The organism is Amphibacillus indicireducens (assembly GCF_039539605.1).
Taxonomy (GTDB): domain Bacteria; phylum Bacillota; class Bacilli; order Bacillales; family Amphibacillaceae; genus Amphibacillus; species Amphibacillus indicireducens.
Genome location: NZ_BAABDL010000014.1, coordinates 1 through 57,671, shown reverse-complemented (window position 1 = coordinate 57,671; position 57,671 = coordinate 1). Strand labels below are relative to the sequence as shown.

The 57,671-nt window shown below is 37.0% G+C and carries 42 protein-coding genes (1 of these 42 running past the window's edge); 28 read left to right on the top strand and 14 right to left on the bottom strand.

Going from position 1 to position 57,671, the window contains the following annotated elements; all coding sequences use genetic code 11:
• Positions 1–464, top strand: the 3' end of a protein-coding gene (locus ABD814_RS01195; RefSeq protein WP_344909601.1) for a methyl-accepting chemotaxis protein. 1,234 nt of this gene lie to the left of the window's left edge; only the last 464 of its 1,698 coding nucleotides appear in the window; its start codon lies off the left edge, out of view; the stop codon is at positions 462–464.
• A 55-nt stretch (positions 465–519) separates the two neighbouring features.
• Here the strand turns inward: ABD814_RS01195 and ABD814_RS01190 are convergent, their stop codons facing one another.
• From ABD814_RS01190 to ABD814_RS01170, 5 genes are all read right to left on the bottom strand, one after another.
• Positions 520–1,893 carry an MATE family efflux transporter gene (locus ABD814_RS01190; RefSeq protein WP_344909599.1) on the bottom strand — a complete coding sequence of 458 codons (1,374 nt, stop codon included), beginning with the start codon at positions 1,891–1,893 and terminating at the stop codon, positions 520–522.
• 713 nt (positions 1,894–2,606) lie between these two features.
• Positions 2,607–3,524: an alpha/beta hydrolase gene (locus tag ABD814_RS01185; protein ID WP_344909598.1), complete on the bottom strand. Its 918-nt coding sequence runs from the start codon at positions 3,522–3,524 to the stop codon at positions 2,607–2,609.
• Positions 3,525–3,686: 162 nt separating this feature from the next.
• Entirely contained in the window at positions 3,687–5,480 is a 1,794-nt protein-coding gene (locus ABD814_RS01180; RefSeq protein WP_344909596.1) for an ABC transporter substrate-binding protein, read from the bottom strand.
• An 18-nt stretch (positions 5,481–5,498) separates the two neighbouring features.
• The gene (locus tag ABD814_RS01175) at positions 5,499–6,983 is read right to left on the bottom strand and encodes an ABC transporter permease (RefSeq protein ID WP_344909595.1); all 1,485 of its coding nucleotides are present in this window, start codon (positions 6,981–6,983) and stop codon (positions 5,499–5,501) included.
• Between the two features lie 18 nt (positions 6,984–7,001).
• Complete coding sequence (locus ABD814_RS01170; protein ID WP_425549037.1) at positions 7,002–8,414, bottom strand: ABC transporter permease; 1,413 nt, start codon at positions 8,412–8,414, stop codon at positions 7,002–7,004.
• A 239-nt stretch (positions 8,415–8,653) separates the two neighbouring features.
• Here ABD814_RS01170 and ABD814_RS01165 point away from each other — a divergent pair, with 239 nt between their 5' ends.
• Entirely contained in the window at positions 8,654–10,363 is a 1,710-nt protein-coding gene (locus ABD814_RS01165; protein ID WP_344909592.1) for an ABC transporter ATP-binding protein, read from the top strand.
• Positions 10,364–10,548: 185 nt separating this feature from the next.
• On the opposite strand, the gene ABD814_RS01160 is transcribed toward ABD814_RS01165, so the two are convergent.
• Positions 10,549–11,526, bottom strand: coding sequence for a LacI family DNA-binding transcriptional regulator (locus tag ABD814_RS01160; protein WP_344909591.1), 978 nt, complete (start codon positions 11,524–11,526; stop codon positions 10,549–10,551).
• A gap of 201 nt (positions 11,527–11,727) precedes the next feature.
• Positions 11,728–14,562: a GH32 C-terminal domain-containing protein gene (locus ABD814_RS01155; RefSeq protein ID WP_344909589.1), complete on the bottom strand. Its 2,835-nt coding sequence runs from the start codon at positions 14,560–14,562 to the stop codon at positions 11,728–11,730.
• A 523-nt stretch (positions 14,563–15,085) separates the two neighbouring features.
• On the opposite strand from ABD814_RS01155, the gene ABD814_RS01150 reads away from it, so the two are divergent.
• From ABD814_RS01150 to lacZ, 9 genes are all read left to right on the top strand, one after another.
• On the top strand, positions 15,086–16,444 hold the full coding sequence (locus tag ABD814_RS01150) for a family 43 glycosylhydrolase (protein ID WP_344909588.1): 1,359 nt from the start codon (positions 15,086–15,088) through the stop codon (positions 16,442–16,444).
• A 284-nt stretch (positions 16,445–16,728) separates the two neighbouring features.
• On the top strand, positions 16,729–17,616 hold the full coding sequence (locus ABD814_RS01145) for an ABC transporter permease (RefSeq protein ID WP_344909655.1): 888 nt from the start codon (positions 16,729–16,731) through the stop codon (positions 17,614–17,616).
• A 15-nt stretch (positions 17,617–17,631) separates the two neighbouring features.
• A complete protein-coding gene (locus ABD814_RS01140) occupies positions 17,632–18,522 on the top strand; it encodes a carbohydrate ABC transporter permease (protein WP_344909587.1) in 891 nt (296 codons plus the stop codon).
• 24 nt (positions 18,523–18,546) lie between these two features.
• Positions 18,547–20,148 carry an extracellular solute-binding protein gene (locus tag ABD814_RS01135; protein ID WP_344909586.1) on the top strand — a complete coding sequence of 534 codons (1,602 nt, stop codon included), beginning with the start codon at positions 18,547–18,549 and terminating at the stop codon, positions 20,146–20,148.
• Positions 20,149–20,163: 15 nt separating this feature from the next.
• Positions 20,164–21,612, top strand: coding sequence for a glycoside hydrolase family 32 protein (locus ABD814_RS01130; protein WP_344909584.1), 1,449 nt, complete (start codon positions 20,164–20,166; stop codon positions 21,610–21,612).
• An 85-nt stretch (positions 21,613–21,697) separates the two neighbouring features.
• On the top strand, positions 21,698–23,248 hold the full coding sequence (locus tag ABD814_RS01125) for a glycoside hydrolase family 32 protein (RefSeq protein ID WP_344909583.1): 1,551 nt from the start codon (positions 21,698–21,700) through the stop codon (positions 23,246–23,248).
• Positions 23,249–23,671: 423 nt separating this feature from the next.
• Positions 23,672–24,628 (top strand): carbohydrate kinase family protein, encoded by a 957-nt coding sequence (locus tag ABD814_RS01120; protein WP_344909582.1) that lies wholly within the window; start codon positions 23,672–23,674, stop codon positions 24,626–24,628.
• A 33-nt stretch (positions 24,629–24,661) separates the two neighbouring features.
• The gene (locus ABD814_RS01115; protein ID WP_344909581.1) at positions 24,662–25,261 is read left to right on the top strand and encodes a YesL family protein; all 600 of its coding nucleotides are present in this window, start codon (positions 24,662–24,664) and stop codon (positions 25,259–25,261) included.
• A gap of 214 nt (positions 25,262–25,475) precedes the next feature.
• Entirely contained in the window at positions 25,476–28,601 is a 3,126-nt protein-coding gene (gene lacZ / locus ABD814_RS01110; RefSeq protein ID WP_344909579.1) for a beta-galactosidase, LacZ type, read from the top strand.
• 344 nt (positions 28,602–28,945) lie between these two features.
• Here the strand turns inward: lacZ and ABD814_RS01105 are convergent, their stop codons facing one another.
• Positions 28,946–29,509 carry a DNA-3-methyladenine glycosylase I gene (locus ABD814_RS01105; protein ID WP_344909578.1) on the bottom strand — a complete coding sequence of 188 codons (564 nt, stop codon included), beginning with the start codon at positions 29,507–29,509 and terminating at the stop codon, positions 28,946–28,948.
• A 210-nt stretch (positions 29,510–29,719) separates the two neighbouring features.
• On the opposite strand from ABD814_RS01105, the gene ABD814_RS01100 reads away from it, so the two are divergent.
• Both ABD814_RS01100 and ABD814_RS01095 read left to right on the top strand, forming a co-directional pair.
• A complete protein-coding gene (locus tag ABD814_RS01100; protein ID WP_344909576.1) occupies positions 29,720–30,076 on the top strand; it encodes a CidA/LrgA family protein in 357 nt (118 codons plus the stop codon).
• Positions 30,073–30,765, top strand: coding sequence for an LrgB family protein (locus ABD814_RS01095; protein WP_344909575.1), 693 nt, complete (start codon positions 30,073–30,075; stop codon positions 30,763–30,765). Before ABD814_RS01100 ends, ABD814_RS01095 begins: the two co-directional genes overlap by 4 nt.
• A 53-nt stretch (positions 30,766–30,818) precedes the next feature.
• Here the strand turns inward: ABD814_RS01095 and ABD814_RS01090 are convergent, their stop codons facing one another.
• Positions 30,819–31,904 (bottom strand): hypothetical protein, encoded by a 1,086-nt coding sequence (locus tag ABD814_RS01090; RefSeq protein WP_344909573.1) that lies wholly within the window; start codon positions 31,902–31,904, stop codon positions 30,819–30,821.
• A gap of 186 nt (positions 31,905–32,090) precedes the next feature.
• On the opposite strand from ABD814_RS01090, the gene ABD814_RS01085 reads away from it, so the two are divergent.
• The gene (locus ABD814_RS01085) at positions 32,091–32,375 is read left to right on the top strand and encodes a hypothetical protein (protein WP_344909571.1); all 285 of its coding nucleotides are present in this window, start codon (positions 32,091–32,093) and stop codon (positions 32,373–32,375) included.
• A gap of 236 nt (positions 32,376–32,611) precedes the next feature.
• Entirely contained in the window at positions 32,612–33,568 is a 957-nt protein-coding gene (pfkA, locus tag ABD814_RS01080; RefSeq protein WP_344909570.1) for a 6-phosphofructokinase, read from the top strand.
• 53 nt (positions 33,569–33,621) lie between these two features.
• Here the strand turns inward: pfkA and ABD814_RS01075 are convergent, their stop codons facing one another.
• Both ABD814_RS01075 and ABD814_RS01070 read right to left on the bottom strand, forming a co-directional pair.
• Positions 33,622–34,614 (bottom strand): Gfo/Idh/MocA family protein, encoded by a 993-nt coding sequence (locus ABD814_RS01075; RefSeq protein WP_344909568.1) that lies wholly within the window; start codon positions 34,612–34,614, stop codon positions 33,622–33,624.
• Between the two features lie 903 nt (positions 34,615–35,517).
• Positions 35,518–37,299 (bottom strand): methyl-accepting chemotaxis protein, encoded by a 1,782-nt coding sequence (locus tag ABD814_RS01070; RefSeq protein WP_344909567.1) that lies wholly within the window; start codon positions 37,297–37,299, stop codon positions 35,518–35,520.
• A gap of 123 nt (positions 37,300–37,422) precedes the next feature.
• Here ABD814_RS01070 and ABD814_RS01065 point away from each other — a divergent pair, with 123 nt between their 5' ends.
• Positions 37,423–38,322 (top strand): ATP-grasp domain-containing protein, encoded by a 900-nt coding sequence (locus ABD814_RS01065; RefSeq protein ID WP_344909566.1) that lies wholly within the window; start codon positions 37,423–37,425, stop codon positions 38,320–38,322.
• A 30-nt stretch (positions 38,323–38,352) separates the two neighbouring features.
• On the opposite strand, the gene ABD814_RS01060 is transcribed toward ABD814_RS01065, so the two are convergent.
• The gene (locus tag ABD814_RS01060; protein WP_344909564.1) at positions 38,353–38,544 is read right to left on the bottom strand and encodes a hypothetical protein; all 192 of its coding nucleotides are present in this window, start codon (positions 38,542–38,544) and stop codon (positions 38,353–38,355) included.
• A 445-nt stretch (positions 38,545–38,989) separates the two neighbouring features.
• Between ABD814_RS01060 and ABD814_RS01055 the strand changes: the two genes are divergently transcribed.
• From ABD814_RS01055 to ABD814_RS01045, 3 genes are all read left to right on the top strand, one after another.
• A complete protein-coding gene (locus ABD814_RS01055; RefSeq protein WP_344909563.1) occupies positions 38,990–40,801 on the top strand; it encodes a diguanylate cyclase domain-containing protein in 1,812 nt (603 codons plus the stop codon).
• Positions 40,798–42,066 (top strand): ABC transporter substrate-binding protein, encoded by a 1,269-nt coding sequence (locus ABD814_RS01050; RefSeq protein WP_344909562.1) that lies wholly within the window; start codon positions 40,798–40,800, stop codon positions 42,064–42,066. The genes ABD814_RS01055 and ABD814_RS01050 overlap by 4 nt, the downstream gene beginning before the upstream one ends.
• 196 nt (positions 42,067–42,262) lie before the next feature.
• A complete protein-coding gene (locus ABD814_RS01045; protein WP_344909560.1) occupies positions 42,263–43,186 on the top strand; it encodes an LCP family glycopolymer transferase in 924 nt (307 codons plus the stop codon).
• A gap of 61 nt (positions 43,187–43,247) precedes the next feature.
• Here the strand turns inward: ABD814_RS01045 and trhA are convergent, their stop codons facing one another.
• A complete protein-coding gene (gene trhA, locus ABD814_RS01040) occupies positions 43,248–43,898 on the bottom strand; it encodes a PAQR family membrane homeostasis protein TrhA (RefSeq protein ID WP_344909558.1) in 651 nt (216 codons plus the stop codon).
• A gap of 176 nt (positions 43,899–44,074) precedes the next feature.
• On the opposite strand from trhA, the gene ABD814_RS01035 reads away from it, so the two are divergent.
• Together ABD814_RS01035 and ABD814_RS01030 are read left to right on the top strand one after the other, a co-directional pair.
• Complete coding sequence (locus ABD814_RS01035; RefSeq protein WP_344909557.1) at positions 44,075–44,824, top strand: GTP pyrophosphokinase; 750 nt, start codon at positions 44,075–44,077, stop codon at positions 44,822–44,824.
• A gap of 212 nt (positions 44,825–45,036) precedes the next feature.
• Complete coding sequence (locus ABD814_RS01030) at positions 45,037–45,894, top strand: aldose epimerase family protein (RefSeq protein ID WP_344909555.1); 858 nt, start codon at positions 45,037–45,039, stop codon at positions 45,892–45,894.
• Positions 45,895–46,090: 196 nt separating this feature from the next.
• Here ABD814_RS01030 and ABD814_RS01025 read toward each other — a convergent pair whose 3' ends face one another.
• Positions 46,091–47,047: a ribose-phosphate diphosphokinase gene (locus tag ABD814_RS01025; RefSeq protein ID WP_425549036.1), complete on the bottom strand. Its 957-nt coding sequence runs from the start codon at positions 47,045–47,047 to the stop codon at positions 46,091–46,093.
• 194 nt (positions 47,048–47,241) lie between these two features.
• Between ABD814_RS01025 and ABD814_RS01020 the strand changes: the two genes are divergently transcribed.
• The 7 genes from ABD814_RS01020 (at position 47,242) to ABD814_RS00990 (ending at position 57,258) form a co-directional block, all read left to right on the top strand.
• On the top strand, positions 47,242–48,087 hold the full coding sequence (locus tag ABD814_RS01020; RefSeq protein ID WP_344909553.1) for an AraC family transcriptional regulator: 846 nt from the start codon (positions 47,242–47,244) through the stop codon (positions 48,085–48,087).
• 214 nt (positions 48,088–48,301) lie between these two features.
• Positions 48,302–49,567, top strand: a complete 1,266-nt coding sequence (locus ABD814_RS01015; RefSeq protein WP_344909551.1) for a sugar ABC transporter substrate-binding protein — start codon at positions 48,302–48,304, stop codon at positions 49,565–49,567.
• A 69-nt stretch (positions 49,568–49,636) separates the two neighbouring features.
• Positions 49,637–50,932 (top strand): carbohydrate ABC transporter permease, encoded by a 1,296-nt coding sequence (locus ABD814_RS01010; protein ID WP_344909549.1) that lies wholly within the window; start codon positions 49,637–49,639, stop codon positions 50,930–50,932.
• Positions 50,932–51,774 carry a sugar ABC transporter permease gene (locus tag ABD814_RS01005; RefSeq protein ID WP_344909547.1) on the top strand — a complete coding sequence of 281 codons (843 nt, stop codon included), beginning with the start codon at positions 50,932–50,934 and terminating at the stop codon, positions 51,772–51,774. Before ABD814_RS01010 ends, ABD814_RS01005 begins: the two co-directional genes overlap by 1 nt.
• 16 nt (positions 51,775–51,790) lie before the next feature.
• On the top strand, positions 51,791–52,921 hold the full coding sequence (locus ABD814_RS01000) for a glycoside hydrolase family 53 protein (RefSeq protein WP_344909545.1): 1,131 nt from the start codon (positions 51,791–51,793) through the stop codon (positions 52,919–52,921).
• A 35-nt stretch (positions 52,922–52,956) separates the two neighbouring features.
• Complete coding sequence (locus ABD814_RS00995; protein WP_344909543.1) at positions 52,957–55,011, top strand: beta-galactosidase; 2,055 nt, start codon at positions 52,957–52,959, stop codon at positions 55,009–55,011.
• A 504-nt stretch (positions 55,012–55,515) separates the two neighbouring features.
• Positions 55,516–57,258 (top strand): phospho-sugar mutase, encoded by a 1,743-nt coding sequence (locus tag ABD814_RS00990; protein WP_344909541.1) that lies wholly within the window; start codon positions 55,516–55,518, stop codon positions 57,256–57,258.
• Positions 57,259–57,671: the final 413 nt, after the last annotated feature.

Sequence of the window (57,671 nt, the reverse complement as noted above, 5' to 3'; positions counted from 1 at the left end):
ATGGTCGAGGTTTTGCAGTTGTTGCTGAGGAAGTGCGTAAACTTGCTGAAGAAGTGGGGAGCTCTGTGCAAGATATTACCGAAATTGTTTCAGGTATTCAAACAGATTCAGAGATTGTTAAAGTATCGCTTGAAGATAGTTATGAGCAAGTGCAACAAGGAATGGGTAATATTGAAGGGACGAATAAAACGTTCCAGCAAATTGATGATTCAATTCAGCAAATGGCAAGCAATATTCATGCGATTACTGATGAATTGACAACAATCCTTGGAACAAGCCAAACACTATCTGCTTCGGTTGAAGAAATCGCGTCAATTTCTGAGCAGTCTGCGGCTGGTATTGAAGAAACATCCGCATCTGCCGAAGAGGTAACTAGTTCAATGGAAGAAATCATGAGTAGCTCAAGCGACTTAACTAAGTTAGCGAATCAACTAAATAACTTACTCGGACAGTTCAAGATATAATTTTTAGAAACAGTCGCCTTTAAAAATAAGTTCTAATAAAAAACCAAGCACAGTTTTAATGTGCTTGGTTTGTTTGTTCTACGACGGCTTTGCCCATCCATCTTTTACCTCGCCAGCGTGTCCACATAATGATTGCTCGTATCCATTCATCGACTAACATCGCAATCCAAATACCAGGTAAACCAAAATTCAAGGTGATGCCTAAGAAATAGGCGAGTGGTACTAAGACACCCCACATGACACAAATTCCAATTATAACAGGGAAGCGGGCATCGCCAGCTGCACGCAAGGCGCTAATAATGACTAAGTTTGACGTCCGTCCTGGTTCTAAAATTAGACCAATGATTAAAATCACTGTACCAAGTGCGATAATATCAGGATCTCTGGTAAAGATCATGAAGACTTGACGACCAAAGATCGCTAGCAGTGAACCGACCGACAAAGCAACGGTTAAGGCAGCGCGTACGCCGATAAACATACTGCTGTACGCCTCTTTTTCTTTACCAGCGCCGACGAGTTGACCAATAAATATTTGCATCCCTTTAGAAATTGACATTGAGAAAACGGTCATTAATGACATTAAGTTTTGAGCGTAAACTCTTGTTGCGAGTGCTGTAGCTCCTAAACTAGTAATAAAGACAGTAATCACGATTTGACTAATATTATAAGAAAGCTGTTCCCCTGCAGCAGGTACACCAATACCGAGAATTTTCTTCAAATAGGATAGATCAAATTTAAAGAATGCCTTAAATGGTAATTTTGTCGGTAATCTTTTTAACAAGATTGAAAATAAGACAAACATCGCTACAAATCGGATCGCGGCTGTTGACATTGCGACTCCAGTTACACCAAGTTGTGGGAAGCCGAATGCTCCGAAAATAAAGACATAGTTAAAAAACACGTTTGTAACATTCATAATAATGACGACGGTCATGACATCTTTTGTGTGCCCCATTGCTTGCAAAATCGCCGAAATTGTCAAGACGATTGCTTGCGAGAATAACGCGCCACCAACATAGAGTAAATATGTATTTGCATAACCGAAAAGCTCTGGCTCTAAATCAAATAGATTAATAAATTGAGTCCGTAAACTGACGACGACCAAACTGACCATCACACCAAAAACTAAGTTGACCATTAACGCATGTGCGATCGTTTTTTGAACGCCTTTAGGATTGTTAGCACCAACATATTGACTCACAACAACAGCAGATCCCATTGCGGTAAAATTAAATAAAACAAATGTAAACATCATAATTTGGTTGACGACACCGATCGCAGCCACAGCTTCATCTGAGATAAAGCTGAGCATAAACGTATCAGAAAAACGCATAAATGTCTGTAAAAATGTTTCGATCATAATTGGCCATGTAATAAGAAAGAGCTGTTTTCCAGGAGAAATTTTTGTTGTATTCGTTAAGCGATCCACTATTTATTCACCATATTTCTATTTAGATATAAAAATAATTATACCACGATCTTAAGTGAAGTCTCGCTTTTGTTTCGTATTTCGAAATAATTTAAAGACTGTCTATACTTTTTTGAGCTAAGGAGATTTAAGTTCATTGATTTGTTGCTTTATTTAACGAAGGTTTTGTAAAAAAATAATAATCGTCAGAGACCGCCCTCATAATCAAGGTGATCTCTAACGAATAGGCGGTAATCGCCAGAAACCGCCCTCGTAATCAAGGTGATCTCTAACGAATAGGTGCTAATCGTCAGAAACCACCCTCGTAATCAAGGTGATCTCTAACGAATAGGTGTTAATCGTCAGAAACCGCCCTCGTAATCAAGGAGATCTCTAACGAATAGGTGGTAATCATCAGAAACCGCCCTCGTAATCAAGGAGATCCCTAACGAATAGGTGTTAATCGTCAGAAACCACCCTCGTAATCAAGGTGATCTCTAACGAATAGGTGTTAATCGTCAGAAACCGCCCTCGTAATCAAGGTGATCTCTAACGAATAGGTGTTAATCGTCAGAAACCGCCCTCATAATCAAGGAGATATCTAACGAATAACATCTAATCATGCGCAGTGTCATCGATTTTTTGCTGAAGAGGTAACGAATAGGATTTAATCGTGAGTGATCCGATTCATCCCCTCAGTGAGTGAAGCTTTCTGAATCAAATAAAATCTTCCCTCAAGAAATAACTTCAATCATCCAAGCTAAGATGTCTCTCATGACTTGTTCGCGATTAATTTCAAATAACATTTCATGACGTCCTTCCGGATATAGCTTTAAGTCAATCGATTTGATCCCATGCTTTTGATACTGCTTCACGACTCGGTGAACGCCTTTACTGTAATCACCAACAGGATCGGCTGTCCCGCTGAATAATAAGATAGGCAATGACGGATTAACTTTCGCGACTTGACTTTGTTGATGAATTTTCTTAAGGCCATAGAGGAGGTCATCATAAAATTTCGCGGTGGAAATAAACCCGCAATACGGATCGTTCTCATAATCACGTACGGATTGAGAATCACGGGAAAGCCAACTTTCTGTTTCAGCTAGGCCTTTACTGTATTGGCCAAAACTTAATCGATCCATTAAAGGACTTGCTGTTTTTGGACCGAGTCGCTTGACTTCAAATTTCGCTAATAAGCGACCAACTTTGCCGACCAAGCCTTTGTCAAAGCCTGTACCTGATAAAATTACAGCATCAACCGAAGTTGGATAGCGTTGAATATAGCGCCTAACTAAAAACGAACCCATACTATGACCGAGTAAAATGATCGGGAGGCCTGGGTGCTCAGTTCGGATCATTGCAGTCATTTCCCACAAATCATCAACAGCACGTTCAAAACCGCCTTGTTCTGCAAAGTAGCCCATCACGCCCATTCTTGCCCCAGTTTCACCGTGACCCCGATGATCATTTGCGTAAACGATCAATTGATTTTCAGTTAAAAATTGAGCAAATTGATCATAACGCTGACTGTGTTCGGCCATTCCATGGGCGATTTGAATGATTGCCTTAGGTTTACTTGACTGATCAGTCCATTTTCTAATAAAAATTTTCTCGCCGTCTGACTGAGTGAACCACCTTTTTTTGCACATCTCGACACACTCCCGTTTTTTATGATAATAATCTAAGTATAACAGTTTGTTTAATTAGAACTAATCAATTTACTGTTCAATTGAGTCAATCTATTTAAATTGATATTAAAATTAAGAAAAAACCCTTGAGTCATCCGCTCAAGGGTTCAGTTTTACGAAAGGTTAATTTGCTTGTTCAAGTAGTTCTTGGACTTTTGCTGGGTCAGCTTCAAGTGTTAAGCCGGTATTGACTAACGGGCTAACAGTTGAGATTGCTGGCATTTTGTTACCTTGATAGAACGAAATGAATTCATCCTGATTAATTGAATAAAGGACTGCCTGACGTAACGCTGTGTTTGTTGAAACCTCACGCCCATCCATATTAAAGTTCAAGTATGCAACCGCATTACTCTCATTTTGTTGTAACGTTAAGCGCTCATCTTCATGAACGATGTCATAACGGTTCTCAGCAACGCCATTGTAAACATGAATTTCATTGTTACGTAATGCTGACAAGGCTGTTTCAGGATCTTGAATAAATTTAACGATCACTTCAGTCATTCGTGGTTCATAATCTGATCCAACCATATAAGCTGGATTTTTAACGAAGCGAGCTTCATAGTCATTTTTTGACACCAAGATGTATGGGCCACTTGCATAAAGTGTATTCTCATGCTCGCTATCTTCACTAACTGTTCGCTGATCACCGTAAGCAATATCTGTATTCACATCATAATCTTCAACATTATACGTGTTAATACTTTCAACTTGTTCTTTTGAAACAATACCTGCTGATTGGTGAGCAAGGTAGTTTAGTACTTGTGGGAACGGGTTATGTGTTGTAACTTTTACTACTTGATAAACACCATTACTGTTATCAGCTTCAGTTTTATCAGCTGTTAGTTCAGCAATCTCGGTATTTAGATTTTCCTCTAATGCTGCTTTAACTGTAGTTCCTTCATTTGTAACAGCCTCTAACTCAGCTAAATCTGCTACAATTTCAACTGTATCGATGCTTTCATGTAAGCTATATGTTCTGTGATCAGGTACTGAGTTACGATCTTTTGCTCGTTCGAGAGAGAATTTAACATCTTCTGCACCAACACGAACTCCTGTATTAACAGCAGCATCACCTTCAACAGCAGCGAAGTTAATGTCATCACGTAAAACAAAGTAGTAATCTTGATTTCCTTCTGCGATCACATGGTTTAATGATAATGAACCATCTGAAACCACTTGGTCATCGTCAGTTAAGTTCACTAATCGAACATACATATTTGTATTTAGTGTATTAATTGAACCATCATTTCCTTTAATCGGATCAAGTGATGTTAAATCACTTAGCCCTTGATGGACAAGTAATGGTTCAGTGTCACGTAAGTTTGTATCAGTAAAGTCGTACATTTCCCAAACAGCTGCTCGAGATTTTGGTAAGCGAACGGTTGATTCATCAATAATCTCGTGGTTGACTGCTTGTGCTTTATAAGAAATGTATAAAGGTAAAACATATGCTTGATCGAAAACGATATGTTGCTCTAATTCAGTGTATGTTTGCTGATAATCTTCAGGCAACTGTGTACTTGCTAAATCAATCAGACGGTCAGCTTCATCATCAGCGAATAATGTGTTGTCACCATCTGATGTAAATAGTGAACGAACAGCGTAATCAGGGTTACCTGTAACTGTTGTCCAACTATTTACTGCGAGGTCATAGTTTCCAGCCTCTTTTTGGGTCGTATAGCTTCCACGATCTGGTTGAATGTTCAACTCAACATCAAAACCATTATTCGTTAGCTGATCGCGAAGAATATTTAAATCATCCTCACTCGTACTCATTCCTAAGATCTCAATCGTTGGTTTTTCTGCATCTGCCGCTGGTGCCGTATCGCTGTCACCTTGTACGTCAGACTCTGTACTGACACACCCTGCAATAAACAGGCTCAAAATTAATAGTAATCCGAAAGTCAATCTTTTCATTCTGTTTCCCCCTAAAAATTAATTTAATTTTGGATCTAATGCGTCGCGTAAGCCGTCGCCTAAAAAGTTGAAAGCTAACACGAGTAAAATAATTGCTAAACCTGGAAAAATAGCTAAATAAGGTTCTGTTTCTAAATAGCCACTTCCTATTCTTAACACATTTCCCCATTCAGGGATATGCGGTTCAACACCTAAACCTAAAAAGCTTAAACTACTTGTTGCGATTACAGCACTACCGATTGTTAATGTTGCTCTAACAATCATCGGTGCAAAAGCATTTGGAATCGCATGTTTTAATAAAATCACCAGATCGGATTCACCTAAAGCTTTGGCTGCTTCAATATAATCAAGATTAGCAACCATCAAGATGTTGGCACGCATCGTTCGAGCATAAGTAGGAATTGATCCGATACTTAAGGCGATAATTAAATTGATTGTGCTGGAACCAAAAGCTGCAATAATTGCAATTGCAAGCAAGATTCCCGGGATTGCATATAACACGTCAAGGACGCGCATGATCGACTGATCAATTGAGTGATTGTAAAACCCAGCGAGTGCTCCAAGAATCCCACCAATCACGAGTGGAATGAGTGTCGTTAAGAGTCCAACGACTAGAGAAATTCGAGCACCAAAGACAATTCGAGAAAAAACGTCACGGCCAAAGTTATCTGTCCCAAACGGAAAAACTAAACTCGGTTCAGTTAAGAGATTACTATAGTCGTTGACTGTTGCAAATCTGGTGACGAATGTGCCATAACTCGTAATCGATAGTGAAAGAATAAAGACAATAAACAAGAGCCCAATCATGGCGGTAAAGTTTTTAATTAATTTAACCCAAAAGAAATGCCATTGATCAATTTCTGCTTGATCTCGGTTTGAACTTTTTAGCCAGATGCTATAAGCGAGGATCAAGCGGAATGCATTCCCGGTAAAACTCGTGATCAATAGTATGAGCGCAAGCCACTTTCCAACTGTTTTGTAGCGTTGATCGTGTTGATTTTGTTTACTTAACAAGATGACGATCACGATGTCGAAAACAAGTAATCCGCTTAAAGTCCCGAGCGAAAGGAGAAAAGTATTTGATACGTATGGTTTAAATATGTTCAGTAACGTGACGCCAATAATTAGGAAATCAGTGATTAGCATATAGTATGCGAATGTATAGTCAATCGATCCGTCAGATTTTAAGAGCCGGAAAGCAAAGCTGGCGGTAAAAATATTACCTGTAAAAATTGAGATGATTTGCAGAAATGCCAAGCCACGCGTTTGTCTTTGGACGGTACCAGTTGTTAATAGATCACGTTTTAGCTTGAAAATTAATAGCAATTGATACAAGCTAATGACGAGGTAAATGAGTGTTAAGATGATAAAAATTGGACGCCAAGTTCCCGTGCTACTGTGATAACTATTAAATGAAAATAGTAAACTTAACGCAAGTGAGATCACAAAGGCAAATGTGCCATGTTTATAAAGTTCAGATTGCTTTAACGCAATACGATTCAATTCGCACCACCTCCTTAATTAACCCTCTTTTAATTGGGAGCGAATTCGTGGATTTAAAAACGCATAAAGTAAATCGACAATGAGATTAACCAGTGATATTGTGATTGCAATGTAGACAACACCTGCTAGAATTGCCGGTATGTCAGGAATAAATTGCTTATCGACAATGTAACTCCCTAACCCTCTAATATTAAAAACTTGTTCAGTAACGGCTGCCCCACCAAGCATTGCCCCAAATTGAAGCCCGATTACTGTTAAAATCGGTATCCATGCATTTCGTAAGCCGTGACGTAAAAAGACTTCTCGGCCAGATAAACCTTTTGCTTTCGCAGTCATCATATAATCTTCGTGCATCACTTCAAGCATTGAAGCACGCGTCATTCGAGCAATTGCCGCTGCCAATCCAGTCCCTAAAACAACAATTGGCATAATGAGCGAGAGTGGATTGTTCGGTGAGTACGTGGCCGGTAGTAAATTACCTCTAATTGAAAAGGTCAGAATAAAGATTAACCCTTGCCAAAAACTCGGAATTGATAAACCAATTAAAGCTAAGAACATAAAGCTGTAATCCCAAAAAGAATTCATTTTTGCCGCTGAAATCATCCCGATTGGAATGGCGATCACAATCGCTAAAAACAGTGATGAGATTGCCAGTGTCAATGTGACTGGGAAACGATTCGCTATGCTCGTCATAATCACTTCATTTCCTGTATAGGATAAACCTAAATCAAAAGTTAAAAAGCCTTTAATTGCTCGACCTAATTGCATCAGGTATGGTTGATCAAGTCCGTACTGGTAATTGAATTCGATCCGTTGCTCAATCGTTGCCGTTTCTCCTAATATATTTGCTGCCGCATCAGATGGAGAAATATAGAGGATCGTAAAAACGATCACGATCACAGAAATGATCACAAAGAATGTTAGGACAATTCGTTCAAAAATAAATCGGACAAAGACATTTTGATAAATGAGACATAAACTATATAAAATAAGTCCAGGAATGATTGTCAGGATGATAAATGTTTTGTTGGCTAAAAGTGTTCTGAAAAATGTTAAATAGCTGATTTGTTCATGTCCTTCTAAAGCAAGTGCTTCTTCTGCATTTTTTTTAATTTGTTGGTCAGCTTGTGCTGTGATGAATTTATCTTTAGCTGACTGATTGCTCGACCTGTTAAAATAAGCTTGTTTTCGATCATATTGGTTTTGATAATTTTCAATTAATCCCCGATAGCTATCGGTTTTCTTTAATTGCTCGATTTTTTCGTTTAATAAAGTTTGATAGTTTGCTGATTTTTTTTCGAATGAAAACAAAATCAAACTAATTAAATGAATAGGTGCACCAATGATCCATTGAAGCCATCTTAATAAGCGGTGGCGATGGATGGTGTTAAAGCCTTTGGTGAGCTGGTTTTCACTTTGCAAGGTGGTCACACCTCCTTTAAACTTGATAATTCCTATTAGTTTAGTATACAATAGCATAAATTAGATTATAGAAAGATTTAGCCGTGATGTCAAATGATAAAGTGAAACTTCAATCATTTACTAGTTGAACCAATCGGGCGGTTACTGTCAGTTGATCTCCCACTTGCAATTATTGGTGTTTTTTCAAATTCCTAAAGTGGGAGACTTACTGACAGTTGCACTGCGATAAAATTACAGGGGCGTTGATTATGGAAAATTTGTTAACAGTAAAAAACTTGGCCGTTGCTTTTCAATCGAGTCAGCACTATCTCCAAGCGATTAATGATATTTCTTTTTCGGTTCGAAAAGGAGAGACGCTTGGTATTGTCGGTGAATCAGGTTCTGGAAAGAGTGTGACAGCAAAAACAATTATGCAATTGTTACCTTCTCAGTCTGCCCGAGTAACAGCTGGTTTAATCGAATATGAAGGCAAACCCATTTCAACATATAATGAAAAAGAAATGGAACAGATTCGTGGACATGAGATCAGTATGATTTTCCAAGACCCGATGAGTTCGTTTAATCCAACGATCAAAATTGGCAAGCAAATTGATGAAATGAGTATTAAACATCGCAAGCTTTCACCTGACAAGGCGAAGCTAGAAACACTGAACATGCTCGAACTTGTTGGGATTTCACATCCAGAGGAACGGTATCATCAATACCCGCATGAGTTCTCAGGTGGAATGCTCCAGCGAGCGATGATTGCGATGGCATTAATTTGTCGACCAAAACTGTTGATCGCTGATGAACCAACGACCGCACTCGATGTTCGGATTCAAGCACAAATTTTACAACTGATGAAAAAACTCCAAGAGAAATTTGCTATGAGCATTATATTAATTACCCATGATTTTGGTGTGGTTGCTGGGATGTGTGATCGGGTTGTTGTGATGAAAGACGGTGAAATCGTCGAGGAAAATGATACACTGGCGATTTTTAACGAACCTGCCCATCCATACACGAAACGATTGTTAAATGCATTACCAAGAATTGATCGACCAAGAACAACTCACTTACCAAAGCAGTTTAACAACAGTGAACCACTCGTCGATGTTCAACGACTTGAAAAAGTCTTTCAATTAAAATTGGGTGGAACCGTTCGTGCAGTCGATCAAATTAATTTTAAGATTCGTCAAGGTGAAACGTTAGGTTTAGTCGGGGAATCCGGATCTGGGAAATCGACGACAGGACGTCTGTTACTGCAACTGCAGAAAGCAACCGACGGTGAAGTTTTGTTCGAAGGAATGGGCATTCATCATTTTAATCGGAAAGAGTTGAAGGTGCTCAGACGTGATGTGCAAATTATTTTTCAAGATCCACAAGCGTCATTGAATCCAAGAATGAAGGTGCTTGATATTATCGGGCAGCCACTTGATATTCATAAGCTCTATCGAACGAAAAAGGAGCGCCGTGAACGGGTTGAGGAGCTGTTGGAGTTGGTTGGTTTGGAGAAGGATCATGCCAATCGCTATCCGCATGAGTTTTCTGGTGGGCAGCAACAACGGATCGGGATCGCACGTGCGTTAGCGGTAAAACCGAAGTTTATTGTTTGTGACGAGCCGTTATCGGCATTGGATGTTTCAATTCAGGCGCAAATAGTTGAGTTGTTACAAGATCTCCAACAGAAACTTGGCTTAACTTATTTGTTTATTGCTCATGATTTAGCGATGGTAAAGCATATTTGTGACCGAGTTGCCGTCATGTATGATGGGAAAATTATTGAACTTGCCGATAGTGACGAGCTTTATTCGAACCCAATTCATCCATATACGAAGTCATTGCTTGAAGCGGTACCCGTACCTGACCCAACAGTTGAAGCAGAAAAAATTCGCAACCATAATATTAAGTTGCAGCATTATACGTTTGAGAAAAACAGTTTTGAAGAACAGGCACCAGATCATTGGGTGCTTGTTTAGGATTTATGGATGTTAAGAGGATCTGATCTTAACAGTCTTTACTGAAATGACCGTACAGAAAAGTGTGAGTCGTGAATAATTTAAGATATAAAAATATCGCTCATGAGTCAGTTTTAACACTGATTTGTGAACGATATTTTTTTAAAAATAAGTTGAGCTATTTGAGCTTATCTAGAATGATATCATTATTCTCTATTTAATGTTGTTGCACCGGGAACAAATTGTACGGGTAAGATAGTGCGTTGGGCAACTTCCTTATGTTCAATTAGGTTAATTAACAATTCAACAGCTGTTTTCGCCATTAATTCGATTGGTTGCGCAATGCTAGAAACGAGATAAGGTGCATATTCTGAGTATCTTTGACCATCAAATCCAATAACTTGGATATCCTTTGGGACTGATTTGTTTATTCCATTCAAAAAATGAATAACATCTAGAGCCATCGTGTCGTTAATAGCAAAAACGCCGTCTATTTCTGGATGTTTATTGAAAAAAGCAGATAATTGATTATCAAGATCTGTGACCGGTTCGCGCATATCCAATACATGATAATGAATATTTTGCTTTTTACATTCTGATTCAAATGCCTGTCTTCTTTTCTTTGTTTCATTGACAACCGTTTGATGCCCTCCAATAAAACAAATAGATTGACAACCACGTTTTATTAATTCTTGAGCAGCTAGTATGCCACCCGCTTCATTGTCAGCTGTCACATAAACTACCTCTTCTGAGAAGTGGCGATCAATACTGACGAAAGGGAGACTGCTTGATATATATTGCTCTATATGAGAATAGGTGATCCCTATTATACCATCGACTTTATTTTGCTTAACCATTTGAATATACTCATATTCTTTCTCGGAATTGTGCTCAGCGTTACATAAGAGTAATTTTAAACCGTTTTTCTCTAAATACGTTTCGATATGATGGACAAATTCACTAAAAAAAGGATGCCAGATTGTCGGAATAATTAGGGCAATCGTGTTTGTTCGATTAGACTTTAATCCTCTAGCGTACGTATTGGGTTTATAATTTAGCATTTGAATAGCCTTTTCCACTTTTGCACGAGTCTTTTCCGTTACACTACCATTATTAAGTACACGTGAAACGGTTCCGATTCCTACCCCAGCTTGCTTAGCTACGTCTTTAATTGTGACTTTCATTTATTAATCCCTCTACTTATTATTTATTTTTATCTATTCTTTAGTATAGAAGATAAATTTGAATTCTTCTAGCCTTATCGTTATCATTAATTAGAAAAACGAGATAAATGTTTAAAAAAGCAAACACCTTCACTAAAAAATCTCAGTAAAGGTGTTATTCTTTAACATGTTAGAGTGGATTAGATTTTAATTTATCAATATCTAAGATTTTTTCCGTTTATAGCTGTAAAGAGTCAATATAGTACCAATAAGCAGGACCAACGAACCGATTAATAAATAATTATAAACCGATGTTGCTGTTGCTGGTAATCGATCTTCTTTATCATCAGGATCATGATTTGTTGCTGAACCAGATTCTGATTTAGTATCATTAGAACTTTCACCTGATCCATTACTTATTGAATCTTCTTCTGAAACACTGTCCGATCCATCTTCTGTTTCGGTAATTTGAGATTCTAAGGCATCTATACGAGCCTGAAGATCAGCAATTAAATCAGAAAGGTTTTCATCATTTTCCTCTAGATTAGCAATTTTGATTCGAAGTTCATTGATAACTTGTTGAAGATCTGCGTTATTCTCTATCATTGCTTCTAATTTCTCTATCTGCTCAGTCAGTATGCGAATCTTCTCGTCTAATTTGTCATTACTATCACCGTCACCATCATCAATTACATCTTGTTTAATCATAAATTGAGTAAATTCAGCTTGGGTATTTTCGTTAATGATTCCGATACTCACCTCATCATCGATTTCAATGTCACGCTCAAAAACTAATATATTATTAAAGTAGAATAAGAAGTTATTTCCTACCCTCTCAATCGTCAGCTTTTGAGGTTCTGTTAGGTCTGTGTTGCTAGGCAAGTCTATCCCCTCCCAGCCGATGTCATGAGTTTTATATTGAGCATTTGTTTCAAGTTTATTGATATCATTATTAAAGAAACCTGAAATTAAAGAACCTTCTTGATCAGCAATATTAATTCCGTATTTAGGGAATCCTTCACTACCTTGGTCGATCCATTTAATATTTGTTGAAACAGTGAAATCACCTGTGATGATTTCTTTTCGATAAATATTTGTCCATGCTTGACCACTTCCTGAATGACTATAAATATGGCTATCATCAATAATATCCCAGTTACCAGACATATTACCATGAAACGGGGAAGGACCCCAACCATGCATATAGCCAGGATGACCTTCATCCCAAACAGTAACGTTGACTACTTTTGTTGCCTCACCTGTTGGATGAGTTATTTCAATTGTTGTTTGTCCAGATTGAAGTGCATGAATGATAAATTCATTAGTTTCTAGCCGTTCTATTTGAACAATTTCTGGATTTGCTATCACCCAATCAAAGTCTTCTTGTGATGTGAACCAATCAGGTTTTAATTGAGTAATTAATTTTGTACTTTCATCAACAGATAGGTTGATATTCTCTTGATTGGCAACAATTCTTTCTAGTTCATCATCTTCTACTTCTGGTCTCCAGACAGAACTTAGATGATGTAGTTTAAGTGATTCGACCTCAAGCTCACCACCAACTGCAAACAATTCAATCCCATTGCTTGTAGGTTCAGAATAGATCAGATTGGTAAAGACAATTTCCCCATCATTAATGAAAAGTTCAACGGATGATTCGTCCACAAATCCTCTAATTATGATCTCATTACTATTTGGATTAAGCTCTGCATCAAATCTTTTACCAAATTGGTGAGTATTACCATCGCGATCAATTAGCTGATCAAGTCCTGCATCTGTTCGATCAAGATAAACTGTATTGGATTTTAAATCTACTCCAACAACCGTTTCTTCTTTCTCAGACTGACGTAATCGAATACCAAACTCATCTAGATCATCCCATGAAGCAATAAGTTCGAATTCATAAGAGATGCCAGTAAAATCTATTGATTTATCCTCGTTGTTCAAAGTAAATGAATCGAAGTGATGCTCCGTTGCCCGAATACGTTCTATTTCTTTAATAGGTTCTTGGAATAAACGAACATCACCATCGCTGTTTGTTTTAAGTGATAATTCTCTAGGAATAGACATTGAGCCCATCCATGGTGATGTTGGTGATTGATAAGGATAGCGCCAATTTGCCATCCAACCTAACCAGACACGGCGACCTTGTGATTCTTCAACTTCATTAAAAGATTGACCAGCGTAAAAGTCCCTTCCATAATCCGTATATAGGACTTCTTCCGGTTCATTACTATTTGTAAAAGTAGATCCATCAAAGTCACCAATAAAGTATTGATTCGTTGATCCGTCTTTTATTGGATTATCGCCGATACTCAAAGTCAGCACCCATTTTTGGTTATCTACATCCCCATCAACAGCAAGTGGGAAGAAATCTGGTGTTTCCCATACGGCTATGTGGCTGCCATGCTCAGTTTCATCTTCATCGATGCCAAAGACACTTTGATATTCCCAGTCTAGTAAATTTGATGAATTGTAGAAAGTAACGGTTTTATCTGTGGACACAACCATTACCCAACTTTCACTATCCTCATGCCAAAATACTTTAGGGTCACGGAAATCACGTTTTCCTGGATTTTCAATGACGGGATTTCCATTATAACGCTGCCAATTGCGTCCGTTGTCTTTACTATAAGCAATGCTCTGTGCTTCTCCACCTTCTGTGCTTGTATAAATAGCTACCATTCCAGGTTCTTCCTCGAAGAGACCTGATGTATTATTCCAATCGATCACAGTAGTACCTGACATGGCTTGTCCCATTTTATCATGTTCTAAAGCGATCGGAAGGTGTTTCCAATGTAATAAGTCATCGCTGACTGCGTGTGCCCAAGTCCCCATTTTTTGGTGAAATAAATGGTACTCATTATTAAAATAAATAAGTCCGTTCGGATCAGCAAGTCGTCCTTCAGGAGTTGAAAAGTGATACTGTGGTCGATAGAGTTCTGTGTAATAATCTTTAGTTTTTGCTGTTGTTAGAAATTGGTTTCCTTGGTTAACAGCAAGTAATCCAATAATAACCAGCGCCATAATTAAAGCTTTTTTTAGATGTTTTTTCATTTGATTTGATGACCTCCAGAATTTAAAATTTTAATAATAAATATTAATAAAGCTTTTTTAAATTTATCATCCTCATTTCTATTGTTAATGAAAGGGCGAAACAAGACGCCTTTTTTAGTACTATCAAAAAAACCATTAGATTTCATGAATGATAGTATAGTAATGACTACAAAACGAATAGCAGTGATGTGAAGTAAATTAACAACAAAACGGTATCGTTTCCAAAAAAACGTTAAATAAATAATGCTTTTCGTTAAAAACTATATAGTTATATGACATCCGATTGTCAAAATTATATTAAAAGATTATCATCTATCTTGTCAAGATTAATTTGTTTGCGCTTTATTTGGGTTAAAATCAACCTTCTATGTTAGGTAGAATAAAAAAAGAAAAATATTATCTTGTCAATTTAATTTATAAATGTTATACTGAATCCAGGAAACGTTTCCAATGAAAGGGGTTACTACAGTTGAAGAAGAGGCTAATAATTAGTCTGAGTATTATTTTTATTGGGGGTGCATTCTTGCTGAGTAAACAATATCTTACTGTTAAAACAACAATCCAGCAAGTTTATCCACGTTCAGAAGACAGCTTTGTTGGAGATCCGATGCCTTATTTTAATGGTGAGGAATTTATGGTTTATTATTTAGAAGATTTACGTGATGATCAAATTGGGTTTCATCCATTTAGTTTAATGACGACGACTGACTTTTTTAATTACACAGATTATGGTGAAGTGATCCCATTTGTAAATGATTACGGCGATCAGGAATTAGCTCTAGGAACGGGTTCTGTTATCATTGATTCAGATGGATTGTATCATGCATTTTACACGGGACATAATGGATCGTTGTCACCTAAGGAAGCAATTATGCATGCGACTAGTAAAGATGGCGTCAAGTGGGATAAGCAACCAGAGCATACGTTTTTCTCGAGTTCACAGTATGAAGCAGATGATTTTAGAGATCCCTATGTATTTTATGAAGAAGATTCGGAAGAGTATTGGATGCTCATTACAGCTCGTCATGATGGAACAGGTGTTATTGCTAGATATACATCAACAGATTTAAAAACATGGGAAGATCAAGGGGTCTTTTTTGAGAATGATTTCGGAAACGATTCCAATCTAGAGTGTCCATCACTTGTATTCTTTGATGGGAAATGGTATTTGGCTTTTTCTGATCAGTGGGACCAACGTGTTGTTCATTATCGTATTGCTGATGATGTCAAAGGACCTTTTGTCAAACCAATTAACTTAGATCATTGGGATAGTTCTGGATTTTATGCTGGCAGATTGGAAACAGATGGAGAAAAACTTTATATAGTAGGCTGGATTCCAACAAAAGAACGTCATCGTGACAACCAAAACTATAATTGGGCTGGTAACCTTGCTGTTCATGAACTGATCGTTAAGGATGGTCATTTATTACCGACATTGCCTGAAAGCGTTAAAGAGCAGGTGAATACGGTGTTTTTCACAGATCAGACAATTCCTGAAGGGGAATCAATAACTTTTGATGCTAATGAGGAAACCGTTCTTTATTCTGGAAATGTAGTCTTAGATGAACAAACGAAAAAATGGGCCTTTCAATTTAATAGTGAAGAAAGCCAATCGAAATTAAATATTATCTTTGATACAGAACTAAATACAGTCGCATACTATAATCGTCCTTTAGATATGGTAAAACAATATGAACCACAAACTGCAATGCCTTTTGACTTTGCTAACCGATCAAGTGTAGATATTAAACTGGTCTTAGAAAATGATATTGTTGTTCTCTATCTAGATGATGAAGTTGTGCTCTCAAATCGGATGTATCAAGCTGAGGGTAGTGATTGGGCAATCCAAACTATTGAAGGTCATCTAAATATAGAATCATAAGAGATTGGTAAATGTCGGGTTAGTATCAGTCGGAGTGCTACGACTATTGAGTTGAGGTTAATTTTAATATAATGGTGACTATTGTGGTAAAGAGCAACAATTTAAGTTTTTATAGTTAAACCACAATTAAATATTTGATACCAGGTTGACATGTTGTGTAACCGCTCTCTATACGTATCAAACTAGTAAATATAAGAAGGAAATGGGTGGTCAAATGAGATTAGTTAAAGCGCAATCTCTAGAAGAAAGGGGGATGTTTCAGTGTGAAGAAAAAGAGTAAATTAATGTATATTAAGAGTAATTACATGCTTTATCTATTTATATTACCGGCTGTTACGTTGGTTTTGATTTTTAATTATCTACCCATGTATGGTGTGTTGATTGCATTTAAGGATTATAGTGTTCGTGATGGTATCTTAGGAAGTGATTGGGTTGGATTTGAACATTTTCGAAGTTTTCTAAGTTCGCCTAACTTCCTAAAAATATTTATGAATACAATTAAGCTGAGTGTCTATGATCTATTGATTGGATTTCCAATTCCAGTCATTCTTGCTTTAATGTTGAATCAAATAAGGCGTGCATCGGTAAAGAAAAATATTCAATTAATTATCTATGCACCACACTTTATTTCAACAGTTGTTATTGCGGGGATGCTTTATATCTTTTTATCACCAGCTGGTCCATTAAACGCACTAATAACTCCAATTACTGGTAACCCAATTTTATTTATGTCAAGGCCCGAATATTTTCGAACCATTTTTATTGCATCAGGAATTTGGCAAGGAGCTGGTTTTTCATCAATTGTTTATGTAGCAGCCTTGTCTAATGTCGATCCGCAACTACATGATGCAGCAACCATTGATGGTGCTTCGCTCCTACAACGTATTTGGCATATCGATTTCCAAGTATTGAAGCCTATCATGGCAGTTCTTTTCATTCTTGCGATCGGCGGTATTATGGGTGTAGGTTTTGAAAAGGCTTATTTATTGCAAACTGATATGAACATACCGACTTCAGAAATTATCGATACCTATGTATATAAACGAGGTTTATTAGCTGGAGATTGGTCATTTGGGGCAGCAGTTGGTTTATTTAACACGGTTATTGGGCTCGTCTTACTTGTCATAACGAATACAGTTGTGAAGAAATTAAATGGAGAAACGCTATTTTAGGGAAGGGGTGAGAAGATGGACAATAGATTGATTAATAATTCTAAGACTGATCGCTTTATTTTATTACTCAATAAAATTTTGCTTACACTTATTCTTTTAATTGTAATTGTTCCTCTGATGTATGTGTTGGTAGGATCATTTTTACAACCAAATATTCTTGTTACTAAGGGTATTTCTTTTAATCCGGATCATTGGACCTTGGATGGTTACATTAGAATTTTTGATAACGATGCAATTATCAGAGGTTTCTTGAATTCTGTTTTGTATGCAGGTAGTTTTACCATTATTTCTGTTGTCTTTACAGTGTTAGCGGGATATCCTTTATCTATTGACGGCTTTGTTGGTAAGAGACCAATTATGATTTTCTTCTTATTTGCAATGTTTTTCAATGGGGGGATGATTCCTACTTATTTACTGATTAGAAATCTTGGTCTGCTTAATACTCCCTGGGCACTTATACTACCTGGTGCTATCGGGATCTGGAATATTGTTTTAACTCGTACTTTCTTTAGGGGATTACCAAATGAGTTAAAAGAGGCGGCCAGAATAGATGGTGCTTCTGATTTTCGAATTTTTGTAAGTGTTATCTTACCTTTGTCAAAACCAATTATTTTTGTTATCGCATTGTTTTCCTTTATTGGTCAATGGAATTCCTACTTTGATGCGATGATTTACTTAAATGATCGTTCACTTTATCCATTGCAATTAGTTTTACGAGAAATACTCGTTCAAAATGAAGTACCTCCTGGGATGATTTCCGATCAATTGGCTAGAATGGAAATGCAAAGAATTGCGGAAATGATTAAATATTCCTCAATTGTAGTGTCTAGTTTACCTTTAATGGTTATGTATCCATTTTTTCAAAAGTACTTTGAAAAAGGCATTATGGTTGGTTCATTAAAATAAAAAATTTAAAAGTGAGGGTTAAAGATGAAGAAAATGTTGCGTTTAGTTATCGGAACCATGGTAATATTGTTACTTGCTGCTTGTTCGGGAGAAGATCAAACTTGGTCAAAAGATTGGGGCTTAGAAGATATCACTTTTCCAGTTGAAGAAGATGTTTCTTTAAAGATTATGACTAACAGTGCGCCAGTTGCACCAGATGATCCGAATGATAAGTTGATCTTTCAACGTTTAGAAGAAGAAACGGGTGTTCATATTGAATGGACAAATTTTGTTGGAGGAACATTTGATGAACGTCGAAATCTCGCGATGGCAACTGGTGAAATGCCAGATGCGATTATGAATGCTAACTTTAGTGATTATGAGCTTTTAGATTATGCAGAAGATGGTTTAATTATTCCGTTAAATGATTTAATTGAGGATTATATGCCTAATTTAAAACGTGTTTTAGAAGAAGCTCCGCAATACGAAGGGATGATGACTGCACCTGATGGAAATATTTATGCTTTTCCATGGATTGAGGAATTAGGTGAAGGACCAGAACGTATTCAAGCTGTTGAGTCTTTCCCTTGGATAAATGTAGAATGGTTAGACGAATTAGGTTTAGATATGCCAACGACAACGGATGAATTAAAAGAAGCTTTAATCGCATTTAGAGATAATGATATGGCTGGAAATGGTGAGACGATTCCAATGTCATTTATTATCAATCATGGTGGTGAAGACCCAGGATTTTTATTTAGTTCATTTGGCTTAGGGGATAATTATGACCACATGATTGTGAATGAAAATCATGAAGTCGTTTCAACGGTTGTTGATGAAGGTTATACAGCCGCGATAAATTACATGCACGACCTTTACGATGAAGGGTTAATTGATATTGAGGCGTTTGAACATGATTGGTCTACTTATTTGGCAAAAGGTCAACAAGGACGCTATGGATTATATTTTACTTGGGATAAAGGAAATATTACTGGAATGGGCGATGAATATGAATTGATGGGACCATTAGAAGGCCCGGATGGTCGTAAACATGTCACTCAAATAAATTCAATAGGTTTTCATAGACAACGCATGGTAATTACAAGTGTAAATGAGAATTTAGAATTAACAGCAAAATGGATTGATCAATTATATGATCCACATCAATCTGTTCAGAACAACTGGGGAACATACGGCGACGAAGAAAAGCAAAATATTTTTGAATTTGATGAAGAGGCAAACATGTTGAGACACTTACCACTCGATGGAACTGCACCTGTAGAGTTACGTGAAGAGACATCAGTTGGTGGACCACTTGCAATTCTGGATAGTTATTATGGCGATGTGACGACCATGCCAGATGATGCTGCTTGGAGACTTGATTTAATGAAAGATGTGATGACACCACATATGGGCGATCAGCACATTTATCCTAATATTATGTTCAGTAAAGATGATTTAGATCGTCTATCCGTTATTGAAGCAGATTTATTCCCTTATATTAATCGTAAGCGTGCAGAATGGATTACTAACGGACAACTTGAAACAGAGTGGGAAGATTATTTAAATGAATTGGAACGTTTAGGCTTAAGTGATTGGCTTGAGATTAAACAGAAGTACTATGATGATTATGTGGGTTTAAACTAAGTGGAGGGATTTAACTTGTTAGAAAAAGAGATAAATTTAAATAGGCCAAAGCTACATTTTTCGCCAAAATCTAATTGGATGAACGATCCGAATGGTATGGTCTACTTCGAAGGGGAATATCATTTATTTTTTCAGCATAATCCAAAAGATACTGTATGGGGCCCAATGCATTGGGGGCATGCGGTTAGTAAAGATATGATTACATGGGAAGAGCTAGATATCGCGCTTTTCCCAGATCAGTTAGGGCAAATATTTTCTGGTAGTGCGGTTGTAGATTGGAATAATACAACAGGGTTTTTCCCAGATAAGCCCGGACTTGTTGCAATTTTCACCCATCACCTTCCAGGAGTAGATGGTGAACGAGACGTTCAAACCCAAAGTATTGCCTATAGTCATGATCGAGGAAGAACATGGACAAAATATGAGGGGAACCCGGTACTAACTGATCCAAAAATTGTTGATTTCAGAGATCCTAAAGTCTTTTGGGATCAGCCTAGGAATCGTTGGTTGATGGTTTTAGCAACAGGGCAATCAGTTCGTTTCTATAGTTCTAAGAACTTAAAAGAATGGCAATTTGAGAGTAAATTTGGAGATGACGTTGGCTATCAAAATGGCGTTTGGGAATGTCCTGACCTGTTTGAATTACCAATTGAAGGAACTGACCAAAAGAAATGGACACTGTTTGTAAGTGTTGGTGATAACCCTAACTATGATGTGGGTTCGAAAACACACTATTTTGTAGGTGATTTTGATGGAACGACATTTACTCCAGAGCATGAAGATATCCGTTGGTTAGATCATGGTAAAGACAATTATGCAGGTGTAAGTTTTTCAGATATTCCAGATAGTGATGGTCGTCGAATATATATGGCCTGGATGAGCAATTGGCGTTATGCCAATGAAGTGCCCGCGACAGGTTGGCGAGGGCAAATGACATTTCCGCGTCAATTGAGCTTACAAACTGTCGAAGAGGACTATTTTGTGAAACAGTTACCAGTAAAAGAAATTGAACAACAAGCTCAAAGTGTCGATGTGATCGAGTCTAAATTAATTAATGAAACACAATCACATCAGATTGAGTTAGATGAAGAGAGTATGGATATTGATTTGACATTAAATACAGTCAATAGTGAAAAAATAATGCTGACGCTCGTTTATACAGAAGGGGAACAAACTGTTATAGAAGTAGACTGTTTGGCTAATAAAATCACTTTACAACGTGAACATTATGGCAAAGAGGATATTCCTGAATTATTTAACAAAAATCAATCTATGCCAATAAATGGTGAATCAGAGCTTAATATTCGTCTTATTCTAGATACGCTATCGATTGAATTATTTGCTCATCACGGATTAGCGACATTGACAAGTTTAGTTTATCCAGAACAACCATGTAAAAAGATTGTTGTAACAAGTGCACTAGGTGATCTAGAAATAATAAAAGGACGACTGATGACTTTATAAAAAATACGTAAAGGAGAAAGTGTACACTTTCTCCTTTACTAAGTCTTAAGTGTCAATAACAAAGCTAGAGGAGGAAATAATTAAAATGAAAAGAAAATACCTTGTACTATTTTCTAGTTTAATAGTATTAATAGGCTTAGTATTTGTCGTTTTAAGTTTGATAACCTCAAGGAACTATTATGCTGAAGAATATCGACCTCAATTCCATTTTTCACCTGAAGAGAATTGGCTAAATGACCCAAATGGAATGGTTTATTATGATGATGAATATCACCTGTTTTATCAACACAATCCTCATGACAATGAATGGGGTCCAATGTATTGGGGACATGCAATAAGTGAAGATATGATTAATTGGGAGCACAGGCCGATTGCTTTAGAACCTGATGATTTAGGAACGATTTTTTCAGGTAGTGCTGTCGTTGACTGGAATGACACAACGGGCTTTTTTGATGGCGAAGAAGGATTGGTTGCCATTTTTACACATAATGGATCAGGGCAAAAGCAAAGTATTGCTTACAGCAGTGATAATGGTCGTAGCTGGGAGAAATACGATGGGAATCCAGTTATACCTCCCCATCCAGAGATAAATGATTTTCGAGACCCTAAGGTGTTTTGGCATGAGGAAACAGAAAAGTGGGTAATGGCACTTGCAGCAGGAAAAAAGATAATGTTTTATGATTCTCCTAATTTAATTGATTGGAATTTCATGAGTGAGTTTGGAGAAGGGGCAGGTGCACAAGGAGGCGTATGGGAGTGCCCGGATTTATTTGAACTACCGATTGATGGTGATCCTAATAATACCAAATGGGTATTACAAGTAGACATAGGTGATGGCGCAATTGCAGGTGGTTCTGGTGCTCAATATTTCATAGGAGACTTTGATGGAACTACTTTTACCAGTGATGATGAACCAGACCATATAAACTGGTTAGATTATGGCGCTGACTTCTACGCAGGACAATCTTTTTCTGATATTCCTGATGAAGATGGACGTAGAGTTATGGTCGCTTGGATGAGTAATTGGTTATATGCTAACCGAGTGCCTACAGAGGTATGGAGAGGTTCAATGTCTGTTCCAAGATCTCTAGAATTGAAAACTACAGATGATGGAATTATTAAACTATTTCAGAGTCCAATTGAAGAGTTCACTAAACTTAGAGATAAGGAATTATTTAAAATTGAAAATCAAGTAGTTAGTTCTAAAGAAGCTGCTAATTTATTAGATGAGATTGAAGCCGATGTATTTGAACTAAATGCTGAAATTCAACTGGATCAACCAGTAGATTTTGGAATTAAAGTTAGAATATCTGAAGAAAATGAAGATGAAACGGTGATTGGTTTTTCCGAGTCAACCAATGAACTATTTGTTAAGCGTAGTCAGTCAGACGAATTGTATTTTAGTCCTTATTTTGATGGTAGCCATGCAGTTTCAATTGATGATAATAAAATCATTAAGTTACAAATTTTAGTTGATAAAAATTCTGTTGAGGTTTTTTCACAAAATGGAGAATATGTAATAACAGATTTAATTTTTCCACGAGATGATAGCAGGTCTCTAGAATTTTATGTTGAAGACGGTGAAATTACAATAAATTCGTTAGAGATACATTCTATTAAATCCACTTGGAATTAAAAAAACATTTAATCATTTTTTGTTTCATTGCGCAGCATGTTATTCAATTTCATCTAATTACTTATTATCGCTTTAGATTAACTCAACTTCGTAATAGTATTTTGATACGGAGAAAGCATCTATGTACAAAACGACTCTATGTTAAGAATTCATGTTATAAATATACACTTAATATGAGGCAGATTCTTTAAAGTTGATTATTATAAAATCAAGCGATTTACAATGTCGTCAAATTTTGAAAGATGAAGATAGTATTAACGAATTCTTTACATGATATGAGCAAAATCAGACAAAATGTCTAGCAAAGAAAAAAGAATTCTCACAAGAACAAAACACTATCATAAAAGAAATAATCTTCTAAATAAAGTAAATATTTATATAATGGCAAAGTAAGTTTAAACAGAGTATATGAGGGGGATGTCAATGGAAACTAACTCAATCTTATGTATTGGAGAGTTATTGATTGATTTTTTTTGTACAGATATTAATAATAGTTTAATTGAAGGGCATTCATTTGAGAAAAAGGCTGGAGGTGCCCCTGCAAATGTTTGCGCTACAATTGCCAAATTTGGTGGTCATGCTATTTTTAGTGGAAAAGTTGGTGCAGATCCATTCGGCATGTTTTTAAAATCAACTTTAGACAATCAAGGTGTTGATACGACACACTTGAAGTTAGATAAAGAAACGCCAACGACTTTAGCATTTGTTTCGTTGACAGATGATGGGGAACGGGACTTTCTTTTTAACCGTGGAGCTGATCAATACATGACTAATGCTGATCTAGATCAGAGTGTGATTGAACAATCCGCAATTTTACATTTTGGCTCTGCAACTGCATTATTGAATGATCCTTTTCAAACAATGTATTTAGACTCGATGAAAGAGGCAAGTGAGAGCAATAAATTTATATCATATGATCCTAACTATCGTCATGATTTATGGAATCATCGTGAATCTGAATTTATTGATTTAACACATAAATGTGTTGCCCTATCAGATTTTGTTAAAGTTAGTGATGAAGAGTTGGAATTGATTACTGGAACAAGATTATTAGATGAGGGAGCGCGATCGCTACATCAAATAGGTGCAAAAATCGTAGCTATTACATTAGGCAGCCGAGGAACTTATATATCGAATGGTAGAGAGTCTGGTATAATAGAAAGTATACCGATAGAAGCGATCGATACAACAGGAGCTGGGGATGCTTTTGTTGGGACTATGCTTTATCAGTTCGCTCAGACAGAAAATCCGCACGAAATAATAACGGATATGCAAACATTAAAGAAATTTACTGAAAAAAGTAATCAGGTTGCTGCACATGTATGCACAAAATATGGAGCAATTGACGCACTTCCTGAAAAGGATGTAGTTTTTGGTTAAAGATAAAATTGGTTATAAGGTTGGTAAGTAAAAATGTATAACTCAAGATGGTTTATGCGTATTGGTACAATTGGCTTTAATTTATTGATTTTAAATATACTCTGGATCCTAATCACAATCGTCGGTTTGGGGGTATTTGGATTGTTCCCAGCGACAGTTGCATTATTTTCAGTTACTCGTAGTATGATTATTAACAATGATTATGAAAAAGTAATTAAAAAGTTTTTTACTTCTATCAAGGAAAACTGGCTCGAAGCAAATCTGTTGGGCTATTTGTTTAGTCTGATTCTTTTTGTATTATATTTCAACATCAAGGTTATTCATTTAATTGAGATTAGACTCCTTTATGTTTCTGTGATGAGTGTAACGCTAATTGTTGGTGTGTTGGTAATAATATCTTTCGCATATGTATTTTCAGTGTTTGTTCATTTTAAGTTCAAATGGTGGAGATATCCAAAGTATGCACTCATTCTGACGATTGCTAAACCATTCAATACTATCTTACTGATTCTTTTATTAGTATTAGTTTTATATCTTTATTATATTGTCCCCCCACTTCTTTTTCTGCAAGGAATGGGGCTTATCGTGTATATAATTATGAAAATTGCTTCCTTTTCTTTTCCTAAAAATTAACCAATCAACTTAATTAAGATTAAAAAAATCGTTCATAAAACAGTTAAAACAACTGCCTTGTGAGCGATTTTTTTAATAACAAAAGGATTAAAAATATCGGGATTGATCGTTTAATGTTACAGAATTCTAACTTTAATTTATTTGTAATTTAAATTAATTAAGAATAGAGCTATACTAATCATATAGACTAATTAGTAGAGGAGTGTCAGACAAAGTGATTAAAAAGTTAGAGAAATTCAAGTACACCCCACCTAATAATGGGTACCCGGAGTGGAATAATAATCCTGAAATCTTTCAATTAAATCGACGAGCGGCGCACGCGACATTGATGCCTTATGCAAATGTTGAACAAGCATTGGCCCTCGAGCGGACAGCTTCTCCATTTTATCAATCATTAAATGGTCAGTGGAAATTTGCTTTTGCTGAAAAACCAACCGAACGGATTGAAGACTTTTACACGTCAGACTTTGATCATAGTGATTGGGATTCGATTAGAGTACCAAGTCACTGGCAACTAGAGGGTTATGATTATCCGCAATATACGAATGTTATTTATCCGTGGGTTGAAAAGGATAATATTAAGCCACCATACGCACCGACGAATTATAATCCAGTTGGGCAATATGTTCGCTCATTTGAGGTTCCAAAAAACTGGGGCGATCGTCCTGTTTATTTACACTTTGCCGGAGTGGAATCCGCTTTCTATGTTTGGCTTAATGGCGATTTAGTCGGCTATAGTGAAGATACATTTACAGTAGCTGAATTTGATTTAACACCATACTTAGTTGAAGGTGAGAATAAATTAGCCGTTGAAGTGTATCGCTGGAGTGATGCAAGCTGGCTTGAAGATCAAGACTTTTGGCGCTTCAGTGGCATTTTTCGAGACGTTTATTTATATGCACCAGCTGAAACACATATTGATGATTTTTTTGTTCAAACAGATCTTGATGCTGACTACCGTGATGCGGTTCTCTCCGTTGATGTTAATGTGCGTGACTATTATCAATTGTCACCATCAGTCGAGGTGCGAGGGATGCTCTACGATCAAGATCAGCAACCCGTTTTCGATCACCCCCTAACAGCGCAGGTGAATTTTTCAGGAAAAGAACTGAGCGATGTTCGCATTGAGTCGGCTGTGGTGAATCCACTAAAGTGGTCTGCAGAGGATCCGAATCTTTATACACTTGTGCTCAGTCTTGTTAATGAAGCGGGTGCGGTGCTGGAGGCGATTAGTTGTCAGGTTGGTTTTCGGGTATTTGAGCTGAAGGATGGGCTGATGAAAATCAATGGTGAGCGGATTGTCTTTAAGGGTGTTAACCGTCATGAGTTCACGGCTGAGAGGGGGCGTGCGGTCACGTATGAGGATATGGTCGCTGATATTGAATTGATGAAGCAGTTCAATATTAATGCTGTAAGGACGTCGCATTATCCGAATCATCCGCTTTGGTATGAGCTCTGTGACCAGTATGGGCTTTATGTGATTGATGAAAACAATTTGGAGACCCATGCGCTTTGGCGTTATGGACAGAAGGAGCTTGAAGAGTCGGTGCCGGGAAGTCGTCCGGAGTGGACGGAGAATGTGCTTGATCGTTGTAACTCGATGTTCCAGCGTGATAAAAATCATCCATCAATTATGATTTGGTCACTTGGAAATGAATCATTTGGTGGCGATAACTTTTTGCATATGCACGACTTTTTTGCAGAAAATGATCCGGGTCGTCTTGTTCACTATGAAGGAGTTTTTCACTATCGACCGTCTGAACGGGCGTCAGATATGGAAAGTACAATGTATGTGAAGCCTGATCATGTGCGTCATTATGCAGAAACAGCTGATGAACAATCGAAACCTTACATTTTATGTGAGTTTAGTCATGCGATGGGGAACTCGTTAGGGAACTTTTATAAATATACCGATTTATTTGATCAATATCCGATTTTACAAGGTGGATTTATTTGGGATTGGAAGGATCAATCATTATGGCACAAGACCGAAGATGGTACACCATTCTTAGCGTACGGTGGCGATTTTGGTGAGTCACCGCATGACGGTAACTTCTCTGGTGATGGTGTGATTTTCGGTGATGGAACGGTATCGCCGAAGCTTTATGAGGTGAAGCGTTGCTACCAAAATGTTGATTTTCATGCGGTTGATTTGGCATCAGGCCAAATCGAGGTGAAAAACAAATTTTTATTTACCAATTTAGCTGATTATCAGCTCATTTGGCAGATTGAACAGAACGGCGTGCAGGTCGATTCAGGAACGACTGACTTTGAGCTTGTCCCAGGTGAGATGAAGCAAGTGGAGCTTGGTTATACGCTACCGACTAACGGAATTGCGAATGACGAATTTATTTTGACTATCAGTTTTGTTGAAAAAGTTCAGCGCCTATGGTGTGATGTGGGTCATGAAGTTGCTTTTGACCAATTTATTTTACCGGTGAAAGTGAAACCAACCGCGATAGAGATTGAGCCCGTTGGAGCGCTAGATGTTCAGGCAAAAACTCACCAACTCATTGTTGCGGGGGCTGATTTTACGATTAGCTTTGACCAAGATTCAGGTTTGTTAGATTCGTACCAAATCAGTGGAAATGAAATGATTAAAGAAGCGCTTCGCCCACATTTCTGGCGGGCAATGACAGATAATGATCGAGGCAACAAGCTTGATCAAAGAAGTAGGATATGGCGTGACGCCGATCTCAGTCGGGAATTAATCCGGTTTGATTATTCTGTTTCTGCTGGATCGGTGAAGGTTTCGACTGTTTTAATATATGAAGCGATTAATCAAACGCGTGTCATGATTGACTATACAATTTCTGTGACTGGTGAAGTTGACATTGATTATGTCTTAATCCCTGGTGCAGGTTTACCGGAAATTCCTGCGATTGGTTTCGTGCTTCAAATGTCGGATCAATTCGATCGTTTGAGCTGGTACGGTAAAGGCCCACACGAATCGTATTTAGATAAACAAAAGGGCGCGAAAATCGGACGTTATACAGGCCGAGTTGCCAATCAAATGGTGCCATACTTGAAACCACAAGAGTGTGGTAATAAAATTGGCGTCAGATCAGCGGATATAATAAATGAGGCGGGGATCGGTTTAGCGTTGTCAGGCCAGCCTACATTTGAGTTAAATGCATTACCATATACAGACAAACAACTGGAGCTGGCGAGCCACAGCTATAAACTGCCTAAGACAGATCATACAGTTGTGCGGATCAACTTGGCTCAGATGGGAATCGCCGGTGACGACACATGGGGAGCCCCAACACATCCGGAATTCACACTTTACGCTGAACAAAACTACCATTTTAGTTTTAGTTTAGCAGGCGTAAAAAAATAAATTAAATTTTACTAAAAACCACCTTCCCTAAGAGTAGGGGAGGTGGTTTAAATCGTTAATCGTGGTGTGAATCGCTTTAAATCTTCCGCTCGTTCAACGATTACATGTTAATCGTGGTGTGAACCACGTTAAATTTTCCGCTCGTTCAACGATTACATGTTAATCGTGGTGTGAATCGTAAAAAAACCTTCACTCGTCTAACGATTAAGTGTTAATCATGGTGTGAACCGCAAAAAATCTTTCATTCTCTTAACGATTAGCCGGTAATCATAATATGAAACACGCAAAAACTGTTCATCACCCAACGATTAAGTGCTAGCACTTTAATTATCAATACCAAAAGATCAGTTAGTTATCTCCGGATGGCAAAAGCAATCGACGAGATGATCATTGACCATCCCGACCGCCTGCATATAAGCATAGCAAATCGTCGGACCGACAAACTTAAAACCATCCTTTTTCAACTGCCGACTCATCTGCTCACTAATCCCCGTTGACGCAGGCACATCTAGTCCAGAGTGCCAATGATTAATGATCGGTTCGCCATCGACAAATTGCCAAATGTAATTTGCAAAACGCTGACCTGATTCAATTATCCGCAAATAAGCCTCTGCATTTGAAATGACACTTTTAATCTTCAAACGATTCCGCACAATCCCTGGATCTTCAAGCAACCGATCAATCTTCTGCTGATCATACGTTACGATCTTCCACGGATCAAACTGGTCAAACGCACGCCGATAATTGGCACGCTTCTGCAAAATCGTCCACCAACTCAATCCCGCTTGAGCCCCCTCCAAACAAAGCATCTCAAATAAATGGCGATCATCACGACTTGGCCGACCCCACTCTTGGTCATGGTAGTCGATGTAGAGCTGCTCACTCGTCACCCAATCACAACGTTTCATCATAATTCACTCACATTCCACCCCTTCTTATTTGAAAAACTCTCCCTAAATCTATTGTAACTGAATCTAAACCGGCTTGCTATCATTCGACAGAAAATGTTCTATTTCCCGGGAAATATTAAATAATCAGCTGACTAAAATTAAAATATGATAAAATGAAGGTTGTGATTAACAGTCACATTTAATCAATTGAAAATCGAGGAATTAATGATGAAGAAAATTGGGATTATTCTATTACAAGTTGGACTAATCTATTTATTTTTACTGCTTGCAATTGCGATTAAAAATATCCTCTCTATCCCACTGCCAGCAACAATTATTGGCCTGATTTTACTATTTCTTGCACTGCAATTGAAACTAATCAAGTTGGCATGGATTGAAAAGGGAGGGCGTTTTTTAATGGTACAGTTGTTGTTATTTTTCATCCCATCAGCAGTTGGGATCGTCAATTATGATCAACTCCTTAGCCTAGATGGCCTCTGGGTTGTCCTAATAATTTTGACCAGTACAGCAATCGTACTTGCTGTAACAGGACGAGTTGTTGAAAGGTTCGGTGAACAAAAATGATCAAATCAATCGGAGCAATTTTGCTAACAGTTATACTCTATCAAACAATTAAAGCACTCGCACAGCGATATCCGAAATTACGATTAAACCCACTGATTTTAACGACGCTAAGCATCATTATCCTACTCGCGCTATTCGATGTTCCAGTCGAGCAGTATCAACAAGATGGGCGCCTACTTACCAATATGATCGCTCCAGCAACGATTGCCTTTGCGATTCCAGTTTACAAGCATTTTCAAACAGTAAAAAAGTATCTCGGTCTATTAATGATCGGCACATTAATCGGCTCTACTGTCGCGATTCTTTCAACACTCGGATTAGCTCTCCTGTTTAGTCTGGATGATTACCTATTAATTAGCCTACTGCCACGTTCAATTACAACCCCATTTGCACTTGAAATGGCAACCGAAATTGGTGGTGTTTCAGCGCTGGCAATCGTATTTGTAATCATTACCGGCCTCTTAGGTGTCCTTATTTCACCTGCGATTTTTCAACGTTTAAAAATAGACTCACCGATTGCAAGAGGAATGGCACTAGGTATGGCTGCCCATGCTGTCGGTACGACCCGAGCGCTCGAATATGGCGAAGAGGCCGTCACATTTTCAACGCTAGCAATGGTTTTTGCCGGTGTGATCACAACGATTTTCGGTTTAACATTCTTACCATGGTTGATAAACCTTGTTTTATGAAAAATTCTTTTACCAAGTTTGCGGATCTAATCAGAACAATATGTTAAGTCGATTTAGCTCAATAGCGCTTCAACTTGGCTTAGAAATACACCAACTTGCTGATCAAATAACGCAACATCAAAGTATTGTTGTTCAATTTTTTCAAGTTTAAGGTTGTAATTACGTGCTTCATTTAAATGTGCGACCCCTTTTTGAATTTGTCTACGATATAATTTGGTTAAGTGTGCGATTGTTTCATGATATTTTTGGTCTGTTCCAGGTGAAATTGTCGTTTGATATAAGTCGACAATCTGATCACCATGACGACTCGGTTCATATTGATGTGGGGCTGTGCTGTCAAAAATGGCCATCCCAAGTTCGCGAATGATTACCATATCAAGGCTATCGGGATCAAAACCACAATGATAGATTTCAAGATGATAGTTTCGCTCCTTGGCTTCGGCAACAATTTTTCGCAATAGTGTTGATTTTCCAGAACCTGCACGGCCTTTAATTAAATAACGCTTGCTGAGCTGTTCGGTCAATTGATCGACATAGTCAACGACTCCATTTGCAGTTGATGCACCTAAAAAGCGTTGATATTGAACGGATGCTGAATGATCACTGAAACGTTCAGCAAAAATTTCTTCAATTAAATCTTCAGCCACTTTGTCGGCCTTGTTAAAATCCATTGCATTAATGTAGATTTCCTCCAAGTCATCATGGATTTTCAAACCAAGATTGAACGCATCATGTGCTTGCTTAATTGCTTGTTCTTTAGATAAGTAGAGCTTTAATGTTTCATCCTTGTCTGTACGGTTTTTCTCAGTCACATTTGCTGACAAATTGATCAGATGTTCAGCTTTACCTAATGCTTTGATTGGATAGCTCAAATGTTGGATTCGATCAATAATTGCACAGCTCAGCCGACGATTAATTACACCGGCAAAGCGATTATGGTCAACGCTGTTTAACAACAATTCAATTTCTTCACCGAGTGAGCGCCATTTTTCAAAAAAACTTGCGATACATGCAGAACGTTGCTCAGTCGTTGCACCTTCAATTAAAAAGATATACTTGATGTCAGTTAAATTCGTTTCGATTAAATCACGGTAACCGTCAGATGTGTGGGCACTAGCAAAATAAATTAACTGTTTCATATAAGGCACCTCCTTATTTTTGCACCATATTAAGTATATGATTAGAAAATCAAAACATGCAGGGGTTCGTAATAGCGGAATCAAACAATGTGAAAAGACCTAGAAAATAATCGTCAAGTCTTAAAAATAGTTCAAAAGGTGGTATAATAAAGAGGCAATCATATTTATTTGAAGGGAGAGATTTAGATGAAGGTGCACTTGAAGCATCCATCTGGGTTTCAGAAGATAACTAAAGCAGGCTTTAGTTGGACGGTTTTCTTTTTTGCGTTCTTGCCACCATTATTCCGTGGTGATTGGAAATGGGCGCTGATTATGTTGATTTTGGCTCCTATTACACTAGGACTTTCAACACTTGTTTTTAGTTTTATTTATAATGGAATCTACATACGTGGATTACTCCTAGCGGGATATGAGCCAGCTGATGAGCAGAGTAAGTATGTCCTTGCTAGAAAAGGTCATATTGCTGGTTAATTTTTCAAAAAAACATTTTAATCGATCAATCGGTTAAAATGTTTTTTTCTCTGTTGATAGGGAATTAATATTAATGATGAATTGATTATTTAATAAACAAAATAAGACTAGCATCTGTTAGAAAAAGATAACTAATAAATAACTTAGTTATATATGTCAACTTGTAGATTATATGGTATACTTAAAAAAATAAAGATATAACAATCAAATGAGTGAGATTTTGGAGGGTGATTAGTTTGAAAAAAATAGCGATTTTAACCTCAGGTGGAGATTCGCAAGGAATGAACAGTGCAATCCGTGCCGTAACAAGAAGTGGGCTTGCGAACAATTTTGAAGTATATGGTGTGAGAAGAGGTTTTAAAGGATTAATCAAAAATGATTTTATTAAATTAGGAACAAAAGAAGTAAGTGATAAACTCTATCGTGGTGGAACGTTTCTTCAGTCTGCACGTTCTGAAACATTTAAGACGCCTGAAGGACAAGCGGTTGCAGTGGAAAATTTAAAAGCAAAAGGGATTGATTATGTCGTCGTTATTGGTGGTGATGGAAGCTATCGAGGAGCACAAGCACTTAAACGTCATGGGATTAAAACATTTGGGATTCCTGGTACGATCGATAATGATATTCCATTAACTGATTTTACAATTGGTTTTGACACGACCTTAAACTTAGTGACAGAGTTAGTTGGTAATTTACGAGATACGATGAGTAGTCATGAAAGAGTAAGTGTGATCGAGACGATGGGGCGTAATTGTGGTGACATTGCCTTACAAGCAGGAATTGCTAGTGGTGTTGATGCGATTTTAATCCCTGAAATTGAACCGGATATTGAGAAAATTGCTGCGGATGTAAAGGCAGGATTTGATCGTGGAAAGTCACATAGTATTGTGATTGTTGCTGAAGGTGCTGGAAATGCGGATGATGTTGCTAAGAAGATTAAAGAGCGCTCTGGTTTAGATACGCGTGCAACTGTACTAGGCCATATTCAAAGAGGTGGATCACCAAGTTCATTTGATCGTGTTTTTTCAAGTCGCCTTGGTCATCGGGTGATTGAACTGATTCAGGAAGGTGTCGAAGGTGTTGGTTTAGGAATGGAGCACAACCAGATTACTTATCATACGTTCGAAGAAATCTTTAATGCAAAAAATAAAATTGACAAAAAACTTTATCAAGTATTTGAGGATTTAGTTTAAGTTTAATTTAAAAAACGACCTAGTCAGAAAATGGCTAGGTCGTTTTGATTAAGTTAAACACGAACTCTTTGTTCAGTTTCGATTGATTTGATGCAAGCATCGATTGCGAGCATGTTGTGATATGTGTTGTCAAAAGTGATTGCGGGTTCGGTTTGGTTTTGGATTGCTGCGGAAAAATGTTCGACTTCTGATCGATAAATATCACCTGTTAAGCGTTCTTCTCTAATTTTCCCTCCACTCTCAATAATGATTAGGCCTTCATTTTCACGAATATCAGGTCTGAATGCGTAAGGGACAGAAATTCGTCCTTCTGTTCCAATCACTTCATATTCATGGCGCATCGTCATGGCAAAGCTACTGTCAACGACACCAATGATTCCAGATTCAAATTTAAAATGTGAAATTGAACTGATTTCAACGTTATATTTAGGATCAATCACCGCCTCGGTTCGGACACTTTCTGGCTCTTGTCCTAAAATATTGCGCATTGCATGAATTGGATAGCAACCAACGTCATAAAGACTTCCGCCACCTTTGTCATTACTCATGCGAATATTTTCTTCAGGATTGTGCATTAAAAATGAAAAACTCCCGTTAAATTGTTTTACTTCACCAATTTCACCATTGCGGATTCGTTCGCGTACCCGCTCATGTTGTGGGTGGAAATGATACATAAAGGCTTCCATAAAGAAGACATTATTTTCTTCACATGCTTGTTTAATCTCAATGACATCAGCTGCCATTAAAGCAGCAGGTTTTTCACAAAGAATGTGTTTCTTTTTTTCGGCAGCTTTAATTGCCCATTCTTTGTGCAGGTGGTTTGGAAGCGGGATGTAGACCGCATCAATTTCTGGATCATCTAAAAGTTGTTGATAGTTATCATATACATTTTCAATGTTGAACATACTTGCAGTTTCTTTGGCGTTCCCTGATCGGCTAGCAATTGCAACAATTTCAACATTATTTGCTCGTTTAAGTGCAGGTATTACTTGTTCTCTGGCAATACCGGCAGCGCTCAATATTCCCCATCTTACTTTTGGTGTCATAATAAGACCTCCTCTTAATCGGTTACTTTTATCTTACTTGATTAATGCGTCCTTGTCATCTGAATGATTTGTTTTTATTTATCGTAGTGTGACTGTCAGTGAGACTCTCGATTCAAAAATTCGAAGGAAACTAAGATTTGAAAGTGGGGATCAAGAACCCCCCACGCTGATAGAAATTTTAATTTATTTTTTGCTTAGGGACTTTGGGTTCGGTGACGAATAGGAGCTAATCGTCGGAAATCGTCCTCTATCTCGGTGTGATCTCTAACGAATAGGAGCTAATCGTTGGAAATCGTCCTCTATCTCGGTGTGATCTCTAACGAATAGGAGCTAATCGTCAGAAATCGCCCTCTATCTCGGTGTGATCTCTAACGAATAGGAGCTAATCGTCGGAAATCGTCCTCTATCTCGGTGTGATCTCTAACGAATAGGAGCTAATCGTCAGAAATCGTCCTCTATCTCGGTGTGATCTCTAACGAATAGGAGCTAATCGTCGGAAATCGTCCTCTATCTCGGTGTGATCTCTAACGAATAGGAGCTAATCGTCGGAAATCGTCCTCTATCTTGGTGTGATCTCTAACGAATAGGAGCTAATCATCAGAGATCGTCCTCTATCTCGGTGTGATCTCTAACGAATAGGAGCTAATCGTCGGAAATCGTCCTCTATCTCGGTGTGATCTCTAACGAATAGGAGCTAATCGTCGGAAATCGTCCTCTATCTCGGTGTGATCTCTAACGAATAGGAGCTAATCGTACCCTTGGACGTTTGAAAATCGGTTCAAGAACCTTTAGGTCATCCCTTTAAGGTACTAACAAATGTTTTCGATGGACGAGTAATCGCAGGCCCAGTCCCACTTATGTCAATTAAAACAGGTGAATCCGCAAATGATTCACCTGTTTTGATTAGAGTTTAAATTGATTCATTTGATTTTCGAGTTGCTCTGCTAGGTTTGAGAGTAATTCAGCGCTTCGTGAAACTTCTTCCATTGAGCTGTTGGTTTCTTCGGCCGATGCGGCTGTTTCTTCGACAGCGGCTGCAGATTCTTCTGAGACGGAAGCAATATCTTCAATCGAATGACTAATTTTTTCTGTGTCATTCGTAATCGTTGCTAAATTGCTGACGGTTGCTTGAACGTTATTGACCATTTCATTGATTGCTTGATTAATTTGATCAAATGCTTGACCAGTCTGCTCAATTTGTTTCGTTCCTTGATTCACTTCTTGATAGCCATTTTCGAGTGTTGCGGAAACCTCGCTTGAATCTAGTTGGATTTCATTAATGATCGTTGATACACCTGAAATGGATTCGCTCACTTGTTCAGCGAGCTTTCTAACTTCATCTGCTACAACAGCAAAGCCTCGGCCTTCTTCTCCAGCTCTGGGGGCTTCGATTGCTGCATTAAGTGCAAGTAAATTCGTTTGTTCGGCGATCTCTTGAATAACAGTTACGATCGAATGAATTGCTTGTGATTTTTGATCTAATGCTTGAATTTTTGTAAACGAATCGGATACAATTTGATAAATTTGTTTCATTTGTGCTTGAGATTGATTGATCTGCTCTGAGCCGTGATTTGATAAGGTAACGATTTCGTTAGAACTTTCTGCAATCGTAATCGAGTTCTGACTTGCTTCATTAACATTGACATTATAATTTTCCATCATTAATGCTAAATCTGTTGTGCTACTTGCTTGCGATTCACTTCCTGATGAAAGTTGTTCCATTGTAGCAGCAACCTGTTCATTACCTTCTTTAACATAGTTTGACGTTTCGGATAATGTTAGACTTTGCTCTGCAACCTCATGTATCACTGTTTTTACTTGGGTAATCATTGTAATTAGACTTTGTTTCATTCGATTGACCGATTGTGCCAATTGGTTAAACTCATCATTTCCTCTAACTTGAATACTATCCCTAGTTAAATCACCGTCGGCAATTCGATCCATTTCATCTCGAACGGTATTTAAGTTAAATAGTATCCGTCGAACAAAAAATAAAATGATAATTAATCCGATCACTGTAGCAATTAATGTCACAACAATTGTGTTAATTAAAATATCATAGCGGATCATCGTTGCTAAGTGAGCCATATCAAAGTCTAAACCAACTACACCAATAGTCGCTCCAGTCGAGTTCTCGATGCTAGTTGCTACACTGATAACCGAACGGCCTGTAGCATTATCAATATATGGAGTTGTCCAAATCACTTGATCATTAGCTTCAATTGCCTGTGTGTACCAATCGGTTGTTCGTGGATCATAATTGCTTAGATCAATCCCTTCTGGTTGGTTTAAGTAAAGTGCACCATCTTCTGTTCCAAGGAAAAAATTAACGATTAAAGTATCATCTTGTACATGCTCACTAAAAAAATCTTTGTAATAACCACTTAATTTAGGGTCATTTGTTTGTGGTAAATTAGATGTATCAAGGGCTTCAGCGTCATCAACTTGAATGGTTTCAAATTGCAATTGTTCTTGCTCGCTGACTGCAAATAATTTTTGCTCATAATCAATAAAAATATCTCGGTATTTTGTCCCAACAGCTTCGATTTCAGCTTTATCAATCGTTGCTTTTTCAATAATTTCTGTATTTTTAAAAGAAATATAACCTGTTACAATAGCAGGTGCAAGGAGCAATACAATCATAAAGAGTGGGAGTAAAAATTTGATTTGTTTAAATTTTCTCATTTCTTATCCCCCGTTTAGTGTAAAATGAATCTATCTATTATCGCATCTAAAGGAAAAGAAATGTAGTATTTTGTCGAATAAACAGTATTTACGTGATAATGTCTATTTATTGGAGGTATTTTTATGAAATTAACAGGATGGCTTATTTATAATGGTGGAATGGCGACGGAAAAATTTATCGATCTCCATAATTGGTACGTTAAAACAGCAAAAACGCTTCAAATTGAGCTGAAGCCGATCGCCAATAATCAGTTATTTAGTCAAATTGAAAATGGTCAATTCAAACTTGAACCACAATTAGCTAAACCAGATTTTATATTATATTTAGATAAGGACATTCATCTGGCGAATCAATTAGAGCGATTAGGTATGCCTATTTTTAATTCTGCTCAAACAATTGCTGTTTGTGATAATAAAATCACGATGCATCAGCAATTAGCTGGAGCAGGACTACCACAACCGTTAACGATTTTTGCGCCGATGTTATTTGCACAGATCAAAAAGCCGAAGTCGACTTTTTTGGATCATGTTGAGCAAAGTTTATCCTATCCGTTAATTGTTAAGGAAGCGTATGGTTCATTTGGGGAGCAAGTCTACTTGATTCATAATCGCACAGAATTAGATGCAATCGCAACAAAGTTGATTCATCGTCCGCATTTGTTTCAAGAGTATATTCAGTCAAGTTACGGTAGGGATATGAGGTTACATGTTGTTGGGGGACAAGTCGTTGCAAGTATGGAGCGAGTGTCGAGCCATGATTTTAGAGCGAATGTCACTAATGGTGCGAAAATGTTTGCTACTGAACCGAATGATCGATTTATTGAGCTTGCTATTGCTGCTTCACAAGCGGTCGGTGCTGATTTTTCTGGTGTTGATCTCTTGTTTGATCAAAATAATGAACCGATTATTTGTGAGGTAAACTCAAATGCACATATTAAAACAATTTATCAAGCAACATCCATCGATGTGAGTCAATTTATTTTCAAGCATATATTAGCTAAACTAAAAGGCCACTCAATATAAGAGTGGCCCAATCTCAATCTATACGATTAATTAAAAACCGCCGTCATCTAGATCGCCATCGACACCGTCATCGATAGCTGGGTCTTCAAAAGCAGGATCTTCAACAGCTGGGTCATTTACAGCTGGATCGTTTACGTCTGGGTTTTCCATATCTGCATCACACGCTGCTAGAAATCCAATCGATACTAAAGCGACACCTAAAATTCGAACTACTTTCTTCATCATAAAATCCTCCTTATTTTTGTCTTGCAGTCTATGTATACCCGAGCAATATGACAATAATCAATATTTCAGCTGACTTAATCAAGCTGTAAATTGACTGTAAGAATCGCAATCTTTTCTTAACACTTGTAAAACCTTGTTATATACCAAATTGAACTTCATTGATTTAAGATATGTATTAACGATTATTACCGTAAAAAAATACTGATATATTCATAGTTATTCTCGTTATTGTGTGGTAATATATGACTAGATAAGAGCAATAATTTTTGAGTTTGCAACTAGATACCGGATATTGTTGTCATTTTTTCGTAATTTTGTCGATTTTTATCTGATTTCTGACAGAACACTCCGACTTCAATCGACTCATACGAGCGATAAGTGAGAGTCGTTCAATAAGCGATGGTGACACTATAAAAATGTTGTTAATGGGAGAGATAGGCCAATGAATAAACATTTTTCACTTGGATTAATGATCACTGTAATAAGCTTGTTGCTTCATAATTTCGACATGCCTGTATTTTTTGGTTTGACTGTCAGTTTGTCCTTAATCGGATTGATGCTAGCTGTGCGATTTCTACCTTTTTCATATGCTGTGATCGTATCAGCTATAATTAATGCGCTCATCTATTTTGATGGGGGAATGGCTCGATTTTCAATTCTAGCTTTCATCCATGTTGTGATCATTGCATGGCTCTATAATCGAGAGAAAAAGGAATTATTTAAGTGGTCATTTTTAACGGTACTCATTGTCGGTATCGTCTATTTCCTATTTACTTTTTTCTATTTGGGATACAATGATTTGAGGCTTTTGGCTTACTTATCTTTTTTACAACATGGGATTTTGTTAATTTTAGTTGCTTTGACTCTTGATTTAACGACGGTTTACCTACCATATTTTCCTTACTTAAGGAAGAGTATTTCATACAGAAAGCCAATTCTATTCGGTCAAGTTATTTTCAACGTCATTGTCGTTGTTGCAATTATTCCATTAATGTTAGTTACAAGTTTAAAAATATATATCAAATATAATGAGACAATTGATTATTTTGTTGAACGATCAGATGACTTTGATGAACTCGTTCATACTTACATTGACCAATTGGATGAAATAGAAGTTCAAAGGTTTCTGTTAGGCTCAACGATTGAGCGAGGTTATTTTAATCAGTCAATTGAGCAATTTGTTGCGGATACAAATGACAAGGTTTATGTTTTTAATGACGATCAATCGATATTTACGACTTCAGAAAGTGCTCAGGATTATCGTTTTCTGGATCAAAGGATGCGCCAAGGGAACATTATTCAATTGACTGCTCAAGATTCGATCTGGATTGATTCGAGTCCAGATCCGATCAGAAATTGGTACAATGGGCATTTTATCAATAAGGTATCATTTATCGATAAAGAGATTCATTTAATTATGCCATTAGTCGATCAATTTATTCCTTTTATTACAGAGATGATTTTGTACTATCTATTAATTATGATTGTCTTTTTTGCATCGTTTATTTTCGGTTTAATCGCTGATTGGATTCTAACAAAACAACTGGCCCAATTAAATAACTTAGCTTCAGAGCTGCCTTTAGCGATGATCAAGCAGAAAGAAATTGTGGTACCAAAATCGAGAATTATTGAGTTCTCACAACTCGCTAATAATATTGGAATTGTTGGCGATCGTTTGAAGAGAATGTTCCTTGAATTAGATGAAAAAACAGAACAATTAAGAAAATCTGAGCAGACACTTTATCGAGTCGCACATAGTGATAATTTAACAGGATTACCAAATCGACGTTCTTTTTATCGCGATCTAGAGGAGCTAATTGAAGAACGTCTGAATAAATTTGCAATTTTGTTTATTGACTTTGATCAATTTAAATTGGTTAATGATACTTATGGTCACAGTAGTGGTGACCAATTATTGATTGACATATCCAATCGAGTTCGCTCATTTAATCAGCGATATGAAGGTGTTTACTTTTACCGTCTGGCTGGCGATGAATTTATCGAGGTTATTAGAGGGGCTAGCGATACTGAAGTTGAACAATTTGGTCAATCACTTTTGTCTGTTTTGGCAAAACCATTCTCCATTAAAGGTGAACAGGTTTATATTTCCGCAAGTATTGGGATTAGTTTTTATCCAGCGCATGGTAACACTCTCGATGCATTATTAAATGCGGCTGACCAAGCAATGTATGAGTTAAAAAATAAAGGGAAAAATGGTTTGAATTTTGCACCTAAACGAGGTGATCATTCATGAAAACTACTAGACTAGGCATTATTATACTAACGTTACTTTTAATATCTGCTTGCAACCTTCCGAAAGAAACAGAATATCAAAGTTACTTTATCAATCAGCCTGAGACAAAATCGGAACGAGCTGACTCGTCAAAAATAAAAAAGATTGAGATTTGGACACCTGAGGACATTGTTACAAACACACTGAAATATTTTAGTTATCAACATGATGATATTGAGTTTGAAGTGACAGTGGTCGATCGGCTCAATTTAGTCGATACATACTATGAGGCATTACTTACGAATACCGAACCGGATTTGATGATTGTTTCTGCTCAAGATATTGGGGCTTTTTCTGGACTTGATAAATTTGAAACCTTAAATCAACAACCGTATTATGATCATCAATTTTTCAGATCAAGACCGAATGCATTGCTTGACAACTATTTAAATGATCAAGATGAAATGTATGGTTTTCCAATTCATACTCATCCGTATGTAACGCTGTATCGAGCTGACATCTTAGCGGAATATGGTTTCCCCACTGATCCAGAGAAATTAGGTGACTATCTAGCTGATCTTGATAATTGGTTAGAAATTGTGACTCGATTGGGTGATGACGGTCTTTATGCTTATGAATCACTACAAGTCATGCTTGAATGGGGATTAAATTCTAGTTACCCATTCGATCAAAATTATCAATATATTTATCAAGAAGAACCTTTTGCTAATTTATTGGAAGGTTTAACGATAATCGATGCAATGGAATTAGATATTTATCAATCAGTTTGGCAGGAATCTGGTTATAATAACTTAAAGGCTGATCGATTAGTTATGTTTCAAGCGCCTAGCTATATGGTTGATACGCTCTATAATTGGTTACCAGAACAAGCTGGAAAATGGCGGATCACAAAGCCTCCATTTGAAATGAACGGAATTGCTAAAAATACAAGCTTAATTGCGATGATACCAGAAAATGCGACGAATAAAAATGTCGTCTGGTCCTTAGTAAAGGCATTAGCAAATGACTTATATCATGGGCTTTCTACGGTTCAACAACATCCATTACTTGATCAAACAGATTTAAATCAATTTTACTTATCCTTGTTAGAAGAACCGTCAATAGGAAAACCGTCAATGCTAGACAAAACGGCTGAAGTGTTATGGGAAAATAATGTCTACCGAGTCAATCAAGGCTATCAACTGAATGAGACTTTTTTCCAACAAACACACAATCAAGTGATTGAACAGGTACGTAATAATCGACGAGTATTACGTGAGAATTAGTGACTATTTTAACGAAAAATCTGTAAAAAACTTGTTCAATCTGTAGTTTTTGCTATACTAGTGAGAGTAGGTTTTATCGCAGTAGCTTTCCGATTGGTTCAAGGGCCTTTAGGTCATACCCTTGTGGTACTAATCAATCAGTGAAACCCGCACTGATTGAAGTTTCACTTTATCATAAATAGATAGGACGATGGTTATGGAACAACAACGAAGAGTAAAGCAGAAAAAGAAACGCAATTGGTGGATATTAACACCTTTAATTGTGGTTGGTGTAATCATTCTTTCAATTGGAATTTATGCCGCATATATATTGAATAGCGTTAAACAAAATATTGATGGCAATATGTATGAGTCGGTTACATCAATTGATCCAAATATTACAGAGAAAAAGATTAAAGAACGTGAAAATTTAAATATTTTACTACTTGGAATCGATTCGACATCATCTGACAGTGGTAGATCTGATGCAGTGATTGTCTTGACATTAAAACCTGGTGAAGATGAGATGCAAATGATTAGTATTCCAAGAGACACACGCGCGCCTATCGTTGGACGAGGGACAGTTGAAAAAATCAACCACGCCTATGCTTATGGTGGTCCAGATATGGCCATTCAAACAGTCGAGAGCTTTTTAGGTGTTGACTTTGATTACTTTGTTCGGATTAACATGAGCGGTTTAGCTGAACTCGTTGATGAGCTTGGCACGGTTACTGTTAATAATGAATTGGACTTTAGTCAAGGTGGCTATCATTTTCCGGTTGGCCCTGTCGAACTAAACGGGGACATGACACTAAGCTATGTTCGCATGCGTAAACAAGATCCAAAAGGTGATTTTGGCCGAACAGATCGGCAACGCAAAGTAATTGAAGCGATTATTAATGAGGGAGCAACAATTGCGAATGCGACAAGGATTGTAGAATTAACGAATATTCTCGGTCAGAACATGGGGACGAATATGGAGTTTAATGATATGGTTTCACTACTATCCCATTACCGTAATACGAGACGTAACGTCGTTAATTATCAAGTTCAAGGCACAGGAACGACAATTGATGGGATCTATTATTATGTCGTCAGTGATGAAGAAATAGCAAAAGTAAGAGGAATGATTGATTCGTAAATCGATTAAACGAGTGATCGCGAGCAAGACAGCGACCACTCGTTTTTTAATTGCTAATTGATTAAACTTCGATCGGCAAAAGATAAATTAAAACCGTAAAATAATGGAGGATCGTTCCTGTTAAAACAAAAAGATGCCAGACCATATGGTGGTATTTAAAAAAGCGCCAGACATAGAAGATTGCTCCTAATGTATAAAATAAACCACCAATGATTAATAAGATGATGCCGTTTCTTGCTAATTGCTCGGTTAATGTCGGCCAGGTAAAGACGATAAGCCAACCCATAGCTACATATAATACTGTCGATACAAGCACAAAACGTTTGACAAAAAACACTTTAAATATGGTTCCTGCAATTGCTACACCCCATACGATACCGAATAAAGTCCAACCTAATGTCCCCCGAACGGCGACTAATAAAAAGGGAGTGTAAGTACCAGCAATAAAAAAGTAGATCGAAGAATGATCTAAAATTTCAAACACATCCTTTGCCCTACCTCTAGGCAAACTATGCAGTAATGTTGAAGAGGTATATAAGAAAACCATTGTCACACCAAATATAGTAAAACTCACGACATGCCATGCGGATCCGTAAAGAGCTGAAAAGATAATTAAAAAAACTAAACCGACAATACTTAAGACCATCCCAACGCCATGGGTAATCGCATTAGCGATCTCTTCACCTAAACTAAATTGACTGACTTTATTCATAATGATAACCTCGCTTTCCAATTTAATTATGAAGAGAACATTCTAAAATTGCAAGGTTTTACCGATTAAATACAAACATTTTTGTCGATTGATTTCATTCATTTCTTTAGCTTTATTAAGTCTGCCTATGTTAAGATAAAAGAGAAGGAAATAAGTTTAAAGTGGGGTTGTCTTTTATGAAAGAAGAGATTCAAATTAATCCTGACAATTTTAAAGATAAAAAAAAGGAACTACTCCGATTTTTGATGGGGTATAAATTTGCTCTTGAACAATTAAAAACAAAAATAGAATTGTTAAAAAATGAATTTAAACATATCCATGAATATAATCCGATTGAGCATGTTGCATCTCGGGTAAAAACGCCAGAGAGTATTATGCGCAAGGTGCAGAAAAAAGGTTGTCCACTAACGATCGATTCGATTCGGGAAAATATCCGTGATATTGCTGGACTAAGGATTACTTGTTCGTTTGAGTCAGACATTCATGTGTTACACAAGATGTTAGAAGAGCACGGTGATGTTGATATTATTGAAGAAAAAAATTATATTAATGAACCGAAGGGGAACGGCTATCGGAGCTTACATTTAATTGTCAAGGTTCCTGTTTTTATGTCTGACCGTGAGGAACACGTTTTTGTAGAAATACAAATCCGCACAATTGCGATGGATTTTTGGGCGTCGTTAGAGCATAAAATTTATTATAAATATAACAAAGAGATTCCTGATCATATTAAACAAGATCTTGCTGCAACGGCAGAAGTTGCACATCAACTCGATAAAAAGATGGAGGCTCTACATACAGAAGTGAATTTGATTAAGTCAAATCATCAAGCTGAAGAAGAGGCAGAAACGATCGAGATTAATGATGAACTGTTTCGCCTTCCGATGAACTTCATTAATCGTCTGTCACAGGCAAATTGGTTGTAATTAAAATCATATGTATTAAAAAAGATGCTGAAATGAGTGTCTTTTTTAATTTCTCGTAAATTTTTTGTAAAAAAACTTCGAAAAAAGATATTAATCTATTAAGTTATCTAGTATAATAAAACTATTGTGCTTATATTTAGCTAAGTTTTTACTAGACTACATTTGATTAGATAGATAGAGATAGATCATAATATTAAGGGGATATCTAACTTATGTATAAAATTGAAAGTTTTGAAAAACAAATGTTTCAGGTGTATCAACTCAAAAATGAGCAAGGTACATCATGGATTACAGTATGTCCTGAACGTGGCGGTATTATCATTGGTTACGGTACAAATGGTAAAGAAAAACTTTATTTAAATGAAGAGACATTCTATGACCGTAAGCAAAATATTCGTGGCGGAATTCCAATTTTGTTTCCGATTTCTGGTCAACTACCTGATGGTGCGTATCAGTGGAACAACAAAGAATATAAAATGCCGAACCATGGGCTAGCCCGCATTCATCCTTGGGAAGTCATTGAGACTCATGCTGATGAAGATAAAGCATTTATTTCTATTTTATTCGAGAGCAGTATTGGTACTAAAGAAGTGTATCCATTCGATTTTGAAGTAATTTTCACATATACACTTAAAGATGATCAACTGATCATTTACCAAACTTATCGAAATATCGGTAAACATTCAATGCCGATATATCCAGGACTCCATCCGTATTTTAAAGCAGAATCAAAAGTCATTTCGATCGATACAGGTGCACAAGTGTATTTTGATGAAAATGACGGCCAAGAAAAAGAATTCTCTGGTAAAATTGATTTAACGAAATTAAGAGAATCTGTTATTTTAGAAAATAAACGAACAGACATTGATGCAAAGATTGATGATATCGATGTTCAAATGAAGCTGGCAAAAGATTTTCGCTATACTGTTTTGTGGTCTGAAGCAGATAAAGATTTTGTCTGTATTGAACCATGGACTGCAAAGCCAGGTGAGATGGCACGGCAAGATGAATTAATTATTGTCGAGCCGGGTGAAGCCTTTGAAACATGGAATAGTTTTCAAGTAGTCTAAGCTAAATAACGATTATAATTTAAGTCCAAAGCATATAAACTGCGCTGGACTTTTTTGTTTGGATTCGGAGCAGATTTTGGTTGGGAATTGCTCCGTTTGTGCTCGAACGAGCGCAAATGCAGGATATCGAGCGCAAACCAAATATACCAACTAAAAAACACCTTACTGAGATCACTCAAGTAAGGTGTTTCAAATATTAATAATTAAATAGCGAGCTGACTGGTTTTTCTAAGTGGACACGCTTAATTGCATCTGCAAATAGTGCTGCCGTACTTAAAACAGTCATCTTATCGGAAAGGTTATCTTGTGAAATTGCAATTGTATCGGTAAGAACCATCTCTTTAATCGGTGATTCATCAATATATTGTGTTGCAATCCCAGACAGAACAGGGTGGGTACAAGCAGCGTAAATTTCTTTCGCTCCATTGATATGCAAAGCTTTTGCCCCAGTTGATACGCGACGACCAGTATCAATAATATCATCAAGTAAAATCACTGTCTTGTCTTTAATATCACCAACGACAGAGACGAGTGGATGATCCAACTCTCTCGGACCACGTCGGTCTAAAATCGCAATCGGTGCATGCAAAATATCAGCAAATTGTCTTGCTCGTTTTACACTTCCATGATCGGGTGCCACGACAACGACATCTTCTAAGTTTTTTTCGATAAAATAAGGTGCGAGAATTGGCAGACCACTTAAATGATCGACAGGAATATGGAAAAATCCTTGAACTTGTGCAGCATGTAAGTCCATGCAAATCACACGATCAGCCCCAGCTTTTTCAATAATATCTGAAATTAATTTTGCTGTGATCGGCTCACGTGATTTGGTTTTACGATCTTGTCGTGCATAGCCATAGTAAGGAATCACAACATTGATCGTTTTCGCTGATGCACGTCTAAATGCATCAAGGAGAATGAGTAACTCCATAATATGCTGATCAGCTGGATCATTTGTTGATTGAACGATATAAATATCGAATCCACGAACACTTTCCTCAACGTTAATTTGAATTTCACCATCACTAAATGTTTTAATTGATAATTCTCCAAGGCCAACACCTAAATGTTTGGCAATGTCTTTAGCTAGGCTTTTGTTCGAGCTTAAACTAAATACTTTCATCTCTTTACTAAAATCATGAGTAGCCACGAAAAAATCGCTCCTTTGATTGGTTAACTATTGTCCACTACCTATTGTAAAACAATTAATTGCATAATACTAGCTATCCAACAAAAATTATTAATTATTCGACAAAAATCTAACTCAGATTCGACACTGCCTTTGATCTGACGAAAAAAAAGGGTATAATTTAGATATGCGATTAATAAAAGGTGGGGGTTTAAATGATTGAGAAAATTCGCTACACATTTTCACCTTTAGAAAAAAGATTACCTCTATATATTGACAGCATTGGCTATAATCCATTTGAGTTAGACTTTGATCGTCCTGAAGGATTTCCTTATTATCATTGGCTTCAAACTGTTAATGGTGAGGGACTAGTTGAAATTAATAATCAAGAATTTATTTTGAAAAAAGGCTGTGGAGTTCTACTTGCTCCATATACACCGCATAAGTATCAACCGAATTATCAAACGACGAGTGATTGGTCAACAATCTATTTGACTTTTAGTGGTTCCGCAATTGAAAATATTATTGAAGCTTTAGAGATGAATCATTCTTTTATTTACCACGAGAATATAGCGGGGGTACTCTATCGGATGATTCAAGATATTTTAACATTTATCTCAACGCAGCAAGCGGACCTAGCAATACTTAATTTAGACCTATCAGCGAAAATATATCATTTTATGATCGGTTTAAAGAAATATATTACAATCGATGAGCAGATTACAAGAATTCATTCTTACGATAAGATCAAGCCAATTGTAGAGTGGCTCGAGCAAGTTTATCCTGAGAATATTGGTCTGTTAGAAATTTCGGAACAAGCGAAGATGAGTTCACAGCATTTAAATACGTTGTTTCATGAAACTTTTCAACTAAGTCCGTACGCATTTTTAGTTAAATTAAGACTTCGGGAAGCAAAACGTTTGTTGCTAACAGAAAAAGAAATGACCTTAAATGAAGTTGCTAAAATGGTTGGATTTAATTCAGCCAGTCATTTTGTCTCAACATTTAAAAATCATGAAAAAATGACGCCAAAGCAATATCGAGAATTACATGATAAATAAATGAAGTAAATAAACTAAACCTATGATCACTTTCAATAGTCATCGCATTTGATGAATTATTGAAAGTCTTTTTTTTGAAAAAAATATATACTTCATGCTCGGTTTATTTAGAAATATGAAAATTTATCGGAAGATTATTATATGGAACTTATAATGAAAGCGTTTTATAATGAGTATGTAAATTAAATTAATTAAGTACACTAGGAGGGTCAAAATGATGCAATTTAAAAAACGTTTAGCGATTTTGTTCGGAATAGTATTAATGGTCTCATTGATCGTTGCTTGTGAACCAGATCGAGGTGAGCCACAGGTAAGTCAGGATCTAGAAGAAGGGGAAATGCCAGATAAGCCAGAGCAACTACTCGTATGGGTTCATGATGATGAGGATGGAGATATATCAGCTGAAGAATTATATGCTGATTATTTCGGAAATTACACTGAAGAAACTGGAATAGAAGTTGTTATGGAAATCGTTCCAATGCCTGATCAAGTTCAAAACTTAGCTTTAGCAGGTCCCTCAGGCGATGGTCCGGATATATTTTTCCAGCCCCAAGATCGTTTAGGTGATGTTGTTGCGCAAGGTCTTGCAACACCGATTGTTTATTCAAATGAAGAAATAAATGGTTTTAGTGAGGCTGCCATCGATGCGTTCACGTATGAAGGAGAGATTTACGGCGCACCTGTTGCGATTGAAACATATTTTGCTTATTATAACAAAGCAATTATTGATGAATACCCAGCAACAATTGAAGAAGTTTTTGATATGAGTCTTGAGTTTACTAATCGTGAAAAGGATCAATACGGCTTTTTAATTTCACCAGAATTTTATTACCTATATTCATTCATTAATAGTAATGGTGGTTATATATTTGGGGAGCAAGATGGAGTCTATGATGTCGATGATATCGGTTTAGATAATGAAGGCGCTGTTGCTGGTTTAGAGCAATACATGGAATTTATTAATGCTGATATTTTACCAAGGACACTAACCGTTGATGTTCTAGATGGGCTATTTACTGATGGTAAAGTTGGTATGGTTATTAGTGGACCATGGGCAATTTCAAATTACCAACGAGCTTTAGGTGATGATTTAGGAACTGCTCCCCTACCTGAAATGGGTGGTGAAATTGCACCATCATTCGTTGGTGTTAAGTCATGGCTAGTTTCTTCATATAGTGAGCATCCTGAGTGGGCAATGGACTTAGCAAAATTCATTACAAATGATGAAAGTTCACAATTGTATCATGAGCTAACTAATGAATTACCACCAAGACCGGCTATTCTAGATGCAATCGATGATCCAATATATGCTGGACATACTCAACAAATTGAGTATGGTACACCAATGCCAAACATTCCAGAGATGTCAGCGGTTTGGGCTATGGATGATGCGATTCAACTCATTATTAATGGTGAAGACATTGAGGAAGTGCTGTCAGAGACGGTTCAAAATATTAAAGATCAAATTGAATTATATTAATTATGTTTAGTTTTGGGTAGAGAGTATGCTCTCTACTCAAAACTCATTTAAGAATAGGGAGATTTTAAGATGACTGATCAGAAAAAAATAAAAAAGCATCATAACCCTAGAGTTGCGCTAATTCTTTCAATCATTTTTGCGGGGTTAGGTCAATTATATAACCGAAGATATGTGAAAGGTAGTTTGTTTGTCATTTTAGAAATCGCTTTTTTCGTTATCTTTGGTCGTTTTCTTAGTACGGGAATCTGGGGTCTGACCACATTAGGAACGATTGCAGGTGTTGATCACTCAGTATTCTTACTCGTTTATGGCTTAATTTCACTTGTGATTATTTTCTTTGCTGTTGTACTTTACATCTTTAATATTAAAGATGCACATAAACAAGCAAAACTGATCCAATCAGGTTGGGAGCCACCAAACTTTATTAATTCTATTCGTGAAGGATACGAGAAGTCATTTGTTTATATTTTAACCATCCCAGGTTTAATCTTACTTGTGTTCACAGTAGTATTACCACTATTGTTTGCCTTGTCTTTAGCGTTTACAGATTATAATTTATATAATTCACCACCAAGAAACTTATTAAATTGGGTCGGTTTTAAAAACTTTATTGATCTAGTAAATATCCCGCTTTGGCGAGATACGTTTTTATCAGTATTGTCGTGGACTTTAGTCTGGACATTTGTTGCGACATCACTGCAAATCGTCCTCGGTTTGTTTTTAGCTGTTTTAGTTAATGATGCTCGGGTTAAGTTCAAAAAATTCATTCGAACAGTTTTAATTTTGCCCTGGGCAGTACCAGGTTTTGTTTCGATCATTATTTTTGCAGCAATGTTTAATGATGATTTTGGTGCAATTAACCGAGATATAATTATGCCGTTATTCGGTGGTAATGGGATTCCATGGTTGTCAAATCCAGCTTATACGAAATCAGCTTTAATTTTCATTCAAACATGGTTAGGTTATCCGTTTATTTTCGCTCTTTTCACAGGGGTTTTACAAAGTATTTCTAAAGAGTGGTATGAAGCAGCGGATGTGGATGGTGCAACTCGATGGCAGAAATTTAGAAACATTACCTTGCCACATGTTTTATATGCGACGGCACCCTTATTGATTATTCAATATACAACAAACTTTAATAACTTTAATGTGATTTACTTATTCAATCAAGGTGGACCTGCAGTTAAAGGACAGAGTGCTGGTGGAACCGATATTTTAATTTCATGGGTCTATAATTTAACCTTTGATACTAACAACTATAATATGGCTGCGGCTGTATCATTAGTTATTGGATTGATCGTAATTATCTTCGCTATTTTCCAATTCAGAAGAACACGATCCTTTAAAGAGGAGGGCCAAGTATAGTGAATTCAAAATTAAAAAATATACTTGAATTAATTGGTATCTATTCCGTCTTTGCTTTTATGTTTGTGATTATTTTGTATCCGTTAGCTTGGGCTTTTGGGATGTCGTTAAATGAAGGTTCTAGTTTATATTCATCGACAATTATCCCGGAAAATTGGTCATTAAATCATTATCAGTGGTTATTTACAGGTTCAAATAGTAATTATTTGACTTGGTACAAGAACAGTATGATTGTTTCTGGATCAAATGCTATTTTGTCGGTGATTATAACGTCATTAGTTGCCTACGCGTTTTCAAGGTATCGATTTGTTGGTAGGAAGTTTGGTTTATATACATTCTTAATCCTGCAAATGTTCCCGTCGATGATGGCGATGGTCGCACTTTATATTCTATTGAATCTAATCGGGTTACTTGATTCATTGGCAGGCTTAATTTTAATTTATGTCGGTGGTCAAATTCCATTTAACGCTTGGTTAGTTAAAGGGTATTTAGATACAATTCCATTTGAATTAGATGAGTCAGCTCGAATTGATGGTGCAGGTCACTTGACAGTTTTCTTCAAAATTATCGTTCCTTTAGCAAAACCAATCTTAGCTGTAGTGGCATTGTTCAATTTTATGACACCATTATTTGATTTCTTATTACCTTCAATCGTTTTAAGAAGTCAGAAAAACTACACAATTGCTTTAGGATTATATCAGTTTATTAATGACCAGTTTTCAAATAATTTTGTCCGTTTCTCGGCTGGAGCAATGCTGATCGCTATTCCAGTTTCAATCATCTATTTATTTTTACAAAAGTATTTAATTTCTGGTTTAACAGCTGGTGGAACAAAAGGTTAATGAAAGGAAGTTTTTAATGAATCATTTTATCAAAGGTGCAGATATTTCTTCACTCAAAGAAGTTGAAACATTTGGTGGAAAATATTTTTTAGACGGTAAGGAAAAAGATTTGTTCGACATATTAAAAATCAAAGGAATGAATTTAATCCGATTAAGGTTGTGGGTTGATCCTTATGATGAAAATGGTCAACCGTACTTAGGTGGTACGAATGATTTAGCGACAACGATTGAATTAGCAGCAAGAGCTAAACAAGCTGGATTAGATTTTATGCTCAATCTTCATTATAGTGATTTTTGGGCAGACCCTAAAAAGCAACCCAAACCTAAGGCGTGGTTGAATTTGACTGGTCAAGATTTAGTTGAACAAGTTTATCGCTATACAAAAGAGACCTTAAAACATTTTGAAAGATTAGATTTAATGCCTGCATATATTCAAATTGGTAATGAAACGACGAATGGGATGATTTTCCCTGATGGAAAAATAGCGAAATATTTATTTGAAGACCGAAAGTTTGAAGAAATTGATCACGAGGTGCAGAAGGCAGCTTTTGACTATTTAGTAGAACTGTTGAGTGCAGGAATTAAAGCAACAAGAGAAATGAGATCAAAAGAAGAATTGAAAATCATTATTCATTTAGATTTTGGTGGGGCAAATGATCTTTATCGTGGCTGGTTTGATCAAGCGACAGAGCGGCAACTTGACTATGATATAATCGGGTTGTCTTACTATCCTTATTGGCATAATTCTTTAGCTGACTTAAGTTATAATCTGAAGGATATCGCTAAGCGCTATGAGAAAGACGTCATGGTTGTTGAAACAGCATACGCATTTACGGATCAACAACCAGAAGGGGAAGATAGTATTTTCAATGCTGAACTATCTGATATCGCAGGTTATCCACCAACAGTTGAAGGACAAGCAGCATTTTTAACTGACTTAATTCAAACGGTCAAAGATGTTCATGGATTAGGCGTTGTTTATTGGGAACCAGCTTGGCTACCTGTTAAAGGGACGAGTTGGGCAAGTCGAATAGGTATGGAATATGCTAATGATATTGGTGAACCTGGTAACCACTGGGCAAATCAAGCGATGTTTGACTTTAACGGTCATGCACTAAAATCGTTAGATGTTTTCTTAGCAGATTAATATTACACAAAAAATAATAAGTGAGGGCGGATAATATGTTTAAACCTTTAAGTGAAAAATTTACAAAAATGCTTCATGGAGCGGATTATAATCCAGAACAATGGCTAGATTATCCTGAAGTTTTTGAAGAAGATTTACGATTAATGAAATTAGCCAATGTTAATGTGATGTCGATTGGGATGTTTTCTTGGGCAAAACTTGAGCCAGAAGAAGGTGTGTTTGATTTTAGTTGGATGGACAATGTCATTGATCGTTTGTATGAAAATGGCGTGTCAATTTTCTTATCAACACCGAGTGGAGCAAGACCAACTTGGATGTCTGAGAAGTACCCTGAAGTGTTAAGAGTTTCTGAAAGACGTGTTCGAAACCTACACGGAATGCGTCATAATCATTGCTACACATCACCCGTTTATCGTGAAAAGATTACAATTATAAATACGAAACTGGCTGAGCGTTATGCTAATCATCCAGCTATTGTTGGCTGGCACTTATCAAATGAGTACGGTGGCGAGTGTCACTGTGATTATTGTCAAGATGCTTTTCGTAACTGGGTCAAGGAAAAGTATCAAACATTAGATGCGTTAAATCATGCATGGTGGACGACTTTCTGGAGCCATACGTATACAAGTTGGTCACAAGTAGAATCACCAGCACCACATGGTGAGACGATGGTTCATGGTCAAAACCTTGACTGGAAACGCTTTGTCACCGATCAGACGATTGATTTTTATCGTCATGAATTAAAACCTCTAAAAGCAAAAAATCCAGACATCCCAGCGACGACAAATTTCATGGGGTTATTTGATGGATTAAATTATGATAAATTTGCTGATGTCGTTGATTTTGTTTCATGGGATTCGTATCCAACTTGGCACGAGTCAGAAGATGAACGACATATTGCAGCGTATACAGCGATGAATCAGGACTGGTTCCGTTCAATGAAAGGTGGTCAACCATTCTATTTAATGGAAAGTACACCAAGCTTAACGAATTGGCAAGACATTAGTAAATTGAAAAAACCAGGAATGAACATTCTATCATCAATTCAAGCTGTTGCTCATGGCGCTAACTCAGTTCAATATTTCCAGTGGCGAAAAAGTCGTGGCTCAAGTGAGAAGTTTCATGGTGCAATTGTTGATCATGTCGGTCATGAGAATACGCGTGTCTTCAAAGAAGTTTCAGAACTTGGCGAGATTTTAGGGAATCTAGAAGATTTAGTAGAAACATCAGTGAAGCCAGAAGTGGCGATCATTTTTGATACTGAAAACCGTTGGGCTGTAAATGATTCACAAGGACCAAGAAACATCGGGGTTCATTATGAGCGAACAGTTCAAGAGCATTATCAAGCATTCTGGGAGCAGGGCATACCAGTTGATGTGATTGATATGGATCGTGATTTATCACAGTATAAGTTAGTCATTGCTCCGATGCTTTATATGGTTCGCGAAGGTGTTGGTGAGCGAATTGAAGCGTTTGTTGAAGCAGGTGGTACATTTGTATCGACTTACTGGTCAGGTATTGTTAATGAAACAGATTTAACATACTTAACTGGTTTCCCTGGACCACTTCGCAAAACATTGGGGATTTGGTCAGAAGAAATTGATGGATTATATGATCATGAAACGAATAACATTCAATTAGATGACCAGAATCCACTCGGTTTAACTGGTGAATATGAAGTACGTGAACTATGTGACCTAATCCATTTAGAAGGTGCAGAGGCACTTGCTTATTATGGCAAAGACTTTTACCAAGGTCGTCCGGCATTAACAGTTAATCAGTTTGGAAAGGGTCAAGCCTACTATATGGCTGCTCGTCAAAAGTTAGACTTCAATCGTGATTTTTACCAAGCACTTGCTAAAGATCTTCGATTGAAACGTGTGATTGAGCAAGACTTACCAGTTGGCGTCACGGCTCAAGTTCGTTCAAACGAAACAACTGACTTCATTTTTGTCTTGAACTTCAATAATGAAGTGACAGATGTTGAGTTAGATCAAGCTGATTATACAGATGCATTAACGAATGAAACTGTTTCAAGAAAAATTTCACTGAAACCATTTGGCGTAGAAATTTTACGAAGAGCTAGATAATAGAGTGAGTTGAAAAAAGCGTATTCACAAAGATTAGTGGATACGCTTTTTAACTTATTGATTACTTTTCGAAGGTGTCTAAAAATGTTGAACTTGAGAGCAAATCAGCTAACTTGAGAGCATTTCGCTGAATTTGAGAGCAAATCGGCTAACTTGAGAACATTTCGCTGAACTTGAGAGCAAATCGGCTAACTTGAGAATATTTTGCTGAACTTGAGAGTAAATCAGCTAACTTGAGAATATTTCGCTGAACTTGAGAGCAAATTGGCTAACTTGAGAACATTACGCTGAACTTGAGAGCAAATCAGCTAACTTGAGAATATTTTGCTGAACTTGAGAGCAAATCAGCTAACTTGAGAGCATTTCGTTAAACTTGAGAGAATCTATCAAAGAAAATAAGGAAAAGTAGTTTGTTTTTTTGAGCTTTTTACAAATGTGGCCATATATTTGATATAATAGATTCGGATCAAAAACAATATATAGATTTACAGGAGGCGATTCAGTTTGGCTTGGCAAACTCAATTTGAAAAGTGGGATCATTATCAAGGTTTAGATAATGAATTACGCGACCAATTAAATGAAATTCGAAGTGATGAGAAAAAATTAGAAGACAGTTTTTATAAAAACTTAGAATTTGGAACGGGTGGTATGCGTGGTGTGTTAGGGCCTGGAACAAATCGAATGAATATTTATACGATCCGAAAGGCAACTGCTGGTCTGGCGCAATATATTTTAGCAAAAGGGGAAGAAGCGGCTAAGCGTGGTGTTGCGATTGCTTATGATTCACGATTTAAATCGCCGAAATTTGCGATGGAAGCAGCTAAGACTTTAGCAACTCACGGGATTCAAGCTTACGTTTTCGAATCATTACGCTCAACGCCGGAGCTGTCATTTGCGGTTCGTCATCTTCATGCATATAGCGGGATTATGATTACTGCTAGTCATAATCCACCAGAATATAATGGTTTCAAAGTTTATAATGATGATGGGGGTCAAATTCCACTTGATATGGCTGCAGAAATCATTGCTAAAGTCGATGCAATTGAGAATGAGTTAGTCGTTGATGTTAAAGATGAAGCTGAGTTAAAAGCAGCTGGTCTAATTGAAATGATTGGTGCCGATGTTGATCATGCCTATCAAGAGAACTTACTGACAATCGTGCAACAGCCGGAAATGATTGAGCAAGTTGCAGATGATTTTAAAATTATTTTCACACCACTTCATGGAACTGGAAATATTCCAATTCGTAAAGCACTTAAAGCAATGGGCTTTAAGCAAATTGATGTGGTAAAAGAGCAAGAACAACCGGATCCAAACTTTAGTACGGTTGAATCACCAAACCCTGAAGAGCATGCTGCATTTGCCCTAGCGATTAAGCAAGGTGAAAAGTCAGGTGCAGATATTTTAATCGGAACAGATCCTGATGCAGATCGGGTTGGTGTTGCGACTAAAGATGCGTCAGGAAATTATATTGTCCTAACCGGAAATCAAGTCGGTGCGCTGATGCTCGATTATTTAATTAAAGCAAAGCAAGCTAAAGGTGATCTAGCAGAAAATGCAACGGTGTTAAAAACAATTGTTACGAGTGAAATTGGCCGGAAGATTGCAACAGTCCACGGATTAGATACAGTTGATACATTAACAGGTTTTAAATTTATTGGTGAAAAAATTAAAGAGTACGAAGAAACAGGTGAGCGTCAATTCTTGTTTGGTTATGAAGAAAGTTACGGTTATTTAGTCGGTGACTTTGTTCGTGATAAGGATGCGGTTCAAGCAAGCATGTTAATTGCTGAAGTTGCAGCATATTACAAGCAAAAGGGAATGACACTTTACCAAGGCTTGCAGGAGATTTTTGAGAAGTATGGTTACTATTATGAGTCGCTTCGTTCGATTACTTTAAAGGGTAAGGCTGGTGCTGAACAAATTGAAGCATTACTTGTTGACTTTAGAGACAATCCGCCTGCTACCGTGATAGATCAGCAAGTTGTTACAATTGAGGATTATCAAAGTAGTCAGCGAACAAATGTTGAATCAGCGCAGGTCGAATCGATTACGCTACCAAAATCAAATGTGTTAAAATATTTCTTAGCAGATGGATCGTGGCTCTGTGCGCGCCCATCAGGAACTGAGCCGAAAATCAAATTTTACTTTGCAGTTAATGGTGAGGACGAAGCAACAACAAAAGCAAAACTAGCTAACCTAGAATCCGAAATCATGAACCGCGTAGATGTTTTTTTAGCCGAATAGAATCATTTCAAAAGATCAATATTTAATTAAAAACACGAACGAATCGTAATGATGTTAATCTTCTACGTAATCAGAAGGTATTGCATCTAGTGATTGAAACGCGTCCATCCAGAGTGGAAATCACGGGTCTAATACTAACATCATCGTTCGTGTTTTTTTATGGAAAAAAATAAGCTAATTTAAATTAGCTTGGTTAAATCATTTGTTGGCTTGATTTTTGGTCAAGTTAAATAAACCTTCACGTTTAAGCCAATTCAAATGTAAAATTTTTTTGATAAAACAACGAAAGAGAAGAGGAAATGATCGATGTGAAACGAGTTAATCTCAAATATAGACTAGATGTGACTGCTAAACTATATGTAGCAGTTTCTGCTAGATAAGAATGTGCACTTTAATCCTATAACCTCGTTTAA

Coding starts and splice junctions, on each gene's coding strand:
- ABD814_RS01185 (WP_344909598.1), bottom strand. CDS start 3,524: ATGTGCAAAAAAAGGTGGTTCACTCAGTCAGACGGCGAGAAAATTTTT.
- ABD814_RS01180 (WP_344909596.1), bottom strand. CDS start 5,480: ATGAAAAGATTGACTTTCGGATTACTATTAATTTTGAGCCTGTTTATT.
- ABD814_RS01165 (WP_344909592.1), top strand. CDS start 8,654: ATGGAAAATTTGTTAACAGTAAAAAACTTGGCCGTTGCTTTTCAATCG.
- ABD814_RS01160 (WP_344909591.1), bottom strand. CDS start 11,526: ATGAAAGTCACAATTAAAGACGTAGCTAAGCAAGCTGGGGTAGGAATC.
- ABD814_RS01155 (WP_344909589.1), bottom strand. CDS start 14,562: ATGAAAAAACATCTAAAAAAAGCTTTAATTATGGCGCTGGTTATTATT.
- ABD814_RS01145 (WP_344909655.1), top strand. CDS start 16,729: ATGTATATTAAGAGTAATTACATGCTTTATCTATTTATATTACCGGCT.
- ABD814_RS01140 (WP_344909587.1), top strand. CDS start 17,632: ATGGACAATAGATTGATTAATAATTCTAAGACTGATCGCTTTATTTTA.
- ABD814_RS01135 (WP_344909586.1), top strand. CDS start 18,547: ATGAAGAAAATGTTGCGTTTAGTTATCGGAACCATGGTAATATTGTTA.
- ABD814_RS01125 (WP_344909583.1), top strand. CDS start 21,698: ATGAAAAGAAAATACCTTGTACTATTTTCTAGTTTAATAGTATTAATA.
- ABD814_RS01120 (WP_344909582.1), top strand. CDS start 23,672: ATGGAAACTAACTCAATCTTATGTATTGGAGAGTTATTGATTGATTTT.
- ABD814_RS01115 (WP_344909581.1), top strand. CDS start 24,662: ATGTATAACTCAAGATGGTTTATGCGTATTGGTACAATTGGCTTTAAT.
- ABD814_RS01105 (WP_344909578.1), bottom strand. CDS start 29,509: ATGAAACGTTGTGATTGGGTGACGAGTGAGCAGCTCTACATCGACTAC.
- ABD814_RS01100 (WP_344909576.1), top strand. CDS start 29,720: ATGAAGAAAATTGGGATTATTCTATTACAAGTTGGACTAATCTATTTA.
- ABD814_RS01095 (WP_344909575.1), top strand. CDS start 30,073: ATGATCAAATCAATCGGAGCAATTTTGCTAACAGTTATACTCTATCAA.
- ABD814_RS01090 (WP_344909573.1), bottom strand. CDS start 31,904: ATGAAACAGTTAATTTATTTTGCTAGTGCCCACACATCTGACGGTTAC.
- ABD814_RS01085 (WP_344909571.1), top strand. CDS start 32,091: ATGAAGGTGCACTTGAAGCATCCATCTGGGTTTCAGAAGATAACTAAA.
- ABD814_RS01075 (WP_344909568.1), bottom strand. CDS start 34,614: ATGACACCAAAAGTAAGATGGGGAATATTGAGCGCTGCCGGTATTGCC.
- ABD814_RS01070 (WP_344909567.1), bottom strand. CDS start 37,299: ATGAGAAAATTTAAACAAATCAAATTTTTACTCCCACTCTTTATGATT.
- ABD814_RS01065 (WP_344909566.1), top strand. CDS start 37,423: ATGAAATTAACAGGATGGCTTATTTATAATGGTGGAATGGCGACGGAA.
- ABD814_RS01060 (WP_344909564.1), bottom strand. CDS start 38,544: ATGAAGAAAGTAGTTCGAATTTTAGGTGTCGCTTTAGTATCGATTGGA.
- ABD814_RS01055 (WP_344909563.1), top strand. CDS start 38,990: ATGAATAAACATTTTTCACTTGGATTAATGATCACTGTAATAAGCTTG.
- ABD814_RS01050 (WP_344909562.1), top strand. CDS start 40,798: ATGAAAACTACTAGACTAGGCATTATTATACTAACGTTACTTTTAATA.
- ABD814_RS01045 (WP_344909560.1), top strand. CDS start 42,263: ATGGAACAACAACGAAGAGTAAAGCAGAAAAAGAAACGCAATTGGTGG.
- trhA (WP_344909558.1), bottom strand. CDS start 43,898: ATGAATAAAGTCAGTCAATTTAGTTTAGGTGAAGAGATCGCTAATGCG.
- ABD814_RS01035 (WP_344909557.1), top strand. CDS start 44,075: ATGAAAGAAGAGATTCAAATTAATCCTGACAATTTTAAAGATAAAAAA.
- ABD814_RS01030 (WP_344909555.1), top strand. CDS start 45,037: ATGTATAAAATTGAAAGTTTTGAAAAACAAATGTTTCAGGTGTATCAA.
- ABD814_RS01020 (WP_344909553.1), top strand. CDS start 47,242: ATGATTGAGAAAATTCGCTACACATTTTCACCTTTAGAAAAAAGATTA.
- ABD814_RS01015 (WP_344909551.1), top strand. CDS start 48,302: ATGATGCAATTTAAAAAACGTTTAGCGATTTTGTTCGGAATAGTATTA.
- ABD814_RS01010 (WP_344909549.1), top strand. CDS start 49,637: ATGACTGATCAGAAAAAAATAAAAAAGCATCATAACCCTAGAGTTGCG.
- ABD814_RS01000 (WP_344909545.1), top strand. CDS start 51,791: ATGAATCATTTTATCAAAGGTGCAGATATTTCTTCACTCAAAGAAGTT.
- ABD814_RS00995 (WP_344909543.1), top strand. CDS start 52,957: ATGTTTAAACCTTTAAGTGAAAAATTTACAAAAATGCTTCATGGAGCG.